This window comes from Saccharothrix sp. NRRL B-16348 (assembly GCF_001280085.1).
In the GTDB taxonomy this organism is placed as follows: domain Bacteria; phylum Actinomycetota; class Actinomycetes; order Mycobacteriales; family Pseudonocardiaceae; genus Actinosynnema.
In genome coordinates this window covers 1-57,671 of the sequence record NZ_LGED01000125.1, presented here as the reverse complement: position 1 = coordinate 57,671, position 57,671 = coordinate 1, and the positions used below count along the sequence as shown (strand labels likewise).

At 72.4% G+C, this 57,671-nt stretch carries 43 protein-coding genes (1 of these 43 running past the window's edge); 14 read left to right on the top strand and 29 right to left on the bottom strand.

Annotated elements, in window-relative coordinates:
* From ADK67_RS13665 to ADK67_RS13655, 3 genes are all read right to left on the bottom strand, one after another.
* Positions 1-6,879, bottom strand: the 5' portion of a protein-coding gene (locus ADK67_RS13665; RefSeq protein ID WP_053716790.1) for a non-ribosomal peptide synthetase. The gene continues 6,471 nt to the left of window position 1, outside the view; the window shows 6,879 of its 13,350 coding nt (coding positions 1-6,879); its start codon is at positions 6,877-6,879; its stop codon lies beyond the left edge, outside the window.
* Positions 6,880-7,094: 215 nt separating this feature from the next.
* A complete protein-coding gene (locus tag ADK67_RS13660; RefSeq protein ID WP_053716920.1) occupies positions 7,095-8,105 on the bottom strand; it encodes an iron-siderophore ABC transporter substrate-binding protein in 1,011 nt (336 codons plus the stop codon).
* 82 nt (positions 8,106-8,187) lie between these two features.
* Positions 8,188-9,516 carry a lysine N(6)-hydroxylase/L-ornithine N(5)-oxygenase family protein gene (locus ADK67_RS13655; protein ID WP_053716789.1) on the bottom strand — a complete coding sequence of 443 codons (1,329 nt, stop codon included), beginning with the start codon at positions 9,514-9,516 and terminating at the stop codon, positions 8,188-8,190.
* A gap of 140 nt (positions 9,517-9,656) precedes the next feature.
* Here ADK67_RS13655 and ADK67_RS13650 point away from each other — a divergent pair, with 140 nt between their 5' ends.
* Positions 9,657-11,333 carry an ABC transporter ATP-binding protein gene (locus tag ADK67_RS13650; RefSeq protein WP_053716788.1) on the top strand — a complete coding sequence of 559 codons (1,677 nt, stop codon included), beginning with the start codon at positions 9,657-9,659 and terminating at the stop codon, positions 11,331-11,333.
* Between the two features lie 70 nt (positions 11,334-11,403).
* Positions 11,404-13,131, top strand: coding sequence for an ABC transporter ATP-binding protein (locus tag ADK67_RS13645; RefSeq protein ID WP_197289446.1), 1,728 nt, complete (start codon positions 11,404-11,406; stop codon positions 13,129-13,131).
* Between the two features lie 38 nt (positions 13,132-13,169).
* Here ADK67_RS13645 and ADK67_RS13640 read toward each other — a convergent pair whose 3' ends face one another.
* The 17 genes from ADK67_RS13640 to ADK67_RS13565 all read right to left on the bottom strand — a co-directional run bounded on the left by ADK67_RS13640 (position 13,170) and on the right by ADK67_RS13565 (position 33,517).
* Complete coding sequence (locus ADK67_RS13640; protein ID WP_053716786.1) at positions 13,170-13,475, bottom strand: hypothetical protein; 306 nt, start codon at positions 13,473-13,475, stop codon at positions 13,170-13,172.
* A gap of 88 nt (positions 13,476-13,563) precedes the next feature.
* A complete protein-coding gene (locus tag ADK67_RS52495; RefSeq protein WP_197289431.1) occupies positions 13,564-13,713 on the bottom strand; it encodes a hypothetical protein in 150 nt (49 codons plus the stop codon).
* Between the two features lie 76 nt (positions 13,714-13,789).
* Positions 13,790-14,953 (bottom strand): MFS transporter, encoded by a 1,164-nt coding sequence (locus tag ADK67_RS13635; protein WP_053716785.1) that lies wholly within the window; start codon positions 14,951-14,953, stop codon positions 13,790-13,792.
* Between the two features lie 63 nt (positions 14,954-15,016).
* Positions 15,017-15,556, bottom strand: coding sequence for a ClpP family protease (locus tag ADK67_RS13630; RefSeq protein ID WP_053716784.1), 540 nt, complete (start codon positions 15,554-15,556; stop codon positions 15,017-15,019).
* 154 nt (positions 15,557-15,710) lie between these two features.
* Positions 15,711-16,487, bottom strand: coding sequence for a class I SAM-dependent methyltransferase (locus ADK67_RS13625; protein ID WP_157620263.1), 777 nt, complete (start codon positions 16,485-16,487; stop codon positions 15,711-15,713).
* A 35-nt stretch (positions 16,488-16,522) separates the two neighbouring features.
* Positions 16,523-17,659: an acyl-CoA dehydrogenase family protein gene (locus ADK67_RS13620; protein WP_053716783.1), complete on the bottom strand. Its 1,137-nt coding sequence runs from the start codon at positions 17,657-17,659 to the stop codon at positions 16,523-16,525.
* 3 nt (positions 17,660-17,662) lie between these two features.
* On the bottom strand, positions 17,663-17,902 hold the full coding sequence (locus ADK67_RS13615) for an acyl carrier protein (protein ID WP_053716782.1): 240 nt from the start codon (positions 17,900-17,902) through the stop codon (positions 17,663-17,665).
* Positions 17,903-17,913: 11 nt separating this feature from the next.
* Positions 17,914-18,909, bottom strand: a complete 996-nt coding sequence (locus ADK67_RS13610) for a beta-ketoacyl-ACP synthase III (RefSeq protein ID WP_053716781.1) — start codon at positions 18,907-18,909, stop codon at positions 17,914-17,916.
* Between the two features lie 3 nt (positions 18,910-18,912).
* The gene (locus ADK67_RS13605) at positions 18,913-19,335 is read right to left on the bottom strand and encodes a nuclear transport factor 2 family protein (protein ID WP_053716780.1); all 423 of its coding nucleotides are present in this window, start codon (positions 19,333-19,335) and stop codon (positions 18,913-18,915) included.
* Positions 19,332-20,558 carry a cytochrome P450 family protein gene (locus ADK67_RS13600; protein WP_053716779.1) on the bottom strand — a complete coding sequence of 409 codons (1,227 nt, stop codon included), beginning with the start codon at positions 20,556-20,558 and terminating at the stop codon, positions 19,332-19,334. Before ADK67_RS13600 ends, ADK67_RS13605 begins: the two co-directional genes overlap by 4 nt.
* Complete coding sequence (locus ADK67_RS13595) at positions 20,545-21,462, bottom strand: SDR family oxidoreductase (protein WP_231648172.1); 918 nt, start codon at positions 21,460-21,462, stop codon at positions 20,545-20,547. The genes ADK67_RS13600 and ADK67_RS13595 overlap by 14 nt, the downstream gene beginning before the upstream one ends.
* A 10-nt stretch (positions 21,463-21,472) precedes the next feature.
* A complete protein-coding gene (locus ADK67_RS13590; protein ID WP_053716777.1) occupies positions 21,473-22,786 on the bottom strand; it encodes a phthiocerol/phthiodiolone dimycocerosyl transferase family protein in 1,314 nt (437 codons plus the stop codon).
* Positions 22,786-23,946, bottom strand: a complete 1,161-nt coding sequence (locus ADK67_RS13585; protein ID WP_082403446.1) for an FAD-dependent oxidoreductase — start codon at positions 23,944-23,946, stop codon at positions 22,786-22,788. The genes ADK67_RS13590 and ADK67_RS13585 overlap by 1 nt, the downstream gene beginning before the upstream one ends.
* The gene (locus ADK67_RS13580) at positions 23,943-30,977 is read right to left on the bottom strand and encodes an amino acid adenylation domain-containing protein (RefSeq protein WP_157620300.1); all 7,035 of its coding nucleotides are present in this window, start codon (positions 30,975-30,977) and stop codon (positions 23,943-23,945) included. The genes ADK67_RS13585 and ADK67_RS13580 overlap by 4 nt, the downstream gene beginning before the upstream one ends.
* A gap of 147 nt (positions 30,978-31,124) precedes the next feature.
* The gene (locus ADK67_RS13575; protein ID WP_157620259.1) at positions 31,125-31,880 is read right to left on the bottom strand and encodes a helix-turn-helix domain-containing protein; all 756 of its coding nucleotides are present in this window, start codon (positions 31,878-31,880) and stop codon (positions 31,125-31,127) included.
* Between the two features lie 187 nt (positions 31,881-32,067).
* On the bottom strand, positions 32,068-33,054 hold the full coding sequence (locus ADK67_RS13570; protein ID WP_053716774.1) for a LacI family DNA-binding transcriptional regulator: 987 nt from the start codon (positions 33,052-33,054) through the stop codon (positions 32,068-32,070).
* 226 nt (positions 33,055-33,280) lie between these two features.
* Complete coding sequence (locus ADK67_RS13565) at positions 33,281-33,517, bottom strand: hypothetical protein (protein WP_053716917.1); 237 nt, start codon at positions 33,515-33,517, stop codon at positions 33,281-33,283.
* A gap of 84 nt (positions 33,518-33,601) precedes the next feature.
* Between ADK67_RS13565 and ADK67_RS53595 the strand changes: the two genes are divergently transcribed.
* The 8 genes from ADK67_RS53595 to ADK67_RS13525 all read left to right on the top strand — a co-directional run bounded on the left by ADK67_RS53595 (position 33,602) and on the right by ADK67_RS13525 (position 40,451).
* Positions 33,602-34,141, top strand: a complete 540-nt coding sequence (locus ADK67_RS53595) for an MOSC domain-containing protein (protein ID WP_231648171.1) — start codon at positions 33,602-33,604, stop codon at positions 34,139-34,141.
* Between the two features lie 86 nt (positions 34,142-34,227).
* Positions 34,228-35,289, top strand: coding sequence for an AAA family ATPase (locus ADK67_RS13555; RefSeq protein ID WP_053716773.1), 1,062 nt, complete (start codon positions 34,228-34,230; stop codon positions 35,287-35,289).
* 30 nt (positions 35,290-35,319) lie between these two features.
* Positions 35,320-36,951: a vWA domain-containing protein gene (locus ADK67_RS13550; RefSeq protein ID WP_053716772.1), complete on the top strand. Its 1,632-nt coding sequence runs from the start codon at positions 35,320-35,322 to the stop codon at positions 36,949-36,951.
* Positions 36,952-37,000: 49 nt separating this feature from the next.
* On the top strand, positions 37,001-37,750 hold the full coding sequence (locus ADK67_RS13545; RefSeq protein ID WP_197289429.1) for an SDR family NAD(P)-dependent oxidoreductase: 750 nt from the start codon (positions 37,001-37,003) through the stop codon (positions 37,748-37,750).
* Between the two features lie 124 nt (positions 37,751-37,874).
* On the top strand, positions 37,875-38,249 hold the full coding sequence (locus ADK67_RS13540) for an SSI family serine proteinase inhibitor (protein WP_053716770.1): 375 nt from the start codon (positions 37,875-37,877) through the stop codon (positions 38,247-38,249).
* Positions 38,250-38,453: 204 nt separating this feature from the next.
* Positions 38,454-39,152, top strand: a complete 699-nt coding sequence (locus ADK67_RS13535) for a hypothetical protein (RefSeq protein WP_053716769.1) — start codon at positions 38,454-38,456, stop codon at positions 39,150-39,152.
* Entirely contained in the window at positions 39,139-39,756 is a 618-nt protein-coding gene (locus tag ADK67_RS13530) for a phage holin family protein (RefSeq protein WP_231648170.1), read from the top strand. Before ADK67_RS13535 ends, ADK67_RS13530 begins: the two co-directional genes overlap by 14 nt.
* Positions 39,732-40,451 (top strand): DUF3618 domain-containing protein, encoded by a 720-nt coding sequence (locus tag ADK67_RS13525; RefSeq protein ID WP_063797594.1) that lies wholly within the window; start codon positions 39,732-39,734, stop codon positions 40,449-40,451. The genes ADK67_RS13530 and ADK67_RS13525 overlap by 25 nt, the downstream gene beginning before the upstream one ends.
* Positions 40,452-40,585: 134 nt before the next feature.
* On the opposite strand, the gene pcaC is transcribed toward ADK67_RS13525, so the two are convergent.
* From pcaC to ADK67_RS13490, 7 genes are read right to left on the bottom strand one after another with little or no spacing between them, the layout of a single operon-like run.
* Positions 40,586-40,948 (bottom strand): 4-carboxymuconolactone decarboxylase, encoded by a 363-nt coding sequence (gene pcaC / locus ADK67_RS13520; protein ID WP_269435996.1) that lies wholly within the window; start codon positions 40,946-40,948, stop codon positions 40,586-40,588.
* Complete coding sequence (pcaD, locus tag ADK67_RS13515; RefSeq protein WP_053716767.1) at positions 40,945-41,694, bottom strand: 3-oxoadipate enol-lactonase; 750 nt, start codon at positions 41,692-41,694, stop codon at positions 40,945-40,947. The genes pcaC and pcaD overlap by 4 nt, the downstream gene beginning before the upstream one ends.
* Positions 41,691-43,064: a 3-carboxy-cis,cis-muconate cycloisomerase gene (pcaB, locus tag ADK67_RS13510; RefSeq protein ID WP_082403443.1), complete on the bottom strand. Its 1,374-nt coding sequence runs from the start codon at positions 43,062-43,064 to the stop codon at positions 41,691-41,693. Before pcaB ends, pcaD begins: the two co-directional genes overlap by 4 nt.
* Positions 43,039-43,614 (bottom strand): protocatechuate 3,4-dioxygenase subunit alpha, encoded by a 576-nt coding sequence (gene pcaG / locus ADK67_RS13505; protein ID WP_053716766.1) that lies wholly within the window; start codon positions 43,612-43,614, stop codon positions 43,039-43,041. The genes pcaB and pcaG overlap by 26 nt, the downstream gene beginning before the upstream one ends.
* Complete coding sequence (pcaH, locus tag ADK67_RS13500; RefSeq protein ID WP_053716765.1) at positions 43,607-44,329, bottom strand: protocatechuate 3,4-dioxygenase subunit beta; 723 nt, start codon at positions 44,327-44,329, stop codon at positions 43,607-43,609. Before pcaH ends, pcaG begins: the two co-directional genes overlap by 8 nt.
* 36 nt (positions 44,330-44,365) lie before the next feature.
* A complete protein-coding gene (locus ADK67_RS13495) occupies positions 44,366-45,088 on the bottom strand; it encodes a CoA-transferase subunit beta (RefSeq protein WP_053716912.1) in 723 nt (240 codons plus the stop codon).
* Between the two features lie 17 nt (positions 45,089-45,105).
* Complete coding sequence (locus ADK67_RS13490) at positions 45,106-45,903, bottom strand: CoA transferase subunit A (RefSeq protein WP_053716764.1); 798 nt, start codon at positions 45,901-45,903, stop codon at positions 45,106-45,108.
* A gap of 309 nt (positions 45,904-46,212) precedes the next feature.
* On the opposite strand from ADK67_RS13490, the gene ADK67_RS13485 reads away from it, so the two are divergent.
* From ADK67_RS13485 to ADK67_RS13475, 3 genes are read left to right on the top strand one after another with little or no spacing between them, the layout of a single operon-like run.
* The gene (locus ADK67_RS13485; RefSeq protein ID WP_053716763.1) at positions 46,213-47,784 is read left to right on the top strand and encodes a DUF4331 domain-containing protein; all 1,572 of its coding nucleotides are present in this window, start codon (positions 46,213-46,215) and stop codon (positions 47,782-47,784) included.
* A 60-nt stretch (positions 47,785-47,844) separates the two neighbouring features.
* Entirely contained in the window at positions 47,845-49,107 is a 1,263-nt protein-coding gene (locus ADK67_RS13480) for a tetratricopeptide repeat protein (RefSeq protein WP_053716762.1), read from the top strand.
* A gap of 14 nt (positions 49,108-49,121) precedes the next feature.
* On the top strand, positions 49,122-50,507 hold the full coding sequence (locus ADK67_RS13475) for a nickel/cobalt transporter (RefSeq protein ID WP_157620258.1): 1,386 nt from the start codon (positions 49,122-49,124) through the stop codon (positions 50,505-50,507).
* 8 nt (positions 50,508-50,515) lie between these two features.
* Here ADK67_RS13475 and ADK67_RS13470 read toward each other — a convergent pair whose 3' ends face one another.
* Both ADK67_RS13470 and ADK67_RS13465 read right to left on the bottom strand, forming a co-directional pair.
* Positions 50,516-51,202: a maleylpyruvate isomerase family mycothiol-dependent enzyme gene (locus tag ADK67_RS13470; protein ID WP_063797593.1), complete on the bottom strand. Its 687-nt coding sequence runs from the start codon at positions 51,200-51,202 to the stop codon at positions 50,516-50,518.
* 199 nt (positions 51,203-51,401) lie between these two features.
* Positions 51,402-52,811, bottom strand: a complete 1,410-nt coding sequence (locus ADK67_RS13465) for a PP2C family protein-serine/threonine phosphatase (RefSeq protein ID WP_053716760.1) — start codon at positions 52,809-52,811, stop codon at positions 51,402-51,404.
* A gap of 95 nt (positions 52,812-52,906) precedes the next feature.
* Here ADK67_RS13465 and ADK67_RS13460 point away from each other — a divergent pair, with 95 nt between their 5' ends.
* Positions 52,907-57,349, top strand: a complete 4,443-nt coding sequence (locus tag ADK67_RS13460; protein WP_053716759.1) for a hybrid sensor histidine kinase/response regulator — start codon at positions 52,907-52,909, stop codon at positions 57,347-57,349.
* Positions 57,350-57,671: the final 322 nt, after the last annotated feature.

Genomic DNA, 57,671 nt, shown 5'->3' with positions numbered 1-57,671 from the left:
CACGGTCTCGCGGGGGTCGACCGTGACGCGGGTCGGGATGGTGTTGAGGAACATGCCGATGACGTGCTCCACGCCCTCGACCTCGACCGGGCGGCCCGCGACCGCGGTGCCGAACACGACGTCGTCCCGGCCGACCTGGCTCGCCAGCACCATCGCCCACGCGGCGTTGAACACGGCGTTCGCGGTCAGGCCGTGCTGCCTGGCCTGCGCCCGGACGCGGTCGGTCAGCTCCTCGGTCAGCTCCTCGTGGAACTCGGCCGGGATGACCGGCTCGCGGGACCGGTCGACGGGCGCGACCAGGGTCGGCTCGCGCAGGCCCGACAACGCGGTGCGCCACGCCCGCAGCGCCGCGTCGTGGTCCTGCCGGGCCAGCCACGCCAGGTAGTCGCGGTAGGTGCCGGGCGGCGGCAGCTCGGCGTCGACGTCGCGGTACAACTCCAGCAGCTGCTCCAGGAACAGCCACGCCGACCAGCCGTCCCACAGGATCAGGTGGTGGGTGATGACGAGCCGGTCGCGGCCGTCGGGCAGCCGCAGCACCAGGAACCGGCACAGCGGCGGCGCGGCCAGGTCGAACCGCTCGCGCCGGTCGGCGGCCAGCAGCTCCGGCACGTCGGCGTCGTCCGCGTCCACGACGCGCAGCGGGATCTCCAGGCCGGGCGCGATGAACTGCACCGGTGCCGGCACGCCGTCGCTGGTGAACCCGGCGCGCAGGCTCGGGTTTCGCGCCAGCAGCGCGGCGCCCGCGCGGCGCAGCCGGTCGACGTCCAGCCGGCCGGCGAAGTCCATCGTCTCCTGGGAGAGGTAGACGTCGAGCGCGCCGGTGTCGTAGCTGGAGTGGAAGTACAGGCCTTCCTGCAACGGCGAGAGCGGCCACACGTCCTCCGCCTCGGGCAGGGCGGCACGCTGGGCGTCGGTCAGCACGAGCAGCGGCGCGTCGTCGGCGACGCCGGTCGTCGCCTCGACGGTGGCGAGCGCGGCGACCGTGCGGTGTTCGAACACGTCGCGCGGGCTGATCTCGATGCCCAGCTTGCGGGCCCGGCTGGACACCGCGATGGACGTGATGCTGTCGCCGCCGAGCACGAAGAAGTCGTCGTCCACGCCGAGGTCGGCCAAACCGAGCACGTCGGCGAACACCTCGCACAGCAGCCGTTCCCGGTCCGTTGCGGGCGCACGCCGTTCGGCCTGCTTCGCGAGCGTGGGCGAGGGCAGCGCGTGCTGGTCGAGCTTGCCGCTGGGGGTGAGCGGGAAGTCCGGCAACGCCACGATCGCGTGCGGGACCATCGCGGCGGGCAGCACGTCGGCGATCCCGGCCCGCGCCGCGTCGAGGTCGACGTCGGCCGGTGTCACGTACGCCAGGAGCTGGTTGTCGCGGGCGATGACCGCGGCCCGCGCCACGCCGGGCAGCTTGACCAGCGCGGACTCGACCTCGCCCAGCTCGATCCGGTTGCCGCGCACCTTGACCTGCCGGTCGGTGCGGCCGAGGTAGACGAGCACGCCGTCGGTGCGGCGCACCACCAGGTCGCCGGTGCGGTACATGCGCTCGCCGGGCGCGCCGAACGGGTCCGCCACGAACCGCTCGGCCGTGAGCGCGGACCGGCCGTGGTAGCCGAGGGCGAGCTGGACGCCCGCCAGGTACAGCTCGCCCGGGACGTTCGCCGGGACGGGCCGCAGGAACGGGTCGAGCACGTGCAGCCGGGTGTTCCAGACCGGGCGGCCGATCGGCACGGCGGGGTCCGGCGCGCCGTCGTACTCGAAGTACGTGACGTCGACGGCGGCTTCGGTGGGGCCGTAGAGGTTGTGCAGCGGCACGCCGGTGAGGGCGAGCCACCGGGCGGCCACGTCGCCGGTCAACGCCTCGCCGCTGCTGAACGCGCGGCGCAGGCTCGCCGACCACGTCGCGTCCTCGTGCACCTCGGGGACGGTCAGGAACGCGGCCAGCATGGACGGCACGAAGTGCAGCGTGGTGATCCGCTCGCGGCGGATCAGGTCGGCCAGGTAGGCGGGGTCGCGGTGGCCGTCCGGCTTGGCGAGCACGACGGCCGCGCCCTCGCACAGGGCCCAGAAGAACTCCCACACGGAGACGTCGAAGCTGGACGGTGTCTTCTGCAGCACGCGGTCGTCGGCGGTGAGGCCGTACTCGTGCTGCATCCACGCCAGCCGGTTCACGATCGCGCGGTGCGTGACGACGACGCCCTTGGGCCGCCCGGTCGAGCCGGAGGTGTAGATCAGGTAGGCGGGCTGGTCCGGGTGCGGTGTGGGGAGGTCTGCCCGCGGGGCTTCGGTGCCGACGCAGTCCTCGGGCCGGACGACGCTGGTCGCGCCGGAGTCGGCCAGCATGAACTCGACGCGCTCGGCCGGGTAGTCGAGGTCCAGCGGCAGGTAGGCGGCGCCTGCCTTGAGCACGCCCAGCAGCGCCACCAGCAGCTCGGCGGACCTCGGCACGGCGACGCCGACGACGTCGTGGCCGCGGAGCCGGTGGGCCAGCGCGGTGGCGCGGCGGTCGAGTTCGGCGTAGGTGAGGATGACGTCGTCGTAGACGACCGCGACGGCGTCCGGGGTGCGGGCGGTTTGCGCGGCGATCCGGCTGACGAGCGTGCCCGCCGGCACGTCGGCGGCGGTCGCGTTCAGCTGGTCGAGCCACTCGGCTTCCGCGTCGGAGACGAGGTCGAGGCTCGCGACGGCGCGGTCGGGGGTGGTGGCGAACGCGGACAGCAGCCGGACCAGCCGGTGTGCGAGGGAGGCCACTTCGGCGTCGGGGAGGCGGTGCTTGAGGCGCAGTTCGAGGCGTTCGCCGGGGAGGGCGATCAGGGCCAGCGGGTAGTGCACCTGGTCGCGGATCTCGACGTCGTCGACCACGTCGGGGAAGTTCTCGACCACGACGAGGGTGTCGAACAGCTCGCCGTGCCCGGTGACGCGCTGGATCTCGGCCAGGCCGAGGTGCTGGTGGTCCAACAGCCGCGCCTGCTCGCTCTGCAGGTGCTGGAAGGCGGTCGCGAGGCTGTCCCCGCCCCGCCACCGCTGCCGGACGGGCACGGTGTTGATGAACAACCCGACCGCGTTCTCGATGCCGGGCACCTCGGCCGGCCGCCCGGCCACGGTCGTGCCGTAGACGACGTCCGCCCGCCCGGTGAGGCCACCGAGCAGCAGGCCCCACGCGCCGTGCAGGACGGTGCTGAGCGTGAGCCCCCGCCGCCGCGCCTCCCCGACCAGTGCCGCGCTCAGCTCGGCGGTCAACCGCACCCGGTGCTGCCCGTGCCGGGGCGATGCCTCGCGGGCGTCCCCTCCCAGGGGACCCTTGTTCTTACCGCGCAAGTCCCATGCTTCGCGGGCGTCCCCTCCCAGGGGACCCCTGCTTTTATTCTGCCGGCCCGCACCGACAATGTCGGCCCCGATCGCGCCGGCTGTGGACAGAGCGGTGATCCTGGTCGGCTCGTCCACATCGGACAGAGCCGCGCGCCAGGCCTCGTGCGCCGCGGCACGGTCACGGCTCGCCAGCCACGCGAAGTAGCGCCGGTGGTCGACCGGCTCCACCCGGCCACCCACCAGCTCACGCCGCAGCAGCCCGACCGACCACCCGTCCAGCAGGATGTGGTGCAGCGTCAGCACCAGCCGGTCGCCGTGCCGGGCCGCGCGCATCAGCGGCGGGCGCGCCAGGTCGAACGGCTCGGCCCGCTCGGCCGCCAGCACGGCCTCCACGTCGTCGGAGGCCGGGTACTCGCGCCACGGCAGCGTCAACGCCTCCGCGATCACCTGCTCCACGCGCCCGCGATCGGTCTGGCGGAAACCCGCACGCAGCAACGGGTGCCGGTCCAGCAGGCCCTGCACGGCCTCGCGGCCGACGTCCAGGCTCAGCACCTCCTGCACCACGTACGAGTCGTCCGTGTCGTACTGCGCGTGGAAGAAGAAGCCCTCCTGCAACGGCGACGCGGGCAGCACGTCCGACGAGAACCCGTCCAGCGAGACCTCGTCGGCGCCGGCCACCCGGGCGACCCGCGCCAACCCGGCGACGGTCCGGTGCTCGAACACCTCGCGCGGCGTGAACTCCAGGCCCGCCTCACGCGCCCGCGACACCAGCTGCATCGTGACGATGCTGTCGCCGCCCAGCTCGAAGAAGTTGTCGTGGATGCCCGGCGTCAGCCCCAGCACCGCCTCGACCAGGCCCACCAACGTCCGCTCGACCGGGTTCGTGGCCGGCGCGTCACCGGCCAACGCGGTCCAGTCCGGCTCCGGCAGCGCCGCGCGGTCCAGCTTGCCGTTCGGGGTCAACGGCAGCGGCCCGGCCAGCGGCACCACCACGGACGGCACCATGTACTCCGGCAGCACCGAGGACACGTGCTCCCGCGCGTCCACCGGCGAAGCCGTGCCCACCACGTACGCGACGAGCCGCTTCACCCGCCGGTGGTCCTCCCGCACCAGCACGGCGGCCTGCGCGATCCCCGGGTGCGCCATGAGCACGCTCTCGACCTCGCCCGGCTCGATCCGGAAACCCCGGATCTTCACCTGGCCGTCGGACCGGCCCAGGAAGTCGATGTTCCCGTCGGCACGCCACCGCGCCCGGTCGCCCGTGCGGTACATGCGGGCGCCCGGTCCGGCGAACGGGTCGGCCACGAACCGCGACGCGGTCAGCGCCGCCTGGCCCTGATAACCCCGCGCGAGCCCGCGCCCACCGACGTACAGCTCGCCCTCCACGCCCACCGGCACCGGCCGCAACGCCGAGTCGAGGACGTAGCAGCGGGTGTTCGGGTCGGGCACGCCGATCGGCACCGGCCCCGTCCAGTCCGGCTGGGCGGCCCACAGCGTCGAGTTCACCGTCGCCTCGGTCAGACCGTAGGCGGCGACGACCCGCAGCCGTCGCGCCCACCGGGCGATCAGCTCGGTCGGCACCGTCTCCGTGCCGACGATCAGCACCGCGCCCTCGGGCAGCTCGCACTCCGGCGGCAGCGCGGCCACCAGCGACGGCGGCAGGATCATGTGCGTGGCCTCGTGCGCGGCGATGTAGGAGGTCAGCTCCTCCCCCGCGACGCGCCGGTGCGACGGCACGACGACCGCCCGCCCACCGACGCCGAGCGACATGCACAGGTCCCACACGGCCACGTCGAACCCGACGGACGCGAACTGCACGACCCGGCTCTCGGGGGTGATCCCGATCCGGTCCAGCGCGGTCGCGATCAGGCTGCCGATGCCTTCGTGCGTGACCACGACGCCCTTGGGCCGCCCGGTCGAGCCGGACGTGTAGATCACGTACGCGGCCTGGTCCAGCGCGATGGCCAACCCCAGGTCGGCACCGTCGTCGGGCAGGTCGAACCGCGTCTCCGGCGTGACGACCAGCTTCGCGCCCGCGTCGGCGACCATGTAGTCGACGCGCTCGCGCGGGTGGTCGAGGTCCAGCGGCAGGTAGGCCGCGCCCGCCTTCATCACCGCGAGCAGCGTGACGACCAGGTCGGCCGACCGGGGCAGGGCGACGCCCACCACGTCCTCCGGCCGCACGCCCGAGGCGACCAGGGCACGCGCGAGCCGGTTCGCGGCGACGTTCAGCTCGGCGTAGGTCAGCGACACGTCCTCGCACACCACCGCCACGGCGTCCGGGCGCAGCGCGGCCTGGCGCTCGACCGCGCCGGGCCACGTCACCTCGTCGACCTCGCGCGGCGACGTGCCGAACTCCAGCAGCCGCGCGCGTTCCGCGTCGTCCACCAGGTCGATCAGCGCCACCGGCTGGTCGGGGTCGGCGTCGAGCACGCGCAGGAAGCGGCGCTGGTGGTCGGCCAGCTCGTCGGGCGTGCACACGGCGGCGTTCGCCTCGAACGTGACGACCAGCCGGCCGTTCGCGCGTTGCAGGAAGGAGGTGGTGAGGTCGTTGACCGGGCCGAGCGACAGCATGTGGAACGCGGCGTCGAGGTCGGCGAAACCCATCTCGCGGCCGAAGCCCAGGTAGTTGACCGTCGGCCCGACCAGCTCGGGGATGCCGTCGCGCAGGCCGAGTTCGCGGGCCAGGTCCTCGCCGCGGTAGGCGCTGTGCGGGATGACCTCGCGGACCTCGCGGTCGACGTCGGCGATCAGCCCGGTGATGGTGCTGTCCGGCCGCACGGTGACGCGCAGCGGCAGCACGGTGGACGCCATGCCTGGGGTGACCCGGCTGACCGCGTCGCGCCGGCCGGTCACCGGCATGGCCAACACCAGGTCGGACGCGCCGGTCACGCGGTGGGTGTAGGCGGCGACGGCGGCGATGACCTGCCGTGACGTCAACGGGTTCGGCAGCTCGACGGTGCGGCGGATGACCTCGCGCACCTGCCCGGCGGCCCGCGGCACGAGCCGCACCGGCTCCGGGTGGTCGGCCATCTTCGCGTGCCAGAACGCCCGGTCGTCTTCTCTCGCCGGCGAGTCGCGGTAGGCGAGGTCGGCGTCGACGAGCGCCCGCACCGGCTTGGGCTGGGGCTCGGCGGCACCCTCGTACAGCTCTCCGGCGCGGCGGGTGATCAGCACGCAGCCGTAGGCGTCGACCACGAGGTGGTGGTAGCGCTGGTACCAGAGCACGTGGTCGTCGGCGATGCGCAGCAACGCGTGGTGGAACAGGGGGCCGTCGGCGATGTCGGTGAGCCGGGCCAGGTCGTCGTCCATCCACGCCCGCGCGTCGGCGAGCGAGTCGAACGACCGCAGCGTGACGTCGGTGGTCGGCGGCGTCGGGACCTGCCCGTCCTCGGTGAACCGGACGTGCAGCGCGCCGGTCTCGCCGATCGTCTGCCGGACGGCCGCTGCCAGCCGGTCGTGGTCGACCGGTCCGCGCAGCTCCAGGTACCACGCCACGTTGTAGACGGGGTTGTCGGGCTCCAGCTGCTGTGCCAACCAGACACCGGTCTGCGCACCGGTCAAGGGCAGCGCCATCGTCAACCTTCCCGTGTTGGATTGCCGCTGCTCCGCAGACGGCGGCGAGGTCGCCTGGAAGTCGAGGTCGCCTGGAAGTCGGCCGCTCGCGCCTGATTTTCCGACGATCGAAAAGCGTGATCGCCGGAAAATGAGTCACGAACGACCGACGCGACCTCGCGGGCGGGGGCGCACGGCACCCCCACCCGCGGTGGATCCCAATTAGTTCTTGATCTCTAGTTCTTGATCGCTTCCAGCAGCGGCACGACCTGCTCGATGCCGTAGGGCACGCTCAGCACCGTGTTGAACGACATGGCCGCGCCGATCGGCGGGTCCATGTAGGTGAGGAACAGGTCGCGCTTCTCGCTGACGACCTTGAGCCGCTGGTACGCGGGCACGGACTTGACCCGGTCCCACGCGCCCTTGTCGAACATCAGCCACACCAGGCGGTCGGCGTCGAGCAGGTCGAACCGCTCCTCGCTGAACTCGGCCACGTTCATCTGGCCGGCGAGCTTGCCGATCTCGTCCACGAGGGTGAAGCCCAGCTCCTTCATGAAGATGGCCTTCGGGTCGGTCGGCGCGAACGCGGAGTACTGGCCGGGCTTGAAGCTGTCGGCCACCACCATCTTCTTGCCCGACCACTCGGGGTGCGCGGCCTTGGCGTCGGCGAACCGCTTCGCCACGCCGTCGATCAGCGCCTGCGCTTCCTTCTCCTTGCCCAGGGCCTTGCCGATGTGCAGGGTCTGGTCCTGCCACGGCGCGGCGTAGTCCGGGAACGCCTTGGGCTGCGCGACCACGGGCGCGATCTTGGACAGCGTGTCGTACTGCTCCTGCTTCATGCCGGAGTAGACCGCGATGATCAGGTCGGGCTTGAGCGCGGCGACCTTCTCCAGGTTGTACTCGTCGCGCTCGCCGACGATCTCCGGCTGGGTGTCGCCCCAGAGTTCCTTCGTCCACGGCCAGTTGCCGAACGGCCGCTCCTTGAACCAGTCCACGACGCCGACCGGCTTGACGCCGAGGGCGAGCACGGGCTCCTGGTCGGACAGGCCGAGCGTGACGACCTTCTTCGGCTCGGCCTTGATCTCGGTGGTGCCGTACTTGTGCTCGACCGAGACGGGGAACGCGCCGGCCGGGGCACTGCCGGCCTGGCTCGTCCCGCCGGAGCCGGCGTCGCCGCCGCCCCCGCAGGCGGCCAGCGCCAGCGCTGCGGCCGAGACGGCCGCGACCAGCTTGAACTTCGTGGACATCACAGGGTTTCCCTTTCGGAGGCGCGGCGGCGCGCCGCTGTACCAGGTTAGGTTTGCGTAACCTAACAAACTGCGAGGCGTTTCAGCTCACCCGTGAGACGCTGATCGCGTATTCGGGCGGCGAGGGCACCGACGGGGTGCGGCGGTCGAGCACGGACTGGAGGATCTCCCCCACCCGCACGGAGGTGTTGGACAGCAACGACGACGAGATGCCGTGGGTGTGCTCGGTGCCGCCCTGGAGGTAGAGGCCTGCGAGCAGGTCGTCGTCGGTGTCGAGGCGGTAGTCGCGGCCGACGCCGAGCCTGCCGTGCTCGTCACGGGCGCAGCGGCCGGCCAGGTCGCCGAGCAGCCCGGTGGGGTCGGCCTCGCGGTAGCCGGTGGCGTAGACGATCGCGTCGGCGTCGAGCACCTCGCGCGCGCCGGTGCCCAGCGACTCGACGGTCACCGTCACGCCGTCGCCGCGGTCGTCCAGCTCGGCCACGCGGGAGAGGTTGAGCAGCCGCAACCGCTGCTCCCCCAACACCTTCTCGCGGTACACCCGCCGGTACAGCTCGGCGATCAGCTCGTTGTCGACCACCGCGTAGTTGGTGTTGCCGTGGTAGTCCATCAGCCTGCGCTTGACCTGCTCGGGCGCGGCGTAGTAGTCGTCCACGGCGGCCGGGTCGAAGATCCGGTTCGCGAACGGGCTGTCGTCGGCGGGGCTGTAGCCGTAGCGGGCGAACACCGCGCACACCTCGGCGGTCGGGAACCGCTCGTGCAGGAACGCGGTGACCTCCGCGCCGCTCTGCCCGGCGCCGACCACGACGAGCCGGCTCGGGTCGGTCAGCGACTCGACGCGGTGCAGGAAGTCCCGGTTGTGCCAGACCCGCTCGGACGGCCGGACGCCCTCCGGCAGGGCCGGGCGCAGACCGGTGGCCAGGACCAGGTTGCGGGCGCGGCGCACCTCCACCTCGCCCGCGGACGTGCGCGAGACGACGTCGAAGTGCGTGATCACGCCGTCCTCGGTCACCGGCCGCACGTCCACCACGTCGTGGTCGTAGGACACCAGGTCGTCGACGCGTCCCGCGGCCCACTCGAAGTAGTCGTGGAACTCGACCCGCAGCGGGAACAGGTTCTTGTGGTTGATGAAGTCGACCAGCCTGCCCTTGCTGTGCAGGTAGCTCAGGAAGGTGAAGGTGCTGTGCGGGTTCCGCAGCGTCACCAGGTCCTTGAGGAACGAGACCTGCATGGTGGCGTCGTCGATCAGCATCCCGCGGTGCCAGCCGAACCGCGGCTGGCGTTCCAGGAAGTGGGCGGTCACCACGTCTTCGGCGCGCGCGCTGGCGTTGTACTCGGTGACGGCGATCGCGAGGGCCAGGTTGGACGGCCCGAAGCCGACGCCGAGGACGTCGAAGACTGGTGGCTGTGGCATGGCTGTCCCATCGGTGCGAAAACAGGGCGTGATCGAACTTTGGTTACCCTAACCTAAGTTGATCCTCCGCGGGAGTGATCCAGGCCTCTCTCCTGATTAGGGTAGCCTCACCTAGCACTCAGCGGAAGGCGGGCACCGGGGTGAAAACCGACCTCAAGACCGATGTCCTCAAGGGCGCGGTGACCGGGCAGTGGAGGTCGGTGACCGTCGCTTCGGCGCTCGGCGCGGCGCACCAGACCGGCGAGGCCGCCGTGCCGCTGCTGATCGGCGTGGTGATCGACGAGGCGGTGCGCACCGGCGCGAGCGGACGGCTGGCGCTCTGGATCGGCGTGCTGGCCGCGGTGTTCGTGGCGCTGTCGCTGAGCTTCCGCTTCTCCTTGCGCAGCGGCGAGAAGGCGTCGCACCAGGCCGCGCACGAAGTGCGGTCGAGGCTGGCCACGCGGGTGCTCTCGGCGGACGGCGGCGCGGCGCACGGCAGGCTGTCCGGCGAGCTGGCGAACATCGCGACCAGCGACGCGCAGCGCGTCGGTCAGGTGAACCTGGCCCTGCCGATCGCGTTCTCCGCGGTGGTCGGCGTGCTCGTGGGCGCGGTGGCGTTGCTGCGGGTGTCCTGGGTGCTCGGGCTGCTGGTGCTGGTCGCCGCGCCGGTCCTGCTCGGCTTGGCGCACGTGCTCGGCAAACCACTCGAACGGCGCAGCGACGCCGAGCAGGACCGGGCCGCGCTGGCGTCCGGGGTGGCCGCCGACCTGGTCGCCGGGCTGCGGGCGTTGAAGGGCATCGGCGCGGAGGCGACGGCGGCGCGGCGGTACCGGGTGACCAGCCGGTCGTCCATGGAGGCGGCGATCCGCGCGGCCGGGTCGCGGGCCTGGCTGGACGGCTCGATGCTGGCCATGACCGGCGTGTTCCTCGCGATCGTGGCGCTGGTCGGCGGCCACCTGGCCGCGTCCGGGACGATCACCGTCGGCGAGCTGGTGGCCGCGGTCGGGCTGGCGCAGTTCCTGCTGTGGCCGCTGTCGATCTTCTCGTGGGTCAACGGGCTGCTGGCGCAGGGCCGGGCGTCGGCCGCACGGGTGGCCGAGGTGCTGGCCGCGCCGCCGGACGTGCCGCCCGGCTCGTCGCCCCTGCCGCCTGCGGTGGCCGGGCGGGTGGAACTGGTCGACGTGGTGTCCGGGTCGTTGCGCGGCGTGTCGTTGACGGCGGCGCCCGGCGAGCTGCTCGGCGTGGTGGCGCGTGATCCGGCGGACGCGGTGTCGCTGCTGGCCTTGCTGGCGCGCGAGGTGGACCCCACGAGCGGCACGGTGGCGCTGGACGGCGTGCCGCTGTCCACTGTGGAGGGTTCGGCGCTGCGGTCGGCGGTGCTGGTCGCGGCGCACGACGCGGACCTGTTCGAGGGGTCGGTGCGGGACAACGTCGCGGCCGGTGGACCCCGGGCGGACGAGGCGATGGACGCGGCGCGGGTGGACGACGTGGCGCGGGCGTTGCCCGACGGGTTGGACACGGTGATCTCGGCGCGCGGGCGTTCGCTGTCGGGCGGGCAGCGGCAGCGGGTGGCGCTGGCCCGTGCCCTGGCCGCCGCTCCCCCGGTGCTGGTGGTGCACGACCCGACCACCGCGGTGGACGCGGTGACGGAGGTGTCGCTGGCCGCCGGGATCAAGCGGGTCCGGGCCGGGCTGACCACCGTCGTGGTGGCCACGAGCCCGGCGCTGCTGGCCGCCGCGGACCGCGTGGTGTTCCTGGCTTCCGGTGCGGTGGTCGCCGATGGCACGCACGCCGACCTGGTGGCGGACGAGGACTACCGACTGGTGGTGCTGAGCTGATGCGGATCGACCCGACGACCCGTAGCGCCGACCACCTCCCGACCACAACTACCGAACTGGCGGTGTCGAGCTGATGCGCGAGTTGTTGGCGACCGCGTCCGGCGCGCGGACCTGGGCCGCGGTCGGCGAACTGGTGCGACCGCGCCGCGCGTTGGCGTGGGGCGCGCTGCTGGTGCTGCTGGCGGGCACGGCGGTCGGGTTGCTCACCGCGCCGGTGCTGGGCCGGATCGTCGACCTGGTGGGCGCGGGGTCGTCCGCCATCACGTGGCCCGTCGTGGTGTTGGTGCTGGTCGCGATCGTGCAGGGCGTGTCGACGGCGTTCGGCACGTCGTTGGTGGCGCGGCTGGGCGAGGGGATGCTCGCCGACCTCCGTGAGAAGTTCGTGGAACGGGCGCTGCACCTGCCGTTGGAACGGGTGGAGAAGGCAGGTTCCGGCGACCTCACCTCCCGGGTCACGCGGGACGTGCAGGTGATCGCCGACGCGGTGCGCAACGCGCTGCCGGTGATGGCGCGGTCGGCGTTGACCATCGGGTTGACGGTGGTCGGCATCGCGGTGCTGGACTGGCGGTTCCTGATCCCCGTGCTGCTGGCGATGCCGATCCACGTGCACACCGTGCGCTGGTACGGCGGGCGCGCGGTGGAGCTGTACGCGGCGCAGCGCGTGGCCGTCGGCGTTCAGCAGCAGCAGTTGCTGGACTCCATCGGCGGCGCGGCGACCGTGCGGACGTTCGGGCTGGCCTCGTCGCACGTGGCGCGGGTGCGGTCGCGGTCGCAGGCGGCGGTGGACCTGGCGTTGCGCGGGATCCGGCTGCTGACCCGGTTCTACGGTCGGCTGAACGTGGCCGAGTTCATCGGCCTCGCCGGCGTGCTGGTGACCGGGTTCTGGCTGGTCGGCGCGGGATCGGCGTCGGTGGGCACGGCGACCGCCGCGGCGCTGTACTTCCACAGCCTGTTCAACCCGATCAACGCCGCCCTGGCGCTGGCCGACGACGCGCAGGCCGCCACCGCGTCGCTGTCCCGGCTGGTCGGCGTGGCCGACGAGCCGATGCCCGCGCTGGAGGGCCGGGTGCGGCCCGCGGACACCACGATCAAGCTGGCCGGCGTCTCCTACTCCTATGTGGACGGTCACCCGGTGCTGCGGGACGTCGACCTGGAGCTGGCCGCCGGTGAACGGGTGGCGCTGGTCGGCGCGTCCGGCGCGGGCAAGACCACGTTGGCGAAGCTGATCGCGGGCGTGCACGAGCCGACCGCCGGGACCATCAGCCTCGGCGGGGTGGACCTGGGTTCGGCGGTGCGGTCGGTCGCGCTGATCACCCAGGAGGTGCACGTCTTCGCCGGTCCGCTGGCCGACGACCTGCGACTGGCCCGTCCCGACGCCACCGACGAGCAGATCACGGCGGCACTGGACCGGGTCGGCGCGCTGGGCTGGGCGTCGGCGTTGCCGTCCGGGCTCGACACCGTGGTCGGCGAGGGCGGCCACCGGCTGACCGTGGCGCAGGCGCAGCAGTTGGCGCTGGCCAGGCTCGTGCTGGCGGACCCGCCGGTGGCGATCCTGGACGAGGCGACCGCGGACGCGGGCAGCGCGGGCGCGCGTGAGCTGGAGGAAGCGGCGGCGCGGGCGTTGGACGGGCGTACCGGCCTGCTGGTGGCGCACCGGCTCACCCAGGCCGTGACAGCGGACCGCGTGGTCGTGATGGACGCGGGCCGCGTGGTGGAGAGCGGCACGCACGAGGAGCTGCTGGCCACCGGTGGCCGGTACGCCGAGCTGTGGGCGGCCTGGTCGGGCACCCGGTCCTGACGCCGCGTCGGGCACCCGGTCCTAACGCCGCCGGGACGTCACGGGGTGTGGTTGTCGTTGGTCTGCGCGCCCAGCACGAAGTGGGCCGCGCCCTGCTCGTCGATGTCGGCGTCGAGCACCTTGTCGTCGAGGGTGGAGGCGGCGGAGGGGTCGAGGAAGACCCGCGCGCCGGAGTCCGCGAGCACCTGGTCCTGCGCGGCCGGTTCGGGCGCGAGCTCGACCTGCAGCCTGCCCTCCTCCGGGGCGTCGGCGGCGGAAATGCGCAGGCCCGCGTCCTCCGACCAGCCCTGGGCGGTGGTGAGGGTGTTGACGACCGCTACCGCGGCCGGGGTCAGTACGAGCATCGGGCTACTCCCCTGCATCGGTTGCTGAAGTGGTCGAGGGTAGTCCTCCACCGCGGTGCCCGCAGATGGCCGACGCCGGCGCGACAACTCAGAAGACGACGATCAGCAGCACGATCGCCAGGATCACCGCGACGATGATCGGGACGGTGGCCGGCGACCGGCGGTAGTGGCTCTGCACCGTCGTGGTGCGGAACCAGCCGTGCGGCACGCGGCGGCGGTGTCTCCGGACCCAAGGCATGTCGGCTCCCAACGTGGTCTCGTTCCCCAGCGCTGGTGGTACCCGGCGCCGGGGGGCGGAACACCTCCGGGAGGGTTCAGGCTTGTTCGGTCACCGGCGCCGGCCGGCGCAACGCCAGCGCGTCGGGCACCAGGGTCAGCAGGCCGAGCACGCCGAGGGCCGCGCCGATCCACAGCGGGCCGCGCAGGCCCATGCCCCAGTCGATGCCCAGGCCGCCGATCCACGACCCGACCATCACGCCGAGCATGATGCACGCCGTGTGCACGGAGTTGACCAGCATGTTGTTCTGCCCCACCCGCGCGCCGCGGGTCACCAGGGCCGGGTTCATCGACACACCGGTCAGGCCGATCACCACCAGCGCGAGCACCGCGACCACGGCCGACTGGGCGAACAGGGCGAACAGGGCCATCGCCGCCACGGCCACGACCAGGCCGACCACGAGCACCTGGATGGTGAACCGGTCGGCGAGCCTGCCCACCACGTTGTTGCCGACGATCGTCGCGACGCCGTAGACCACGAGCAGCACCGGGACGATCCCCGCGGAGAACCCGCTCAGCTCCGTCAGGATCGGCACGAAGTAGGTGAAGCCCGCGAACGTGGCGCCGATCAGCAGCAGGCTCGTCGCGTAGATCGCCCACAGCTTGCCGCTGCGGAAGATCGCGAGCTGGCCCGCCATCGGCATGGGCGGCGGCGCGGGCATCGCGGGCAGTGCCTTGACCAGCAGCAGGCCCACCGCCAAGGCGACGCCCGCCACCACCAGGAAGCTGACCCGCCAGCCGAACCGCTCGCCGATCAGCGTCGCCGCCGGCAGGCCGAGCACGGTGCCGAACATCAGCCCGCCGAGCACCAGCGACGACGCCCGCGCGAACTTCTCGCCGCCGACCAGTTCGGCGCACGCGGTCAGCGCCACGCCGAAGAACGCCGCCGCGGCGACCGCGGTGACCAGGCGGGCCACCACCATCGTCCCGTAGCCCTGCGCGACCGCGCCGAGCACCTGGCCCACCACGAAGACCGCGACGAGGCCGAGCAGCGCGGTCTTGCGCGACATCTTCAGCAGCGCCACGGTCAGCAGCGGACCGCCGACGGCCATCGCACCCGCGTAGACCGTCACCAGGAACCCGACGTCCGCGAACGACACGCCGAACTCGGCGGACAGCGCGGGCATCAGCCCCGACACCATGTACTCGCTGGTGGTCAGGGCGAAGATGCCCAACCCGAGGACGTAGACGGCCAACGGCATCGGTTCGGACTCCCGAAGAGGTTCGACGGCGGGGCGACGCCGGCGGCGGACCGGCGCGATCGGTCAGATGTTGGTGATGATCCGGTCGACGAAGCCGTACTCCAGGGCTTCCTCGGCGGTGAACCACTTGTCGCGGTCCGCGTCCCGCTCGATCGTCTCGACCGTCTGGCCGGTCTGCTCGGCGGTGATCCGGGCCATCCGCTTCTTCATCTGCGTGAAGATCGTCGCCTGGATCTCGATGTCGGTCGCCGTGCCGCCGATGCCCGCGGACGGCTGGTGCATCAGCACCCGGGTGCTCGGCAGCACGAAGCGCTTGCCGCGCTCGCCCGAGGACAGCAGGAACTGCCCCATCGACGCCACGAAACCGAGGCCGATCGTGGACACGGCAGGCTTGATGTGGTTCATCGTGTCGTAGATGGCCATGCCCGCCGTGACCGAACCGCCCGGCGAGTTGATGTACATCTGGATGTCGGCCTCGTCGTCCTCGGCCGCGAGAACCAGCAACTGCATGGTCAGCCGGTTGGCGACCTCGTCGTTCACCTCGGAGCCGAGCAGCACGATGCGCGAGCGCAGCAACTGCTCGTACAGCGGGTCGTGCGCCATCGGAGTTTGCGTATTCGAGCGGGCCAGGATCGCTGCCGCGAGGTCCACCGTTCCCCCATGTTCCATGCCGTGAAAAATGCCGATCGACTACGGAACGTAGCCTGATCGTCGCAACCCAATCAACTCGGCGGTCCGCAGTTCGCTAGTGGCGAACCTACCGCCGGCGCGCTTCGGACGGCGCGTCGCCGAGCAGCACGGTCGCCGCGTAGCCGAGCGAGTTGCCCCGCACGCGCACGACGGTCAAACCGCACTCCCGCAACAGCGCCCGAAACCGGGACTCGCTGAACGACCTGGAGTAGAAGCCGTCGGCACCGGTGAACAGCACGCCGCCGTCGCCGGTCAGCTCGAACTCCAGACCTCGCACGCCGCACCGCGTGTAGTAGGCGTGCCGGACCTTCGTGGCCTCCAACCCCTCGCCGAACACCGAGATGACCGCCGCGCCGGACGCGCCCGCCAGGGACCGCAGCAGCCGCAGCGGGTGGCGGAAGTTGCCGAGCAGGTTGAACGGCAGCATGTACAGCGGCCGCTCGCCCACCACGTCCCGGTCCCACCGGTGGTGGTTGAACAGGTCGTCGACCAGCGTGCGCGCCCGGTCGGCCATGCCCTCGCGCTCGATCCGCGCGGCGAGCGTGGCGACCGCCCGCGCGTCGAGGTCGACGCCCAGGTAGCGCACGCCGAGGTGCCGTGCCACCTCCAACGCGCGCCCGTCGTAGCAGCCGAGCTCGACCAGCGTGTCGCAGCCCAGGTAGGGCATGGCCTCGACGGTGGCCAGGCTCTCCATCTGCAGCAGCGGCAGGACGTCGTCGGGGAAGTTGGCCAGGGTCATGATGGTCGCCGAGCCCGACGAGCGCGCGTAGAAGGCGGACTCCGGCTGGTGCTCGACCGCCAGCGCCTGGTGTTGGCCGATGTGTTCTTCGAACAGGTCCGACATGTGAAGCGCAGACTCCTCCGGTGTGGGCGGAACGATCACGCGCGCCTGACCCGTGGCGCGGTGAACCGCCGGTACACGACGTCGCGCAGCACGTCCTCGCCGCCTTCGACCAGCGACACGTGGCGCATGTCGCGCAGCAGCCCGCCGATCGGGACCTCGTCGGTGTAGCCGAGGCCGCCGAACACCTCAGACCCGGTGCTCGCCACCCGCCAGCCCGCCTGGCCGCAGAACACCTTGGCGACCAGCGCGGACTTGAGCGCGCCGCGCCGGGCGAACCGCTGTGCCGCGTCGGGGTCCGCCCGCACGGCGTCGAAGTCGTCCGCCGCGGTGCGGCACGCGCTGCGCATGGTCTCGATCTCCACCTCGACCTGGGCCATCTTGTCGGCGAACAGCGGGTGCTTGCCGAGCACGCCGCCGCGCAGCCGCCTGCCGCCGGCGAAGTCGAGGCACAGGTCGCGGACGCGCCTGGCCATGCCCACCGCGGTGGCCGCGATGAGCACGCGGCTGGCGTTGAGCCCCACTTCCAGCAGCCGCAGGCCGTGCCCGTCGAGCACGTTGCCCGCCGGCACCTCGCAGTCCGCCAGCGTGACCCGGTGCACCGGCGAGCCGGCCAGGCCGGTGGTGCGCCACGGTTCGGACACCGCCACCCCGGCCACGTCGCGCGGCACCACGACGGCCACGTGCGGCTGGTCGTCGGCGCCCGCCTCGTGCCGTGCCACCACGAGCAGGTAGCGCGCGCTGTCGGCGTTGGTGGAGAACAGCTTCTCGCCGGTGACGACCACGGTGTCGCCCTTGGGCACGGCCGTGGTCCGCAACCGGTCGAGCTCGCTGCCCGCGTCCCGCTCGGTGACGGCGGTGGCGAAGAAGCCGCCCTCCCGGCCCAGTTCGCCGAGCACGTCGGCGCGGAGCCGGTCGTCTCCGTAGAGGGACACCAGCGTCGAGCCGATCACGCCCACCAGGGACGAGAAGGCGAACCCGGCGTCGGCGTAGGCCAGCTCGTCGACCACGTCGACGCCTTCGCGCAGGGACAGGCCGCGGCCGCCGTGCTCGACGGGCAGCCACCAGTTCGCCAGCCCGGCGGCGTGCCAGGCCGCGGTGCGGGACGGCAGGTCGGCCGGCCCGTCGAGCAGGTGCGTCCGGGCGAACGCGCGCACTTCCTGACGCAGGTCCATGACCTACGCGGACCGGGCCCTGGTGGCGAACCGGAGCAGCCCGCCCACGGTCTCCACCTCGTCCAGCTCCTCGTCCGAGGCGACGACCCCGAACTCCTTGCGCAGCTTCATCGCCAGTTCCACCAGGACCAGCGAGTCGAAACCCAGGTCCTCCAGCGGTGTCTCCGCCGTGATGTCCTCCGCGGGCACCTCGCTGATCTCGCTGATCAGCACGACGAGCCGGTCTTCGACCGCAGAACGCATGACTGTCCCCCCTAGCTGCCGATGTCGTTGATCTTGGGCCAGCGCACCGCGACCGACCCCCAGGTCAGTCCCGCGCCGAACCCGGTGAGCACGACGTTGTGCCCGGATCTCAAGCCCTGGTGGCGCATGCCGTGCCCGAGCGCCAGCGGAATCGACGCGGCGACGGTGTTGCCGACGTCGGCGATGTTGCTGACCACCCGGTCCTCGGGCAGGTCGAGCTGGTCGGCGACGGCGGCCAGGATGCGGGCGTTGGCCTGGTGCGGCACCAGCCGGTCCACGTCCGCGGTCGTCCACCCGACCCGGTCCAGCACCCGGCGCACCGAGTCGGTCATCGCGGTGACCGCCTTGGTGAACACCGGCTTGCCCTCCATGTGGAAGTAGCCGCGCGCCCGGCCCTCCGCCCGTTCGACCCGGCCGACGGCGGGCACTTCGAGCAGGCCCACGTGCTCGCCGTCGCTGCCGAGGTCGAACGCGAGCAGCGCGCCGTCCTCGTCCGACTCGCCCGCGCGCAGCACGACCGCGCCCGCGCCGTCGCCGATGAGCGCCCTGGTGGCCCGGTCGCCCGGGTCCAGGGTCTCGCTGAACGTGTCCGCGCCGATGAACAGCGCGCTGTCGAACAACCCGGCGTTGATCATCGACGACGCCGTGGCCAGGCCGTAGACGAACCCGGTGCAGGCGGCCGACACGTCGAACGCGGGCGTGCCGGACATGCCCAGGCGCGACGCCACGGTGGGCGCGGTGGCCGGGCACTGCCGGTCGGGGGTGGTCGTGGCGAGCACCACCACGTCGACCCGCGTCACGCCGGCGGAGGCCAGCGCGCGTTCACCGGCCACCACCGCGAGGTCGCCGGTGGTGGTGCGCTCGTCCGCGATGTGCCGCTGCCGGATGCCGGTGCGGCTGCGGATCCAGGTGTCGGAGGTGTCGAGCACCTCGGCGAGCATGTCGTTGGTCAGCACGTCGGGCGGCACGTGGGTGCCGAGCCCGGCGAGCACCGCGGCCCGTGCCACGGCTCAGCCCTGCACGATCGCGGCGGCGGCCTCGGCGCCACCGAGCGCTTCCATGTGCTTCACCGGGTTCCAGAAGTCCCGGTACAGCGTGATGTGCTCGCCGTCGGTGCGCAGGACCGAGATGTAGTCCTGGGAGAGCGTGCCGCCGGACTGGATGGCCGTGCCGTCGCCGTGGAACTCGCCGATGGCCAGGTTCTCGTCCGCCGTCGGGTAGAACGAGACCTCGGTGAACTTCACCGTCAGGTGCTCGGGGAACTTCTGCATGTGCTGCCAGATGGCCTCGCGGCCCTCGAAGCGGTTGGGCCAGCCGGGCGGCGCGTAGGGGAACTCCAGCACGCCATCGGGGTGGAACAGGTCGCACCAACCGCGGGCGTCGCCGTTCTCCAGCAACTCCAGGCTGCGGGTCAGGATCTCCTGGGCGTTCATGCGGACGTCCTTCCGGTGAGCACGGGCTGGGGGATGACGGGCACGCTGATCAGCGCGCGCAGGAACGTGATCGGCAGCCAGACCAGCTCGGCGTGCGGCACGGCCAGGCGCAGGTCGGGGAAGCGGGCGAGCAGCTCGCCGATCGCCACCCTGGCCTCCAGCCTGGCCAGCGGCGCGCCGACGCAGTAGTGCACGCCGTGGCCGTAGCCGAGGTGCCCGTCGGCCTTGCGGGTCAGGTCGAGCCGGTCCGGGTCGGCGAACCGCTCGGGGTCGTGGTTGGCGGTGAGGTTCGAGACCAGCACGTACTCCCCCGCCGGGATGGTGACGTCGCCGAGGTCGACGTCCTCGACGGTGAACCGCAGCATCGACGCGCGGACGGCGCTGTCGTAGCGGACCAGCTCCTCCAGCGCGTTGGGCAGCAGGTCGGGGTTCGCGCGCAGGGACGCGGCCTGCTCGGGGTGGACGAGCAGCGTGACGACCGCGTTGCCGATCATGTTCATGGTCGTCTCGAACCCGGCCATGAGCAGCAGGTGCGCCATCGCGATCAACTCGTCGGCCGACAACCCGCCGTCTTCATCGGCGGCCTGCACCAACGCGCTGTAGACGTCGTCGGCGGGCTCGCGGCGCTTGGCCTCCAGCAGGCCGCGCAGGTAGACCGCCTGCTCCTCGGCCAGCTCCTCGGCGGCCTCCGGCGACAGCAGCTCGGCCTGCCGCTCCCACGCCGCGCGCACGTGGTCGCGTTCGGCGGGCGGCACGCCCAGCAGCTCGCAGATCACGCCGATGGTCAGCGGCACGGCGAAGTCGCCCATCAGGTCGGCCTGCTCGCGCGCGGCCATCGCGTCGAGCAGCTCGTCGGTCAGCTGCTCGATGTGCGGGCGCAGCAGCTCGACCCGACGGCTGGTGAACGCGCGGCCGACCAGGGCGCGCAGCCGGGTGTGGTCGGGCGGGTCGGCGTTGAGCATGTGTGCGGTGAGGGAAGCGCCGATGGCCTCCCGCCGCTCGCCCGTGCGCCGCGCGTACAGCTCGGCCGCCTGCTTGGCGTCACGCCGCACGCCGGGGTGCGACAGCACCTTCTTCGCGTCGGCGTACCGGGTGACCACCCACACCGGGTGGTCGGGCGCGACGTGGGCGGGCCGGGGCGCGCCGTCGACCTGGAGGCCGTCGTAGAGCGGGTGCAGCGGCGAGATCAGCTCTTCGCCGAGGCGGAGTTCAGGACCCGACACGGTGCGCCTCCTCCTGGTCGGTCGGCAGCGGGGTGACGATCTTGCTGAACATCGAGTCGATGGCGCTGTCGGGCAGCACCCGCGCCAGGAAGGTGCCGCGCCGGACGTCGGCGCCGACGCGGTAGCGCGTCTTGGGCTTCACCGAGGTGAGCGCGGCCAGGATGGCGGTCGCCACCTCGACCGGCTGCGTCTTGCTGTCCTTCGCGGTCTGCTCGTTGAAGTGCAGGAACCGCAGGAACGTCGCGCGGTACAGGTCGGCGACGGCGGTCGGCGCGGCGGCCAGCGCGTCCTGGCCGTCCTGGGCGATCTTGGCCCAGATCGGGGTCCAGATCGAGCCGGGGCACACCACGGACACCGACACGCCCATCGGCGCCAGCTCGCGGCGCAAGGCGTCGCTCATGCCCTCCTTGGCGAACTGCGCGGCCGAGTACGGCCCCAGGTACGGGATCGCGACCGTGCCGAGCCCGGAGGTCACGTTGACCAGCCGGCCGCGCGAGGCGCGCAGCAGCGGCAGGAACGCCTGAGTGACCGCGAGCTGGCCGACCACGTTGACCTCGAGCTGCCTGCGCAGCACGTCGGTGGGCACGACCTCCAGCGGCGCGGAGATGCAGATGCCGGCGTTGTTCACCAGACCCCACAGGCCGTCTTCGCCGACCTTCCCGGCCACCTCGCCCGCCGCGGCGGCGATGGACGCCTCGTCGGTCACGTCGAGCACCACGTGCTCGACGCGGCCGGACGGGCAGTCGGCCGCGAGCCGGTCGCCGTCCTCGGTCTTGCGCACCGCGCCCAGGACCCGGAAGCCCTTGTCGGCCAGGTGCAGCGCGGCTTCCCGGCCGAGGCCGGTCGACGCACCCGTGATCAGCACGGTCCTGCCGCCCGGCGGCAGTGTCTTGGCGGTGAACACCATCTACTCCTCACGCGCCCGCGGGCGAACTCTGGGTGATCTCCGACAGCAAGGCGTCCAGCGAGTCGTCCGCCAGTCGCCGCGCGCGCTCGTCCGGCACGGCGTCGGCGATGTGGGTGAAGTTCCAGAACAGGCGGCCGTGGCTGGAGTTGATCGTGGCCACGAAGTAGCCGTTGACCGAGATGCCGGTGAGGAACTGGGCGTCCGACACGCGCCACGGGCCGATCCGGTCGGGGAACGCGTACCGGCCGATGTTGGACGAGCACAGGTTGATCGGGCCCTCGGCCTCCATGAACTCCATGAACGGCCGGGCTTCGGCCACCGAGGGCGGGCACGCGCCGACCACCATCGTGACCAGGTTGAAGTGGTCGCCCTTGCCCTTGCGCTCGGCCAGGTCCCGGGTGATCGCGCGGGCCAGGTCCCAGAACGGCAGCGCCGGGTCGACCACGGACGGGACGGTGGCCACGTAGGTGCCGACCTCGTCGGGCCGCACGGGCGGTTCCAGCTCGCCGCGGAAGTCGATCGGCGAGCCGACCGCGAAGTGGTCGTGCACGTCGCCCGCGTCCGCGGCGGCGGCTCGCACCAGCGCCGCGGTGACGGCGCCGTGCACGGTGGTGTCGTGCTCGCGTGCCGCGCGGGCCACGGCCTCCAACTGCTCGCCGGTCAGCTCCCGGTGCACCAGCCGGGACCGGCGGCCCTCCAGCGGCACGCGCGTGGTCGGCTCGACCCGGCCGGGCCGGGTGCGGGCCATCAGCTCCTCGTCCCGGGCGGTCTGCTCGGCCAGCCGCGCCGCGCCCTCCTCGCCGGTGTGCCGGGCGGGCCGCAGCGCGTCGGGCGGCGGCAGCTCGCGCGACGACTCCACCGGCCCGTCGCCGGCGGCCAGCTCCAACCACTGCTGCGCCAACGTGATCACGGTGGTGCCGTCGGCGATGATGTGCGGCACGACGACCAGCAGGTCGTGCACGTCGTCGTCGCCGCTGATCACCACGGCGCGGGCGAGCGGGCCGGTGGCCGGGTCGACGCGGTCGACCAGCTCGCGCTCGTTGACCTCGCGGACCCACTGGTCGTCGTGCTCGCGCCGGACGTGCCGCAGCGGGATCGGGCGGTCCGTGGGCACCCACCGTGGGTCGAGACCGTAGTCGTCGGTGATCGCGAGGCGCAGGAACGGGTGCCGGGCCTGCACGGCGTCCAGGCCGCGGCGCAGCACGTCGGCCGACAGCTCGCCGCGGACCCTGGTGCGGGAGATGACGTTGAGGGTGGAGAGCTGGTCGCACATCCAGTACCAGCGCTCCACCGGTGACAGCGGGCGGATCGGCGTGGCCATCACTCGACTCCCGGGAAGATCAGGGCCTGCTCGTTCTGCCGGTCGAGCGTCTTCTCCGACACGAACCGGAAGTACAGGCCGCGGGCGAACGTCTGGAACGGGTTCTGCAGCTGCTCGGTGCGGCTGAGCCCGCGGGAGGCCAGCACCATGCCCCGCGCGCGCTCGCGCCGCCGGTCCTCGTAGGCGCGCAACGCGGTCTGCGGGTCGTCGATGGTCTTGAGGCAGTGCGCGAGCACCGCGCCGTCCTCGATGGCGATGGCCGCGCCCTGGCCGAGGCTGGTGAGCATCGGGTGGGCCGCGTCGCCGAGCAGGGTCACCGGCCCGTCGCCCCACTTCTCCAGGAACGGCCGGTCCTGCGCGGGCAGGCTGGTGATGCCCTCTTCGGGGGTGGCGGCGATGACCTGCCGCACCTCGTCAGCCCACCCGGCGTAGAGCTGCTGCACGCCCGCCTTGCCACCGCGCCAGTCCGCCGCCTGCTCGGCGGGCATGTTCTTGGTGCCCCACCAGTAGACGTCGCCGCCGCCGATGTCGACCAGGCCGAACCGCTGGCCGCGACCCCAGTAGTGGGCGGCGTAGGCGTGCGTGACCTTGGGGTGGCTGAACTTGGGCGTCGCGCGCCACACCACGTAGTTGTAGTCCAACGGCTGCTCGGGGCCGGCGATCGTGCGGCGGATGGCGGAGTTGAAGCCGTCCGCGCCGATCAGCACGTCCGCGCGCACCTCGCGGCCGTCGTCGAACGAGACCACCACGCCGTCCCCGTCGCGGGTGTAGCCGGTGGCCGTGGCGCCCAGCTCGATCTTGGCGTCCGAGGCCTGCTCCAGCAGCGCCTGCTGGAGGCTCGCCCGGTGGATGGCCAGGTTCGGCTGCCCGATCCGGCGGGCCAGGTCGCCGAACTGGATCGCCCTGATCGGACGGCCCCGCTTGGTCAGGAAGCGCAGCGACTCGAACACCAGCGACCGGCCGGTGAACTCGGGCGTGACGCCGACCGCGGCCAGCGCGGTGAGCGCGTTGCTCATCAGCGACAGCGCCGAGCCGACCGGGCGCAGCTCCCTGGCCCGCTCGTACACCTCGACCTCGAACCCGGCCCGGCCGAGCGCGGCGGCGGCCGTGAGACCGCCCATGCCCGCGCCGACGATCACGATCTTCTTGTGCTTGCTCACGGTGCGGTCCCCTCGGCCCGGTTCGGGCTCAGCAGCGTGGTGATGGCGTCGGCGACGCCCGCGACGTGCGGCTCCTCCATCAGCACCAGGTGGTCGCCGGACACGTCCACGACGTCGAGCCGGCCGGTGGTCCAGTGCGCCCAGCCGTTGGTCGGGTCGTCGTGCAGCGTGCCCGCCGCCAGGTGCATCGGCTTGAGCGAGTCGGGCAGCGGCCCGTCCGCGCGCAGCAGCGTCACGTCCAGGTCGGTCACCGGCGGCCGGTAGTCGATCAACGCCCGCCAGTTGGCGCGGAACAGCTCGTACAGCCGCTTCACGGTGGCGCGCGACGTGCCCCAGGGCAGCACGCCGGCGCTCATCGCGCGGTCCAGGACGCGGTCCAGCTTCTCGTCCTCGGAGAACTCGGCCGGCAGCGGCTCGACCGCGTCCAGGCTGCGCTCGAACCACACCAGTTCCCAGTAGAAGAACTCCATCAGCGCGTCGTCGCCGACCGTCACGTCGTGGTCGCGGCGCATGGTGATCGAGTCGAGCAGCACCAGTTCCGCCACCGCGCCGGGGTCCTCGGCCCGCAGCACGCGCGCGATCTCGTAGGCGACGAACCCGCCGAACGACCACCCGCCGAGCACGTACGGCCCTTCCGGTTGCACGCGCCGGATCGCGGCGAGGTAGGACGCGGCCATCTCCTCGATGGACCGGGCGGGCGTGCTGCCCTGGTCGCTGCCCGCGGCCTGCAACGCGTAGACCGGCTGGTCCGGCGGCAGGTGGCGGACGACGGGCAGGTAGCACAGCACGTGCCCGCCCAACGGGTGCACGAGGAACAGCGGCGGCCGGTCGCCGTCACGGCGGATCGGCACCAGCGGGTCGAACTCCGCCACCGCCGACTTCACCCGCAGCCGCTCCGCCAGCCCCGCCACGGTCGGCGTCTCGATCAGCGCGGCCAGCGGAACGCCGACGCCGTAGCGCTTCTCGATCGTGACGACGAGCCGCATCGCGGTCAACGACGTGCCGCCGTTGGCGAAGAAGTCGTCGTCGACACCGATCTCCGACACGTCCAGCAGCTCGGTGAAGACCTCGGCGAGGTTGCGCTCGTACTCGTCGCGCGGAGCTACCCGTTCGGCGGAGTCGTTGCGCGCCAACGGGATCTCGCGCAGCGCCGCGTCGTCGCGCTTGCCGCTCGGCGTCAACGGGAAGGTGTCCAGCCACCCGAAGTGCGACGGCACCATGTACTCGGGCAGTTCGGCGCGCAACGACCCGGCCAGGTCCGCCAGGTCCACGCCGTCGGCCTCGCCGGTGAGGAACGCGGCCAGGAACGCGTCGCCGTCCGGCCGCCTGCGGGCCACCACCGCCACACCGCGCAGGCCGGTGTGCCGCTCGGCCTGCCGCATGATCGCCAGCTCCACCTCGGCCGGCTCGATGCGGAAGCCGCGGACCTTCACCTGGGTGTCGGCCCGGCCGAGCCAGATCACGCTGCCGTCCGGCAGGAGCCGGGCGAGGTCGCCGGTGCGGTAGAGCCTCGCGCCCGCGCGCCACGGGTGCGGCAGGAACCGTTCCCGGGTGAGGTCGGGCGCGCGGTGGTAGCCGCGGGCCAGGCAGTCGCCGCCGAGGAAGAGCTCGCCGGTCACGCCGACCGGCACCGGCTCCAGGTCCGCGTCGAGCACCTGCACCTCGACGCCGTCCAGCGGCCGGCCGATCGGCGGCAGGTCGGGGAAGCGGGCCGGGTCGCCGGTGAGCGTGTGGTAGGTGACCTGGTGGGTTTCCGTCGGCCCGTACTGGTTCTCCAGCATCAGACCGGGCAGCGGCGCGGCGAACGCGCGGACCTCCTCGGTGATCCGCATCTGCTCGCCGGACGACACGACCACGCGCAACGCGCCCGGCCGCACGTCCATCGCGTTGGACGCCTCCGCGAGCCGCTGGAACGCCACCGCGGGCAGCAGCACCCGCTGCACTTGGTGCCGGTCCAGCAACCGCAGCAGCGCGATCGGGTCGAGCCGCGTCCCGTCGTCCACCAGCCGCAGCTCACCGCCACCGCAGTGGGTCGAGAAGATCTCCTGGAACGACATGTCGAAGCTCAGCGGCGCGAACTGGAGCGTGCGCAGGCCCGGTTCGCCGCTGGGCACGCGCAGCTGCCACTGGGTGTACCCGGCCCACATCCGGTGGGTCAGCTCGACGCCCTTGGGCCGGCCGGTCGAGCCGGAGGTGAACAGCAGCAGCGCCAGGTCGTCCAGGTCCGGTGTGGGCAGCTCGACGTGGTTCCCCGGATCGTCGCCGGCACTGCTGTCGGCGATGACGTCGGCGACCGGGATGACGATCCCGTCGTCCTGCGCCACGTGCGCGTGCTCGGGGTGCGCGATCACCCGGTGCGGCCGGGCCGTGTCCAGGATCAGCGCGAGCCGGTGCGCCGGGTAGCTCACGTCCAGCGGCACGCAGACCAGCCCGGCCCGCAGCACGCCCCAGACCACCGCGATCATCTCCGGCGACCGGTTGAGCGCCACGCCGATGGTCGCGCCGGGTTCCGCGCCGCCGCCGAGCAGCCTGGTCGCGACCGACCGGGACACCCGCTCCAGCTCCCGGTACGTCCACGCGACCTCGTCGCCGAACGTGACCGCGAGCGCGTCCGGCGTGGCCTCGGCCTGACGCGCGAACCGGGTCACCACGTCGACCAGCGGCTCGGGGTGCGGCACGACGTCCTGGCGCGGCGCGAGGAACGCGAAGCCCGAGCCGTGCGGGTCGGCCACCAGCTCGCGCAGCACGCCCACGTAGGTCTCGGCGATCAGCGCCGCCTGGTCCCGGGTGACCGTGCGGCCGTCCGTGTCGACGCGCAGGAACGTGCCGTCGCCCACCGGGTCGGCGATGACGTTGACGAACAGCGCGAAGTTCGTCTCCTCCCACACCCGCAGGTCGGTCAGCTCCCGCAGCGGCGCCAGCACGTGCAGGTCCACGTAGTTGAACGCGGTCTGGAGCACGCCGCCGTGCGCCTGCTGGATCGCGCTGAGCGGATAGCGCCGGTGCCCGTGCCCGTCGCGTTCCTGGCGGAACAGCTCGCGGGCCACGTCCAGCCGGGTGCGGCCGGCGACGTCCGCGCGGACCGGGACGGTGTTGAGGAACAGGCCCACCATCCGGTCGGCCTCGGGCAGGTCGGGCCTGCCGTGCGCGACGACGCCCGTGACCACGGTGTCGGCGCGGGAGAACAGGTGCAGGGTGAGGCAGTGCGCGGCCAGGACCAGCGACTTCACCGGCAACGAGTGCTCGGCCGCCGTCGCCCGGACCTGGTCGAGCAGGTCCGCGGGCAGGTCGACGCGGTGCGACGCGAACCGCGGCTCCTCGACGGGCTCGTGCGCGCGGAACCCGTCCAGCGAGGTCATCGCCGCGCCGTCGAGCAGGTCCGCCCAGTACCGCGCGGTCTCCGCCGACGCCAGCGCGCGCCGCTCCTCCCGTGCCTGCCAGGCCGGTGACGGCGCGGCGGGCGGCGCGGGCTCGCCGCGGTAGAGCGTCATCAGCTCCACGATGACGTTGGCGACGCTCCAGCCGTCGAGGATCGCGTGGTGGAAGCTGAGCACGAGGTCCAGCGCGTCGTCCCTGACGAACGCGGCGAACAGGTGCAGCGGCGCCCGGTCGAGCTCGTAGCGGTGGAACCGGCGCTGCTCGACGTGCTGCCCGATCACCGCCTCCGCGTCGGCGCGCCCGCGCAGGTCGACCACCTCCAGCCCGCCGGTCACGTGCTCGTGCACCAGTTGCAGCGGTTCGGAGGAACCCGCCAGGTCGAACGACGACCGCAGCGCGGGGTGCCGGGCGAGGACGGCGTCGAACGCCCGCCGGAACGCCTGCTCGTCCCACGCCACGGCGAACCGGTAGCGGAACACGTCGTGGTAGACCGAGGAGTCCGGGTGCCTGCTGGAGTGGAACAGCAGGCCGAGGCTGAGCCGGTTGACCGGGAACGCGTCCGCGAGGCCGGACAGCCTCGGTCGGTCCACTTCGGACACCAGCTCGAACGGCGCGAGCCGCGACTCGGGCGCGACGGTGGCCGACAGCCGCCCGGCCAGTTCGGCGACGGTCGGGTGGCGCAGCAGGTCGGCCGGTTCGAACCGCAGGCCGCGGCGTCCGGCGCGGGCCCGCAGCCGCAGCATGACGATCGAGTCGCCGCCCAGCGCGAAGTAGTTGTCGTGGATGCCGACCTCGGGCACGCCGAGCACGTCGGCCCACACCGCAGCCAGCTCCGCCTCGACCGGCGTGCGCGGCCGGCCGTCGCGCGGCGCGGTCACCGCCTCCGGCAGCCGCTTGCGGTCCAGCTTCCCGTTGGGCGACAACGGGATCGCGTCGATCCGCACGAAGAACGCGGGGATCAGGTGCTCCGGCACCGCCTGCGCCATCCGCGCCCGCAGCTCGGCGGGGTCCAGCTCGGCGTCGGCCACGTAGTAGGCGACCAGGTGGGTGCCGAGCGCGTCGGAGCGCCGGTCGACCACCGCGGCCTCGCGCACGCCCGGCAGCGCGGCCACGTGGTCGCGCACCTCGCCCGGCTCGACCCGGTTGCCGCGGATCTTCACCTGGTCGTCCACCCGGCCCAGGTACTCCAGCGTGCCGTCGGCCAGCCGCCGCGCCCGGTCGCCGGTTCGGTAGAGCGTGCCCTCGCCGGTGAGGTGGTCGTGCACGAAGCGCTCGGCGGTGAGCGCGGGCTGGTTCAGGTAGCCGCGCGCCACGCCGACGCCGCCGATGTGCAGCTCGCCGGGCGCGCCCGCGGGCTGCGGCCTGCCCGCGCGGTCCAGCACGTGCAGCTTGATGTTGTCGATGGGCGAGCCGATCGGGACGCGGGTCGGCGTGCCGGGCGGGCAGTCGTACGCCGAGACGTCGACCGTGGCCTCGGTCGGCCCGTAGAGGTTGACCAGGCGCGTGCCGTCGCCGAACAGCCGGTTGAAGCGGGCGACCTGCGCGGGCGGCAACGCCTCGCCGCTGCAGAACACCAGCCGCAACGACGACGCGGCACGCCGGGCGCCCGGGTCGTCCTCCAGCAGGTCCAGCAGCGGCGCGAGCATCGACGGCACGAAGTGGATCACCGTGACGCCGTCGCGCTCGACCGCGCGGAGCACCTCCCGCGGGTCCTTCTCCGCGCCGGGCGGCAGCAGCGACAGGCGGGCGCCGGTGAAGCCCCACCAGAACAGCTCCCACACGGACACGTCGAACGACACCGGTGTCTTCTGCAGCAGCACGTCGTGCTCGCCGATGGGGTACCGGCGCTGCATCCACCACAGCCGGTTCACCACCGACCGGTGCTCGACCATCACGCCCTTGGGACGGCCGGTGGAGCCGGACGTGTAGATGACGTAGGCCAGGTCCCGCGGCGCGACCAGTGGCGCGACCGGCTCGGCTGCCGGCACGTCGGCCACGCGCAGCACCGTGCCGAGCGCGGCGACGTCCACCTCCACGTCGCCGACGAGGGCGACCTTCGCGCCGCTGTCCTCCACCAGCAGGCGGACCCGCTCGGCCGGGTACGTCGGGTCGACCGGCACGTACGCGCCGCCCGCGAGCTGCACGCCCAGCACGGCCGGCAGCAGGTGCGGTCCGCGTTCGACCAGCACGGCCACCGGGTCGTCCCGGGTCACGCCCTCCGCCCGCAGCGCCGCGGCGACCGCGTTCACGCGTGCGGCCAGCTCGGCGTAGGTGACGACGGCGCCGTCCGGCTCGACCAGCGCGACGCGGTCCGGCGTCCCGTCCGCCTGGCGGGCGAACAGCTCGGGCAGGGTCACGTCGTCCGGGAACGGCGCGTCGGTGGCGTTGTGGGCGTGGACCAGGTCGTGCCGCTCCTGCTCCGACAACGGGTCCAGCTCGCCGACCGGCTGCCCGGTCGAGGTGGCCAGCGCCCGGAAGTACGCCTGGATGTGCCGTGCCGCGGCCTCGATCGGGAAGTCCGCGTCGAACACGTCGGTCGCGCACTCCAGGTCGACCCGAGGGTCCTCGGCGCGGTCGAACTCCGACACCCAGATCGCCAGGGCGTCCTGGTCGTGCGCGTGCGTCCGCGCCACCGTCTCGTAGGTGACACCCGGCATCGGCGTCGCCGGCGGCTTGCCCAGGTAGGCCACCGTGGTGTCGAACAGCGGCCCGCGGCCCAGGTCGCCCAGCGGCAGCCGTTGGTGCTTCAGCAACGCCCTGGTGTCGTGCCGCACGCGGGACAGCACCTCGTCCACGGTCAGCTCGGCGCGGGTGTCGACCCGCATCGGCAGCGTGTTCGCGAACTGGCCGACCGTCTGCTTGGCCGGCGCGCCCGAGCGGTTGAGCACGGGCACGCCGAGCACCACCTCGTCGACCTGGTGCACCTTCGCCAGGTACAGCGCGACGGCGGCGGAGAACACCACGAACGGCGACTCGCCGCGGTCGCGGATGGCGTTGACCAGCCTCCGCTCCAACGGGAACGAGTACCGCTGGGTCCGCCTGCGGCCACGCGGGCTGCGGCGCGTGAACAGGACCGGCTCGACGCCCGCCAGCGCCTGCTCGAAGAACGCCCGGTCCTCCTCGTGCCGCGCGGAGCCCTCGTAGGTGTCCGCGGCGGTCAGCTCGGTGAACGACGGGGCTTCGGCCGCGGTGCCCAGGTACGCCGCGCGCACCCGTGCCAAGAACAGTTGCAAGCCCCACGCGTCACAGATGACGTGGTGCGTCCGGACATATGCGTACACCCTCCCGCCCGCGTTCAGCAGGACGAGATCGACCAGCCGGTCACCGGTCAGGTCGTAAGTGGTTGAAAATTCATCACTCAGCCACCGGTCGACTTCGGATTCCCGATTCAACCGCACCCGGCGGACCGTGAATTCCGCATCGTCGGCGAGCCACTGGTACGGCACGCCGTCTTCTTCGGAAAAACGAAGCCGAAATGCATCCGTCCGCCCCGCGGCCTCGGCCATGGCCTGGACCAGCCGGTCCTCGTCCACGTCACCGGCGTACCGGTCATAAATGAAGACGGTGTACTGGTCCAACTCCGGAAATTGAGCTCCGGCCACCCAGATGTCTCGTTGGTAAGGCGACAGTCGAATACGAGCAGTACTACCCACCGAGCCCCCAGTGTGCTGCACCGAACATCATCCGTGATTCGCGCCGGCTAGCGGGGCAACCGTATCAAGGCACCTGGCGTGATTCCAGCGACGAGGTTTGTCACTTGGCACAATTGTCATCGAGGACAAATCAGGGGTTTCGGCCCCTCAGCGCTGGGGCGTCAGGCGGCGGTGCGTCCGGCTGATCAGCGCGGCGAGCAGCTTCCCGGCGCCGGAGACCGTCTGCGGGTGCAGGCCGGTCAGCGCGGCGATGCGGCGCAGCCGGTAGTCCACCGTGCGCGGGTGCACGGTCAGGTGCCGGGCCACCCGCTGCCGGTCCCGGTCGAACGCCAGGTACAGGTACAGCGTGTGGATGAACTCCTGGTGGTCCGCCAACGGGTCGAGCAGCGCCGTCATGGTCGAGGTCAGCTCGCCGTTGGCGAGCATGGCCTCCTCCAACGGGTGCGCGTCCACACTGGTCGGGCTGGCGGCCAGGGCCAGGCTCGCGTACGTCGCCGCACGGCGCGCCTCCGCCACCAGGTCGTCGCGCTCGGTGCCCCGGCCGACCCGGGACACGCCGATCGGCAGGTTCGCGACCAGCTTCTCCAACCGGCGCACCAACCGGTCCTGCTCGTCGCGGACCGTGCCGGTCGACGTGCCGGAGACCAGCGCCGTGACGCAGCCCGGCGTGACCAGGTGGCCCGTGCAGCGGTCCAGCACGTCCGCGCAGACCTGCCTGCGCCGGTCGGGCCCGTCGGCGCAGGTGGTGAAGTCGACGGTCACGGCCGCCAGGTGGGTGGTCTCCGACAGCTCCGGCCCCTCGCCGCGCACCGGCACGTCACCGTCGATGCGCACGTGCACGCGGTGATCGGGTTGGGCCGGGATGAGCGGGACAGGACGAGATAACTCCGAGTGCGGTGCCATGAACTCTTCCCCCAGGGTTCTGCGACGATGCACGGCCCGTCACGATCGGTGACGAGCCTGGTACACGGCATCGAGTCAACCAACCGCCGCATGAGCGTGCACCCGTCCAGACGGACCAATGAGGAGCGCTCGGCACCGACATCCGGGCTAAGGCACGGCGTCGGCGTTCCTGATAACGGGTGAGCGATCAGCCCGAACGGCGGGCGACGAAGGTCGTGGGCAGCACCACCGGTTCCCGCGTCGGCGGCGCGCCTTCGAGCCGGGCCAGCAGCAGCCGTGCCGCGGCCTCGCCCATCTCCCGCATCGGCTGGCGCACGGTCGTCAGCTCGGCGTGCGCGGCGATCGGTATGTCGTCGAAGCCGACCACGGCGACGTCGTCGGGCACCTTCCGGCCGGCGGCGTTGAGCGCCCTGATCACGCCGAGCGCGGACAGGTCGTTCTGCGCGAACACGGCGTCGAAGCGCAGCCCGGTGGCCATCAGCTTCTCGGTCGCCACGGCGCCGCGGTCGGTGCCGAAGTCGCCCTCCACCACGAGCCTCGGGTCGACGTGCACGCCCGCGTCGCCGAGCGCGTCGAGGAACCCGTCCAACCGCTCGCGCACGCACCCGAAATTCGCCGGCCCCGTCACCACGGCGAACCCCGTGCGCCCGGCGGCCACCAGGTGCTGCGCCGCCGCCTGCGCGCCTTCCCGGTTCGTCGTGCCCACCGACGGGAACCCGGGCCGGCTGCCCCGGTCGTCGATCATGACCACGGGGAGCCCCTGGTCGTGCAGCGTCTCGATGTAGCTCAACGTGTCCGGCGGCTCTATCACCAGCAGCCCGTCGAACGCCTTCGCCGACACGTGGCTGGCGAACTGCGTCAACGACTCCGCGCCCCGGTTGACGGTGTAGAGCAGCAGCCCGTACCCCTCGGCCTCCAGCTCGTCCACCGCGCCCTGCACCACCTCGCCGGTCCACGGCCAGGTCAACGACGGGACGAGCATCCCGACCGTCCTCGCCCGACCACGCGCCAACCCGACCGCGCGTGCGCTGGGCACGTACCCGACGTCCGCGATCACCTGGCGCACGCGTGCCGCGGTGGCCGCGTCGACGTCCGGTTTGCCGTTGAGGACGCGGGACACGGTCGCCTTGCTCACCTGGGCGCGTTGGGCGACTTCGGCGATCGTGACGCGCACAGGGCACTCCTCCGGCAGCGGTGACGGGTCCCGGAACCGGTACCGAAACCGGTTACGGACACGCAGTCAACCGCTCCGTGCACGCAGCGTCAAGAGTGGGTGGACGCGGACAGGCGCGCCCGTTCGGGTCCCACCGGGCCGTCGCACCGGGCAGCGACCGAAAGGCTCGGTCAGGCGAACACCGGCCGACAGGCTCGATCGAACGAACACCGGGTGACCGGCTCGGTCAGGCGAGCACCGCACGGCCCGCGGCCGTCAGCTCGGCCCGGACCCACGGCCCGGAGGCGTCCCGTTGCGCCGGACGGAGCAACCCGGCGTGCGCGAGCTCCCGCGCCGCGCACTGGTCGCTGAACAGCAGGCCGTCGACCTTCAGGTCCGGCTCGCTGCTCCGGGTCACCTCGGCCCGTCCCGCGGCGATCGCGCGCAACAGGGCGCGTGCCCGGTGGTTCAAGTGGTCATCCATGATCTTCACCATCGTCCCCAGAAAGGTGTGCACTACTCATATCGCCGCGGCGGTCGAAAGTCTTACTTCGGTAGGGTCGGTCGCATGGGGACGATCACGGCCGTGAGCCGGAGCGGGGAGTACACCTTCACGAAGCCCAACGAGGACTCGATCACGCTCCTCGCCGGGCTCGGCGTCGAGGGCGACGTCCACCAGGGCGTCACCGTGAAGCACCGGTCACGCGTCAAGCGCGACCCCACGCAGCCGAACCTGCGCCAGGTCCACCTGATGCACGCCGAACTGCACGACGAGCTGAACGCCTCCGGCTTCCAGGTCGCGCCCGGCCAACTGGGTGAGAACGTCACCACGCGCGGTGTCGACCTGCTCGCGCTGCCGACCGGCACGCGCCTGCACCTGGGTCCGCACGCCGTGGTCGAGGTGACGGGCCTGCGCAACCCGTGCCCGCAGATCGACGCGTTCCAGGACGGTCTGCTGAAGGAGGTCGTGGGCCGCGACGAGCACGGCAACGTGGTCCGCAAGGCGGGCATCATGTCGATCGTCCTGGTGGGCGGCGACATCCGCCCCGGCGACGAGATCCGCGTGGAACTGCCCGCCGAACCCCACAGTCCACTCGTGCCGGTCTGAGACCGGCTCCGGTTCCTCCGGCCGGCCAGGCCGTCCGGCGGGAAAACAGATCGACTTCCCCAGCCGGAACACGCATCCTTCCCGGCATGCGCAGTGCCGTGGCCGTGACTCCCGTGCAGCTCCCCGAGGTGCTGCTGCACGTCGCCGTCGTGCGCCCGGTGTTCCTGTGGGGCGCGCCGGGCATCGGCAAGTCGTCCCTGGTGCGCGAGTTCGCCGAATCCCTCGGCCTGGAGTGCGTCACGCTGCTCGGCACCCAGCTCGCGCCCGAGGACCTGATCGGCGTGCCCGAGCTGGTGAACGGCCGGTCGAGGTTCGCGCCGCCCGAGTCGATCGCCCGCGACGAGCCGTACTGCCTGTTCCTCGACGAGCTGAACGCCTCCTCCCCCGAGGTGCAGAAGGCGTTCTACTCGCTGATCCTCGACCGCCGCATCGGCGCCTACGAGCTGCCCGAGGGCTCGGTGGTGATCGGCGCGGGCAACCGGGCCACCGACAACGCCCTCGCCCGGCCGATGGCGTCGGCCCTGGTCAACCGCATGGTGCACGTCCACCTCACGGCGTCGTCGAAGGACTGGCTGGCGTGGGCGGGCGGCGCGGGCATCCACCCGTGGGTGCTCGACTACCTGGCCCAGCGGCCCGACCACCTGTGGAGCGCGCCGCCGAAGGTCGAGGAGCCGTTCTCCACGCCGCGCGGCTGGCACATGCTGTCCGACGCGCTGCGCTCGTACGGCAACGACATCACCGACGACGTGCTGGCCGTGCTGGCGTTCGGCACGCTCACGGCGTCGCATGCGTCGATGTTCAAGGCGTACGTCAAGACCGTGCGGCACGCGTACGGGCTGGAAGCCGTGCTGCGCGGTGACGCGCGGTGGCCGCACGCGCCCGAGGACCGCGACCTGCTGTACTTCCTGGCCGAGGCGTTCCGGGCCCGGCTGGTGAAGGAGCTGCCCGCGGACAAGGCGCACGCGCCGGCGAACGGGAAGGTGTTGGCGCACCGGGGCAAGGCGCTGCTGGTGGAGCTGGCCGAGCTGTCGCTGGAGATCGCGCAGATGGTGATCGCGGCGGACGAGCACGGCAACTCCGTGCTGCCGGCGTGGTTCCTCGTCGAAGTGACCCGCGACCTGCCGCGACTGGTCGCGGCGCGCGCGTGAAGCGGGCCGAGGCGTGAAGCGGGCACGGGCGTGAAGCGGTCCCGCGTCGACCCCGGCACGCAGGCTTACCACGACGCCTGGGAGCTGATCCGCGGACACCCGCTGTTCACGCCGATGGCGATCAAGGCGTACGTGGCCCGCGACAGCGACTTGCCGTGGGCGTCGGTCCGCACCAACGGCGGGCTGTCGGCGCACCGGACCCGCGTCGCCGACCGGGACGAGTGGGTGTGGGTGTTCGCGCACTGCCTGCTGCACCTGGGTTTCGACGTGGTCGAGTGCCGCGAGGTGGTGGAGTTCCAGGCGGCGGTGAGGCTCGGGCGGCGGCCGGAGTCGTGGGTGGAGTCCGGCTGTCTCGACGTGACGCCTCCCGCCCGCGCCGCCACTCGTTTCGCGCGTCCCGACCCGCCGTGGAAGGACTTGTTCGCCGCGGGCTTGTCGAACGCGGCCGTGGCGGCGGTCGACGTGGCCGGTGGCGCGCGCAGGCAGCTCTCGGACTCGCGTCCGACGCGGTCGGTGTGGGACCTGGCGTTGAGCTGGTTCGTCTCGTCGTACCCGCTGCTCGGCGCGTTGGCGTCGGGCATGAAGGTGGTCGCGGACGCGGACCTGGCGCGCGGCTGGGACATCTCCATCGCCGCGGTCGACGCGTCGCTCGGCGAGATCTACGTCAACCCCCGCGCGCACCTGTCCCGGGCGGAGTGGCGGTTCGTGCTGGCGCACGAGATGCTGCACGCCGCGCTGCGCCACGGTGACCGCGCGGACGGGCGCGACCCGTACCTGTGGAACGTCGCCGCGGACTTCGTGGTCAACGGCTGGCTCGTGGAGATGGGCGTCGGCGTCGCGCCGGAAGGCGTCCTGCACGACCCGGAGCTGGGCGGGCTGTCGGTGGAGTCGGTGTACGACCGGATCACCACCGACCTGCGCCGCTACCGCAAGCTCGCCACGTTGCGCGGCCGTGGCTCGGACCTGCTCGGCGACCCGTCCCGGACGCCGCGGCACACCTCGGACCTGGACGCGTTCTACCGCCGTGCCCTGCTGACCGGCTTCAGCTACCACACCGCCGAGCGCGGCCTGCTGCCCGCGGGCCTGGTGGAGGAGATCCGCGCGCTGGAGCAGCCACCGCTGGACTGGGACGCCCGGCTGGCGCGGTGGTTCGAGGAGCACGTGCCGTCGGTCGAACGCCGCCGCACGTACGCCCGCGCGTCCCGCCGCCAGTCCGCCACGCCGCACATCCCGCGCCCCGGCTGGGTGCGGCCGGAGGAGGTCGAGCGGCGGTCGACGTTCGGCGTCGTGCTGGACACGTCGGGCTCGATGGACCCCAAGGTGCTCGGCAAGGCGTTGGGCGCCATCGCGTCGTACGCCCTGGCGCGTGACGTCCCGGCGGCGCGGGTGGTGTTCTGCGACGCGGTCGCCTACGACGCCGGGTACGTCGGGGTGGAGGAGATCGCGGGCCGGGTTCGAGTGCGCGGGCGTGGCGGCACGATCCTCCAACCGGGCGTGGACCTGCTGGAGCGTGCGGCCGACTTCCCGGAGGACGGCCCGATCCTGGTGATCACCGACGGCCAGTGCGACTACGTCCGCGTGCGCCGGGAACACGCCTTCCTGGTCCCGAAGGGCGCACGCCTCCCGTTCCGGCCACGCGGCCCCGTCTTCCGGATGAGCTGAGCCGGACCTCCCGGTCGACAGCACGTCACCACCGCTACTCTGCGTGCCCGTGACAGGACTTCTCGCGGGCGCGGTCGCGCTCGTCACCGGGGCCGGCGGGCTCATCGGGCACGGGATCGCGACGCGGTTCGCGCAGGCCGGGGCCGCGGTGGTGGCGCACAGCCGGCGCAGTGACGTGGCGGCGCTCGTCGCGGAGATCACGGCGGCCGGCGGGCGGGCGACCGGGGTGCGGGCCGACCTCACGGACGAGGACGAGTGCCGGCGACTGGTGCGTGAGGCGGCCGAGTGGGGCGGGCGGTTGGACGCGGTGGTCAACAACGCGGGCGTGCAACCGGTCCAGGAACTACCGGGCATGACGGCCGCGCAGTGGCGTGCGGTGGTGGACGTGAACCTCACCAGCGCGTTCTCCTGCACGCAGGCCGCCGCGGAGGTGCTGCCGGCGGGCGGGTCGGTCACCCACGTCGCCTCGATCGAAGGCACGCACCCCGCCGCCGGGCACGCGCACTACAGCGCGTCCAAGGCCGCCCTGATCATGCACGCGCGCTCGGCCGCGTTGGAGTACGGGCCGCGGGGCATCCGGGTCAACACCGTCTCACCGGGTCTGGTCGACCGGCCCGGGCTGGCCGACGACTGGCCCGAGGGGGTCGACCGGTGGACGAGGGCCGCGCCGCTGGGTCGGCTCGGTCGACCCGAGGACGTTGGCGACGCCTGCGTTTTCCTCGCCTCGCCGATGGCGTCGTGGATCACCGGAAATGACCTGGTGGTGGACGGCGGCATCACCGCCCGACCCACTTGGTGAGCCATTCGCGGTGAATTGGAAATGTGAATTCACAGATTACGACATACCGGTGAGATGGGCCTCCGCCCGAATATCACTCACTCGATCGGGTCACCCCGGGGCCATGCGACGAACACGAACCCTCATGGCTTCCCTGTTCGCGTCCGGCCTGCTGGCCGCTCCGCTGATCGCCACCGGCACGGCGTCCGCCGCGCCACCGGAGACGGACCTCGTGCTGGCGGTCTACCAGGAGGAAACCGGGATCGAGAGCAGCCGGTTGACCTGCGACCCGGCGGCGGGCGACCACCGCGCGGCGCAGGCGGCGTGCGGTGAGATCGAGGCCGCCGCCGGCGATTTCACGCAGTTGGCCGGCACCGAACCGCAGGTGTGCACCTTCGACTACCGGCCGGTGACCGTGGTCGCGTTCGGCTCGTGGCGCGGCACGCCCGTGCAGTACGTGGAGGAATTCCCGAACCGGTGCGTGATGGAGCAGGAGACGGGCACCGTTTTCTCGTTCTGACCAGCTGACCGGACAACTTGACGACGACTGGAATCGACCCTGCGGCCGAACACCGGCCGCAGGGTCGTCGCACCTTTTCGACTATTCCGCGTCGGCGCGCGAACGGTGGGCGGGCGCGAGATGGTTGCTGTTGCGAAGGAGATTAGCGCTCCGCCACGGGGGTAGGTGGGTAGGCAAGAGCACGCCGACCTTGAGGAGTCAGTCGTGGACGAGAACCAGGTGGGTGCGGTCCGCGAGACCGCCGGACAGGAGGGGTCCGCCGTGGCGCAGCACGCCAGGCAGGCCGCCGGAGAGGTGCGCTCGACCGCGCGCGAGCAGGTCGGGCAGGTGGCCCACGAGGCGACGGGCCAGGCCAAGCACGTGGCACACGACCTGCGGGAACGGGTCGCGACCGAGGCCGAGGAGCAGGCGCGGCGGGTGTCGCGGCAGATCGATCGGATCGCCGACGAGCTGGGCACGATGGCCGACGGCTCGGGCCCCGATTCACTGACCGCGGGCACGTTGCGCCAGGTCTCCGACGCCGGCCGGCAGGCCGCGCGGTACCTCGACGAACGGGGTGCGCGCGGGCTGCTCGACTCGGCGCAGGACTTCGCGCGGCGCAAGCCGGGGACGTTCCTGATCGGCGCGGCGGTGGCCGGTTTCCTGGTCGCCCGCGCCGCGAAGAGCATGAACGCCGGCGAGCGGCAGGCGCAGCCCCAGTACCCCCAGCGCGGTTACACCGACCAGACGCCGACCACGCCGGTGACCACGCCGACCGCCGTGCCGTCGCCGACCTCGACGCCGACTTCCACGCCGGTGCCACCGGGGTACGGCACGTCGGCGCCGCACGTCCCGGCGGACCACCCGACGCCGTCGCCGCGCACCCCTTACCAGCCGGAGGGATCGCCGTATGTCCAGCGCTGAGACCCGGATGACCGGTGGCCGGGTGCCGGAGAGCCGCGCGCCGAGCGGCGCCGTGCCCGCGACCGGAGCCGTCCCGCCCGTCGGAGCGGGCCCGTTGACCGGAGCGGTGCCATTGCCCGGCCCCGCGCCCACCGGGAGCACGCCGTACACCGGAACCGCACCGCGCACCGGCGCCGTGCCGCCGACCGGCGCGACACCGCCGGCCGGAGCCGTGCCGCCGACCGAGGACGAGGCCTCGCTGGGCCAGCTCGTCGGCGACCTGACCGAGGACCTGTCCCGGCTGATGCGCCAGGAACTCGAACTCGCCAAGGCCGAGATCAGGGAGGAGGCCGCGAAGGCGGGCAAGGCGGCCGGGATGCTCGGCGCCGCCGGGTTCGCCGGGTACATGACCGCGGTCCTGCTCAGCCTGGCGCTGGCGTTCGCGCTGGCGACGTTCCTCGGCCTGGGGTGGGCGACGCTCGTCGTCGCCGTGCTGTGGGCCGTCGCCGGGTTCGCCCTGTTCTCCGCCGGCCGCGCGAAGCTGCGCAAGGTGAACCCCAAGCCGGAGCGCACCGTCGAGACCTTGAAGGAGGACGCGGAATGGGCCCGTCACCCGACCAAATAAGGCATGACATCGACCGGACCCGCGCCGAGCTGGTGGCGGACGCCAACCGGATCGTCGACCACACCAGGCCGCGGAACATCGCCCAACGCCGGGTCGACCGGGTCCGGAACCGGATGAGCACGTTGAAGGAGCGAGTCATGGGCACGGTTCCGGAGACCGCTTCGACGGTGCAGGACCGCACGGCGGGCATGGCGACCGCCGTCGGCGAGCGCGCGCAGGACGCCGCCTCCACCGTCGGCGACAAGGCGTCCACCGTCGGGGACAAGGCCCAGCAGGCCGCGTCCACCGTCGGCGAGAAGGCGCAGGAGGCCGCGCACGCCGTGCAGCAAGCGCCCCGGCAGGCACGGCAACAGGCTCAGGGCAACCCGCTGGCGGCCGGCCTGATGGCGTTCGGCGCGGGTGCGCTCATCGCGACGCTGATCCCGGCGACGCGGGCCGAGCAGGACGCCGTCCGGCAGCTCGGTGAACGCGCCAGTGGCGCCGTCGAGCCGGTGAAGGAGGCGCTCACCGAGTCCGCGCAGAGGCTGAAGGACGACGCGGGCTCGATGGTCGGCGAGGCCGCCGACCAGGTGAAGCACGTCGCGCAGGACGCCAAGCAGACGACCGTGGACCAGGCCAAGGGCTCGGCCCAGGAGGTCGGCCAGCACGCCCGCGAGTCCGGGCAGCAGGTGCGGTCCGAGGTCCGCGGCCAGTGACCCGTCACGCCGGCGGCGCCGAACCCGAGACCGGCGCCGCCGGCGTGCGGCCGACCCACCGCTGACGTGCAGCGTCCCGTCCGACGTCTGGTTCCGGCCTCGGCGCCGTGCTCACGCTGCCGCGCTGAGCGGCGTCAGCCGGACGCCAGGATCGGTTGCGCCACGGCGAACGCGCGGTTCGCGGCGGGGACACCCGCGTAGACGCCCACCTGCAGCAGCACTTCCTTGATCTCCTCCGCCGTCACGCCGTTGCGCAGCGCCGCGCGCACGTGCATCGCCAACTCGTGCTCCTGACCCAGGACGGCCAGCATCGCCAACGTGACGCAGGACCGCGTCCGCCGGTCCAAGCCCGGCCGGGTCCACACCTCGCCCCACGCGTAGCGGGTGATGAAGTCCTGGAAGTCGGCGGTGAACGCGTCGGTGTTCGCGACCGCCCGGTCCACGTGCTCGTCGCCCAGCACCTCGCGCCGCACGCGCATGCCCTCGTCGAAGCTCACAGGTGCGCCTCCAGGATCGCCGACACCTCGTCGGCCGACTCCACGTTCGCCAGGTGCGCCCCCGGCACGAGGTGGAACGTCGCGCCCGGCACGGACTCGGCGATGAGCCGACCGCACCCCGGCGGCGTGGCCTCGTCCGCCTCGCCCGCGATGACCGCCGTCGGCGCCTCGATCACCGGCAGCACGGACCGCAGGTCCATCGCCGCCAACGCCTCGCAGCACCCGGCGTACCCCTCGTCGTCCACTGAGGACAGACCGGCCTCGAACGCGGCCACCACCTCGGGCGACCGCGAGCGGAACGCCGGGGTGAACCAGCGGCCCATGGCGGCGGACGTGAGGGAACCGGTGCCGGACGCCCGCACGGCCGCGGCGCGGTCCACCCACGGCTGCGCGCTCGGGAACCCGGACGCCGTGCAGCACAGCACCAGCCGCTCGATCCGCTCCGGCGCGTGCCCGGCCAGCCACATGCCGACCATGGCGCCCATCGACACGCCGCAGTACGACACCTTGGCCAGCCCGAGCGCGTCCAGCAGCTCCAGCACGTCGTCGGCGAGGTCGTCGATCCGGTACGGGCCGGGCGGGGCGGCGCTGCCGCCGTGACCCCGGTGGTCGTAGCGCAGCACCCGGAACCGCCGGTGCAGCACGGGCAGCTGCCGGTCCCACACCGCGGTCGTGGTGCCGAGCGAGCTGCCCAGGACGACAACCGGCGCGTCCGGCGGCCCGCTCAACTCGTAGTGCGGCTTCACGGCCGGCTCCTCCCCCGGTGCGCCGCGAGGGCGCGGTCCACGAACTCGCCCGCGCTGCCGGTGTACCCGGCCGGGTCGAGCGCGTCGTCGATCTCCTTCTCCGACAACCCGATCCGCAGGTCGGCCAGCAGCGCCTCGCGCAGCGACTGCCCGGCCGCAACCGCGGTCCGGCACACCTCGGCGACCAGCTCCTGCGCCTCCGACCGGCCGATCCGGTCGCCCAGCCGCACGGCCACGTTCTCGGCCATCAGCAGCCCGCCGGTCAGGTCCAGGTTGCGGCGCATCCGCTCCGGGTCGACCCGCAGCCGCGCCAGCAGCTCACGGGTGCCCCGCACCGCCCCGCCGACCAGCCGCAGCAGCTCGGTGACGGTCTGCCACTCGCTGTGCCACGCCCCGGCCGCGCGTTCGTGCTCCTGCGCCATCGCCGACAGCACCGTGGCCACCAGCCCTGGCACGCGCTGGGCGCACGCGGTCACCAGCACCGCCCGCACCGGGTTGTGCTTGTGCGGCATCGCCGACGACGTGCCGCCGTCGCCCTCGGCCACCTCGGCGACCTCGGTCTGCGCGAGCAGCACCACGTCCTGCGCGATCTTGGCCAGCACCCCGGCCGCCTCGCCGAGCGCGCCCGCCAGCTCGGCCACCCTGGTCCGGTTGGTGTGCCACGGGATCAGCGGCGCGGCCAGGCCGAGCTGGGCGGCCAGCTGCCCGGTCAGGTCCTCGCCCGAGCGCACCGCCGCCAGCGTGCCCGCCGCGCCGCCGAACTGCACGGCCAGCCGCTGCGTGCGGACGCGGGTCAGCGCGGTCTCGGCCTCGTCCACCGCGACCAGCCAGCCGGCGCACTTGAGCCCGAACGTGGTCGGCAGCGCGTGCTGGGTCAGCGTGCGGCCGGCGATCAGCGTGTCCCGGTGCCGTCGCGCGAGCCGTTCGCACTCGTCGGCCACGCCGCGCAGCCCGGCCAGAATCGGCCCGAGCGCGCGGAAGGCGACCAGCGACAACGCCGTGTCGAGCACGTCCTGGCTGGTGGCGCCGTTGTGCACGGCCGCACGCCCCTCCGCGGTGACGTGCGCGCCGATCGCCCGGACCAGCGGCACGACCGGCGTGCCCGACGTGAGGGCGCCCTCGCCGAGGGCGACCGGGTCGTAGTTGCCGACGTCGATGGCCGTGACCACCATCCGGGCGGCCTCCTCGGACACGATGCCCGCCCTGGCCTGCACGATCGCCAGGGCGCGTTCGAAGTCCAGCATGGCCCGCAGCCACGCCCGGTCGCAGGTCTCGTCGTCCACGTCCGGGTCGGTGAACAGCGTGCCCCACAGCGAGCGCGTGCCGGGTGACCGGGCGCCGTGCTCAGAGCTCGAAGAAGACGGTTTCATGCTCCCCTTGCAGGTGGATGTCGAAGCGGTAGCCAGGTGGCTCGCCCTCGGCGATGAGCGTGCGCCGCCTGGCCGGGTCGATCGAGGTGAGCACCGGGTCCTCGGCGTTGGCCTCCTCGTCGGGGAAGTAGATCCGCGTGACCAGTCGCACCAGCATGCCCCGGCAGAACACCGACACGTTGAGGTGGGGTGCCTCCCGGCTGTCCTCGACCGCGCCCCCGGCCACGGGCAGTGGGCCGGGTTTGACGGTCAGCAGCGAGTACCGCCCCTCGGGGTCCGTGGCGCTGCGGCCGAAGCCGCGGAAATCCTTCCACCGCACCGCGCCGCGCGGATCGTCGGGGTGGTCGAACCGGCCGTCGGGGTCGGCCTGCCAGGTCTCCACCACCGCGTCCGGCACCGGCACGCCCGCGCCGTCGTACACCGTGCCGCCGATCCGGAACGCGCCCGGCGTGCCCTCGGGCACCACGAACGGCCCGTCGGGCCACACCAGGCCGAAGGAGAAGAACGGGCCGACGGTCTGCGACGGGGTGGTCTGGAGCTGCTCACTCATCGTCGTCCTCCTCTTCCAGCGGCGTCGGGTTCTTGCCCCGCAGCACGATGTCCCACCGATAGCCGAGCGCCCACTCGGGCACGGTCGTGTCCAGGTCGAACCGGGCCACCATCGCCTCGCGCGCCTTCGGGTCGCGGACCGAGTTGAAGATCGGGTCCTGGGCGAACAGCGGGTCGCCCGGGAAGTACATCTGGGTGATCAGCCGCTGGGTGAACGCGGTGCCGAACAGCGAGAAGTGGATGTGCGCGGGCCGCCAGGCGTTGTCGTGGTTGCGCCACGGGTACGCGCCGGGTTGGACCGTGGTGAACGAGTACCGGCCCTCGGCATCGGTGATGACGCGGCCGACGCCGGTGAAGTTCGGGTCCAGCGGCGCGGGGTGGCGGTCGGCGTCGTGCCGGTACCGGCCGGCGGCGTTGGCCTGCCACACCTCCAGCAGGGTGCCCGCGACCGGCCGGCCGTCGCCGTCGAGCACGCGGCCGGCGACGATGATCCGCTGGCCCTGCGGCTCACCGTCGTGGCCGAGGGTCAGGTCGTTGTCGTGCGGACCGACGCGGCCCTCGCCGAGCAGCGGCCCGGTGATCTCGCCGAGCCGCTGCGGCAGCAGCTCGAACGGCCGGTGCGGCGCGCGGAGCACGTTGGACCGGTACTCGGGGAAGGCCGCGGGCGGGTGCGACGGCGTGTCCGGCCGGTAGGTGTGCGGCTGGTAGGTCGGCACCGGGGTCTCCTGTTCGTCGTGCCGAGGGGGAACGGTCTAGCGGGTCAGCTCGCGCAGCACGGTGAGTTCGCGGTCCGTGGGCGGCTCGCCGACGCCCAGGTCGTCGGCGACCCGCAGGTCCCAGCCGGTGCGCTCGCGGACGGTCGCCACGTCGACGCCGGGGTGCAACGCGGTCAGCACCAGCTCGCGGGTGTCCGGGTCGGGCCGCAGCACGCCGAGGTCGGTGATCACCAGCTGCGGTCCGGCGCCCCTCAGGCCCAGTTCCTCCCGCTCGCCCGGCCCGGACCCGAAGCCGAACGAGGTGACGAAGTCGACCCGCTCCACGAACGCCCGCTTGGTCTGCCGCACCACCACCACGACCTCGCGGCACGACGCGGCGATCTCGGGCGCGCCGCCCGCGCCGGGCAGCCGGACGCCGGGGTGGCGGTAGTCGCCGCCGATCACGGTCGTGTTGATGTTGCCGAACCGGTCCAGCTGGGCCGCGCCGAGGAAGCCGACGTCGATCCGGCCCGGTTGCAGCCAGTAGTTGAAGATCTCCGGCACGCCGACCACGCTGACCGCCGTGTCGGCCAGCACCCCGTCGCCGATCGACAGCGGCAGCCGGTCCGGTTTCGCGCCGATCGTGCCGGACTCGTAGACCAGCACGAGGTTCTCCGCGTGCGTGCGGCGGGCGAGGTTGGCCGCGGTGCTGGGCAGGCCGATGCCGACGAAGCACACCGCGCCGTCACGCAGCGCCCGTGCCGCCGCGACCGTCATCATCTCGTCGGACGAGTAGTTCACGCCACGCCCTCCAACCACTGCGCGAACCTGTCCCGGTCCCGGCTGATCTCGTCCCACGCCACGTAGAAGTCGTTGTCCCGCACCGAGTAGTCGTGCGCGTAGGACGGGTGCGCGCCGCCGGGCGCCTCGGCGACGTAGTCCACCACCCAGGACGGCAGCACCACCGCGCCCGGCCGCGGCTCCAGCTCGTCCACGACCTCCTCGACGGTGACCAGCGAGCGGGTCGCGGCCAGCACCGCCTCCTTCTGCACGCCCGTGATGCCCCAGAGCTGCACGTTGCCGTGCCGGTCGGCGCGCTGGGCGTGCACGACGGCGGCGTCCAGCTCCAGCGCGGCGACGGCGGTCAGCACCTCGCCGGTGAACGGGCACGTCACCGACGCGATGTTGGCCGTCTGGGCGGGCAGGTCGGTGCCGGTGTAGCCGCGCAGCACGGCGAACGGCAGCCCGGACGCCGCGGCGACGTACCGGTTGGCCATGCCCGCGTGGCTGTGCTCCTCCAGCTCCAGCGGCCGCGGCCAGCCGTTCTGCACGGCGTCGCGGAACCGGTGCAGCGAGCCGACGCCGGGGTTGCCACCCCAGGAGAACACCAGCTTGCGCGCGCAGCCCGCGCCGATGAGCTGGTCGTACAGCACGTCGGGCGTCATCCGGACCAGGGTCAGGTCGCGCCTGCCCTGCCGGATCACCTCGTGCCCGGCGGCGAACGGGATCAGGTGCGTGAACCCCTCGAAGGCGACGGTGTCGCCGTCGCGCACGACGTGTGCGACGGCCTCCGAGAGGGGCGCGATGGTGGCCAATCCGACCTCCGGTCGTGCGCGGCCGGAACCGGCGATCCGGTGCGGCGAGCGCGGGCAGACTTCCTCGTGCGGCGAACCCCGGTGGAACCCGGTGGGACCCGGTCGAACCCCGGCCCGACCTCGGTGTGGCCCCGGGTCGAACCCGGTCGGACCCGGGCTGACGCAGGCGAACGCTAGGGAGCGCGCCCGAAGCGGGTCAACGGGATCTTCCACTCACCGGAAGCCCTCGACCCCCTACCTTCTGAACCGGACGTGCCCGCGAGCCGAATTGCCTCATGTCAGCTCGCGCATCCGATGAAGGGATCGAGCATGTCCACACCGCTCACCAGCCGCCGCGCCGCCAAGGCGGTCGCCGCGTTGGCCGCGGTCGGCGCCACGGCCCTGGCCACCGGTCTGCTCGGCGCGTCCGGTGCGGGCGCGTCGAGCCACCGCGAGGCGCCGCTGATCGCGGGCGACCCGGCGGTCGACAACACCGACGTCTACGCGTTCGTCAGCCCCGACCACCCGGACACGGTGACGCTGATCGCCAACTTCTCGCCGTTCCAGGAGCCGAACGGCGGCCCGAACTTCTACCCGTTCGCCACCGACGCGCGCTACGACCTGAACGTCGACAACGACGGCGACGCCCGCGCGGACATCACCTACCGCTTCACGTTCCAGAACGACGACCGGCGCGGCAAGTCGACGTTCCTGTACAACAACGGCGCGGTGACGTCGCTGGACGACGAGAACCTGCTGTTCCGGCAGACCTACACCCTCGAACTCGTGGACCAGCGGGGCGCGTCCACGAAGCTGGTGACCAAGGGCAGGGTCGCGCCGTCCAACACCGGGCCGAAGTCGATGCCGGACTACCGCGCGTTGCGCGACCAGGCCGTCACCGCGATCCAGGGCGGCGCGAAGGCCTACGTCGGGCAGGCGGACGACTCGTTCTTCCTCGACCTGCGGGTGTTCGACCTGCTCTACGGCGCGGACCTGTCCGAGGTCGGGCAGGACACGCTGCGCGGCTTCAACGCCAACACCATCGCGTTGCAGGTGCCGAAGGCGTGGCTGGCGTTGAAGGGCGACGCCAAGCGCAACCCGGTGATCGGGGTGTGGGGTGACACCGAGCGCCGCTCGATGGAGCTGAGCCCCGGCCGCTACCGCGCGCACGGCGACTGGGTACAGGTGTCCCGGCTGGGGAACCCGCTGGTCAACGAGGTGGTGGTGCCCGCGGGGCTGAAGGACAAGTTCAACTCGCTCACGCCCGACCAGGACGGCAAGGTCAAGGAGCTGGTGGACCGGGTCACGAACCCGGAGCTGCCCACGCTGGTGGAGGCGATCTACCAGGTCCCCGCGCCGAAGGGCAGGCGCGACGACCTGGTGGAGATCTTCCTGACCGGCATCACGACGAAGCTCGGCGGTCCGATCAAGGCCGACCTGAACTCGCAGGTGATCAACGCCGACGTGGACAAGCGGAAGTTCGTGCCGTCCGAGCAGCTCCGGCTCAACATGTCCGTCGCGCCGGCGGCCGACCCGAACCGCCTGGGCGTGCTGGCCCAGGACAACCAGGGCTTCCCGAACGGGCGCAGGCTGTCCGACGACGTGCTGGACATCGGGTTGCAGGCGCTGGAGGGCGCGGCGGTGAACGGCGTGGTCGAGGCGCTGGCCGCCGGCGACAAGGTCGACGCGAACGAGAACGCGTTCGAGAAGCAGTTCCCGTACGTGGCCCTGCCGAACAACACCGCGGTCAACGCGGGCGGCGCGGAGGTCGCGATCAAGCCGACAGCGGGTGGCGGCATGCCGACCGCGCCCCTGTTGAGCGGGCTACTCGCCATCCTGCTGATCGGCGCCGGCGGCTGGGTCCTGCGCCACCGCGCCCAGCAGGACTCCCCGACCGAGTAGTCCGCGTCCCCCTTGGAGGGTCTCCCCTCCCTCCAAGGGGGCATCTCCTTGGAGGCCGCCATGCTCCGGCTCGTCGCCGTCACCGCCGTCGTCGGCGGGATCGCCCTGCTCGTCACGGCCGTGACCTCACTGCCCACCTCGGAGGCTCCGGCGCAACCGGCGGGCGCGGTGGTGGAGGTCGCCGCGCACCGGACCGTCTCGGCGTTGCAGGACAAGCTGCGCCGCACCCCGACGGACGCGGGCGCGTGGGCCGCCCTGGGCTCGGCCTACGTCGAGCAGGCGCGGATCACCGGCGACCCGTCGTACTACGAGAAGGCGCAGGGCGCGCTGGACACGTCGTTGCGGCACCAGCCGGAGCGCAACGGGTTCGCGTCGATCGGGTTGGGCGCGTTGGCGAACGCGCGGCACGACTTCACCACGGCCCGTGACCACGCGGCACGGGCACAGGCCGTGCTGCCGGACACCGCCGAGGTGTACGGGGTGCTGGCGGACTCGTTGACGCAGCTCGGGATGCCCGCCGAGGCCACCGCGGCGGTGCAGCGGATGCTGGACTTGGAGCCCGGCGTCCCGTCGTTCACGCGGGCCGCCTACGACCTGGAGCAACGCGGGGACGTGGCGGGCGGGCGCGAGGCGTTGGAGCGGGCGTTGGACGCGGCGGCGGCCGCACCGGACGTCGTGTTCTGCCGCTACCGGTTGGGCGAGCTGGCGTTCGACAACGGCGACCTGGACGAGGCGCTGTCGCAGTACGAGCAAGGGCTGGCGGTCGACCCTCGGGACGTGATGCTGGCGCAGGGCAAGGCGAAGGTGTCGTTCGCGCGCGGTGCGGTGGACGAGGCGCTGCGGCTGTACTCGGAGCTGGTGCAGCGCACGCCGTTGCCGCAACTCGTGCACGAGCACGCCATCATGCTGCGTGCGGCGGGCCGTGACCCGTCGCCGCAGTTCGCCGTGCTGGAGCGGCAGTTCGCGTTGGCGCCGGACGACTTGGCGGCGTCGGTGGTGGCGGCGGACCGGGGTGACGCGGCGTCGGCGTTGCGGCTGGCGGAGGCCGAGTGGGGACGGCGGCATCACGTGCTGGTGGCCGACGCGCTGGCCTGGGCGCTGCACCTGAGCGGTCGGCACGATGAGGCGCTGGCGTTCGCCGACCGCGCCGTGTCGGCCGGGTGGCACAACGCCGCGTTCCTGTACCACCGGGGCGTGATCCTGGCCGCGCTGGGACGTGGCGCCGAGGCGGCGGGCGTGCTGGACGAGGCGTTGCGGATCAACCCGCACTTCTCGTTCGTGGACGCACCGCGTGCGCGTGCCGCGTTGGACGGCCTGCGGTGAAGGTCTTCGGGTCGGTGTTGCTGTTGGGATTGCTGCTGTTCCCGGCTCAGGCGGCGGCGCACCCGTTGGGCAACTTCACGGTCAACCACTACCACGGGATCACCGTGCACCCGGACCGGGTGACCGTGCGGGCGGTGGTGGACACCGCCGAGATCCCCACGTTGCAGGAGCGGCCCGCGGAAGTCGCCGACTACGCCTCACGTGAGTGCGCCGCCCTGTCGCGGGCGACGTCGGTCGAGGTGGACGGCCGGGCCGTGCCGGTCGAGGTGCGGTCGAGCGCGGTCGAGTTCCCGGCCGGTGACGCGGGCCTGCCGACCACCCGGCTGACCTGCGTGGTGGAGGCGGGCGCGTCCGGGTCGACGGTGGCGGTGCGGGCCGGGTACCGGGACGACCGCGTCGGCTGGCGGGAGATGACGGCGGTGGGCGACGGCGTCGCGCTGCTCGACCCGCCGGTGCCCGCGGTGAGCGTGACGGGTGAGCTGCGGCAGTACCCGGACGACCTGCTGTCGGACCCGTTGGACGTGCGTTCGGTGGTGCTGGAGGTCGGCGCGGGCTCGTCCGCGCCGGTGGCGGGCACGGCGGTGGGCGGGTCGTCGCTGCTGGGCACGGCCACGCGGGCGTTCACGTCGTTCGTCGGCGTGCGGGACCTGACGCCGTTGGTCGGTGTGCTGGCGGTGCTGCTGTCGTTGGTGCTGGGCGCGGGGCACGCGGCGCTGCCGGGGCACGGGAAGACCATGATCGCGGCTTACCTGGCGGGGCGGGCGGGTACGCCGCGTGACGCCCTGGTGGTGGGTGCGACGGTGACGTTGACGCACACGGCCGGGGTGTTGGCGTTGGGGCTGCTGATCAGCGCGACCAGTGCGGTGGCCGGTGACGCGGTGCTGCGGTGGCTTGGGCTGGTGAGCGGCCTGCTGGTGGCGGCGATCGGTGTCGCCTTGCTGCGGACCTCGCTGCGGCAACGCCGCCGGCCGGCGCTCGTCGCGCACGGACATGCACACCGGGACGGGGATGCGAACAGTCGAGGCCACGGCCACGGGCATGGGGACGGGCACGGTCGAGGGCACGGGGTCGGGCACGGGCATGGGCAGGGGCGCGGTGTCGGGCGGACCGGGCTCATCGGCATGGGTGTGGCCGGTGGCCTGGTGCCGAGCCCGTCGGCGCTGGTCGTGCTGCTCGGCGCGGTGGCGTTGGGGCGGACCTGGTTCGGCGTGCTCCTCGTCCTCGGCTACGGCCTCGGCATGGCCGCCACGCTGACCGCCGTCGGCCTGGTCCTGGTGCGCCTCCGGGACCGCCTGGCCGCCGTCGAGCGACTGCGCGACCGCTTCACCGCCCTGCCCGTGATCACCGCGACCCTCGTGCTGACCGTCGGCGCCGGGCTGGCCTTGCGGGCGGCGCTGTGAGCACCGGATCAGTCCGGCAAGTCCTGACGGCGCGCCGGGTACGACGGCCACGGGCCGAGTTCCGGCAGCGGCGCGGCGGAGGCGGGCAGCTCGTCGGGCACGCGGCCGGCGAGCCACGCGGCGAGGTCGCGCACGCCGCCGACCACCTCCGTGCCCGTGCCCCACGTCCTGGGCACGTCGGTCGCCCGCAGGGCCACGCCCTCGGGCAGCCGGGGCCGCAGCACGCCGATCGTGTGCACGGCGAAGTCCGCGCCCCACTCCCCCGGCCGGACGCCGAGGTCGAGGTCCAACAGGTGGATCCACACCTCGCGCCAGCGGGTGAACACGGGCGGGATCGGGTCGGCCACGGCGGGGTCGACCGGCGCCGACCAGTCCGCGATGCCCGCCCACGCCCGGTCCAGGCGTTCGGACTGCTCCGCGGTGGCGGCACGGTGCTCGGCCGCGCTCCGGGACGCGGTGGCCTCGATGATCGCGTCCCGTTCACCCGGCTCCCACAGCGCGACCTGCTCGCCGCGCGACCAGTGCTCGATCACCCGGGCGCGGGCGCGTGCGGCGTCGGAGAGGTGGGCCAGCACGTGCCCCCGCGTCCAGCCCGGCAGCGACGACGGCGCCGCGACCTGGTCGTCGGTCAGGTCGGCGATCGCGTCGAGCAGCCGGCGGTGCGCCCGCGCGACCTCGGCGAGAGGTGGCTTCACACCACCGGATCCTACGGATCAACGGCGTCCGACCCGCTGGCCGCTCGTGCTCCGAACCACCGCCCGCTGCGAATTCCGAACCACCGACCGCGCCATGCTCCGAGCCCCCGACCGCGCCGAGTTCCGAACCAGCGACCGCGCCGTGCGCCGGCCCGCTGACCCGCTCGTGCTCCGGCCCGCCGTCACGGCGGCGACACCCTCAGGACGCGGCTTGCAGCACCAGCAGGGTCAGGTCGTCGTGCTCCGCCGACCCGAGCCAGTCGAACACGACCCGGCGCAGGTGGTCGGACACCGCGTCGGCCGACAGCCCCGCGCAGTCCGCCAACGCCGCCCTCAGCCGCGCGTCGCCGAACAGCTCCTGCCGGTCGTCGTGCTTGCGCGCCTCGGTCAACCCGTCGCTGTAGAGCAGCAACGTCTCCCCCGGCGCGAGGGTGACGGTCGTCTGGTTGAACCGCACCTCCGGCAGCACGCCGACGATCCCGCCGTGCACGGCCACCTCGTCCACCCGACCGTCCGCGCGCAGCACGAGAGGCGCGGGGTGGCCGCCGGCGGCCAGGGTCAGCCGCAGCCCACCGGCCTGCACGGGCATCATCGTGCCGACGACGAGCGTCGTGAACAGGCGGCTGCCCGCCGCCCGCAGAGCGGCGTTGAGCAGGTACAACAGCTGCGCCGGCCGTTGCTCGACCACGAGCAGGGTGTGCAGGCTCTGCCGCACCCGGCTGCTGTGCACCGCGGCCTCCAGCCCGTTGCCCGCCACGTCGCCCAGCACGAACGCCGCGCTGCCGTCCTCCCGCGGGTGCACGTCGTAGAAGTCGCCGCCGACCAGCACCCGCCGGTGCGCCGGCTCGTACACGCTGGCCAGGCGGACACCCGGGACGTCGGGCAGGGGCGTGGGCAGCAGGTTCGCCCGCAGCGCCTCCACGGTCTGCTGCTGGTCGCTGAACCTGGTGCTCGCCTCGACCGCCGCGGCGGCCCGTGCCGCGTACCGCTTGAGCAGCTCGACGTGCCACGTGCCGCCGAAGCAGACCAGCGCGCCGCCCTCGGTCAGCGGCACGGCCACGGCCACCCCGGACGCGCCCCACGGGCCGTCGCCCAGCTCGGTCAGCTCGGCGTGCTCGACCAGCCGTTCCAGCACGGCGGTGAAGCCGGGCGCGGTGCCGGCGACCTGACGTGTGGTGCGGGCCACGGCCACGTCACCGGCGGCCGTCCGCCGCCACCATTCGAGACGCCCGCGGACACCGGGCAGCACCACGACGGCGTGTTCGGCGGGTGCCAGCTCCACCACGGCACGCAACGCGTCGGCACGGAGCGTGAGCGACGCCATGCGGCGCGCGACGTCGTCCAGGAAGTCGTCCACGCTCCGGTACAGCGCGGCCCAGCCACCGCCGAGATCGTGCCGCCGGCCGCGACCGGTGCCGTCGGCGACGTCGTCGGGCAGCACCGAGCCCGTCCTGGCCTGCGGGAACAGCACGGCTGCGAGAGGGTTGGCCAACCGGACGACACCCTCCGGGTCCAGCACGACGACGGCCTCGTGGAAGCCGTCGACCACACGACGCCACGCGTCGAGGTCGAGGCCCGTGTCGGCGCCTTGCCGGTAGCCCTGGGCCATCACGGCTCCTGTGTGTCGGGTCGACCCAACCTATCGGACAAGTTGCCTCCAACAGTGGCAGGCTTGGCGCAGTTCCGCTGACATCGGAGGCTCGTGTGACGACCGCCCAGGACGACACGGACGTGACCCTGTCCCGACTGCTGACCGCGATGCGTGAGATGAAGGACGGCAACTTCCGCCGTCGTCTCGTCGTGCCACGCGACGGGGTGACAGCGGAGCTGGCCGAGGTCTTCAACGAGATCGCGGAGCGCAACCAGTGGCTCGTCGGCGAGCTGGTGCGCGTGCGGCAGTCCGTCGGCCAGGAGGGCAGGCTGGGCGAGCGGCTGGCCCCGAGCACCTCGACCGGCGGCTGGGCGACGGCGGCGGACTCGGTGAACGGCCTGATCGACGACCTGACCAAGCCGACCGCCGAGCTGAGCCGCGTGCTCGCCGCGGTCGCCGAGGGCGACCTGTCGCAGGAGATCGTGGTGGACGCCCGCGGCGAGGTCGCCGCGCTGGTGGAGAGCTTCAACTCGATGACGGCCACGCTGCGGACGTTCGCGGGCGAGGTCACCCGGGTGGCGCGCGAGATCGGCACGGACGGCCGGCTGGGCGGGGTGGCGGTCGTGCCCGGGGTGGCGGGCACGTGGAAGGACCTGACCGACTCGGTCAACTTCATGTCCGACAACCTGACCAAGCAGGTCCGCGACATCGCGCAGGTGGCCACGGCGGTGGCGCAGGGCGACCTGTCGCAGAAGATCACCGTGACGGTGGCGGGAGAGATGCTGGAGCTGAAGGACACCGTCAACACGATGGTCGACCAGTTGTCCTCGTTCGCCGACGAAGTCACACGCGTGGCGCGGGAAGTCGGCACCGACGGGCGGCTGGGTGGTCAGGCCCAGGTGCCCGGAGTCGCCGGGACGTGGCGCGACCTGACCGACAACGTGAACTTCATGGCGAACAACCTGACGTCGCAGGTCCGGAACATCGCGCAGGTCGCCACGGCGGTGGCACAGGGCGACCTGTCGCAGAAGATCACGGTCGACGCGCGCGGCGAGATCCTGGAGCTGAAGTCGACCATCAACACGATGGTGGACCAGCTGTCGTCGTTCGCCGACGAAGTCACACGCGTGGCAAGGGAAGTCGGCACCGACGGTCGGCTGGGCGGTCAGGCGCAAGTGCCCGGGGTGGCGGGGACGTGGCGCGACCTGACGGACTCCGTGAACTTCATGGCCGGAAACCTCACGTCACAGGTCCGGAACATCGCACAGGTCACGACGGCGGTCGCCCAAGGTGACCTGTCGCAGAAGATCGACGTCGACGCGCGGGGCGAGATCCTGCAGCTCAAGACCACGATCAACACGATGGTCGACCAGTTGTCGTCGTTCGCGGCCGAGGTCACCCGGGTCGCGCGCGAGGTCGGCAGCGACGGGAGGTTGGGTGGTCAGGCCCAAGTGCCCGGAGTCGCCGGGACGTGGCGCGACCTGACCGACTCCGTGAACTTCATGGCCGGAAACCTCACGTCACAGGTCCGGAACATCGCGCAGGTCGCCACGGCGGTGGCGCGCGGTGACCTGTCGCAGAAGATCACGGTCAACGCGCGGGGCGAGATCCTGGAGCTGAAGGACACCATCAACACGATGGTCGACCAGCTGTCCTCGTTCGCCGACGAAGTCACCCGGGTGGCAAGGGAAGTCGGCACTGACGGGCGGCTGGGAGGTCAGGCGCAAGTGCCCGGAGTCGCCGGGACGTGGCGCGACCTGACCGACTCCGTCAACTTCATGGCCAACAACCTGACCGCGCAGGTGCGGTCGATCGCGCAGGTCACGACGGCGGTCGCCGGTGGCGACCTCTCCCAGAAGATCACGGTCGACGCGCGCGGCGAGATCCTGGAGCTGAAGTCGACCATCAACACGATGGTCGACCAGCTGTCCTCGTTCGCAGATGAAGTCACACGAGTGGCAAGGGAAGTCGGTACTGACGGGCGGCTGGGCGGGCAGGCCAGGGTGCCGGGGGTCGCCGGGACGTGGAAGGACCTCACGGACAACGTCAACGTGATGGCCGACAACCTGTCGACGCAGGTCAGGTCCATCGCGGCGGTGGCGACGGCGGTCGCGGGCGGCGACCTGTCCAAGAAGATCGCGGTCGAGGCCAAGGGCGAGGTCGCGGCGCTGGCGGACACCATCAACGGCATGGTCGACACGCTGCGCGCGTTCGCCGACGAGGTCACCCGCGTGTCGCGCGAGGTCGGCACCGAAGGGATCCTCGGTGGTCAGGCCCGCGTGCCGAACGTGGCGGGCACGTGGAAGGACCTCACTGAGAACGTCAACTTCATGGCGAACAACCTGACGTCGCAGGTCCGCAACATCGCCCAGGTGACCACCGCGGTGGCGTTGGGCGACCTGTCGAAGAAGATCGACGTCGACGCGCGCGGCGAGATCCTGGAGCTGAAGACCACCATCAACACGATGGTCGACCAGCTGTCCTCGTTCGCCCAGGAGGTCACCCGCGTGGCCAGGGAGGTCGGCACCGAGGGCAAGCTCGGCGGCCAGGCCGAGGTGGAAGGCGTCTCGGGCACCTGGAAGCGGCTGACCGAGAACGTCAACGAGCTGGCCGGGAACCTGACCCGGCAGGTGCGCGCGATCGCGGTCGTGGCGACGGCGGTGACCGCGGGCGACCTGACCCGGCAGATCACCGTCGACGCCTCCGGCGAGGTCGCCGACCTCAAGGACAACATCAACCGGATGATCGGCAACCTGAGGGCGTCCACCCGCGCCAACCAGGAGCAGGACTGGCTGAAGACGAACCTGGCGAGGTTGTCCGGCCAGATGCAGGGGCACCGTGACCTCAACGCCATGGCGTCGCTGGTGATCAGCGAGCTGACGCCGCTGGTGTCGGCGCAGCACGGCGCGTTCTTCCTGGTCGACCCGGAGTCGAACGCCCTCGACCTGACCGCGTCCTACGGCTACACGCCGCGCGGCGGGCGGCCCACGCGGTTCATGCGCGGCGAGTCGTTGATCGGGCAGGTCGCGGTGGAGAAGAAGACGGTGCTGGTCACCGACGTGCCGCCGGGGTACATCGAGATCGGTTCCGGGCTCGGGTCGGCGCCGCCGGCGAACCTGGTGATACTGCCGATCGTGTTCCAGGGCGAGACGCTCGGCGTGATCGAGCTGGGGTCGTTCGGCGACTTCACCGAGGTGCACCTGGACCTGTTGGACCAGCTCAAGGAGAACATCGGCGTCAACCTGAACACGATGCTCGCGAACGCGCGGACGGACAGCCTGCTGGTGGAGTCGCAGCGGCTGACCGAGGAGCTGCGGGCCGGTTCGGTGGAGCTGGAGGCGCGGGCGCGGCAGCTGTCGTCGGCGTCGAAGTACAAGTCGGAGTTCATGGCGAACATGTCGCACGAGCTGCGGACGCCGTTGAACAGCCTGCTGATCCTGGCGAAGCTGCTGGCGGACAACCTGGACGGGAACCTGAACCCGAAGCAGGTGGAGTTCGCCAAGACGATCCACTCGTCGGGCACGGACCTGCTGCAGCTGATCGACGACATCCTCGACCTGACCAAGGTCGAGGCCGGTCACATGCAGGTGCAGACGGACCCGGTGCACGTGTCCGACGTGGTGGCGTACGTCGAGGCGATGACCTCGCCGCTGGCCGCCGAGAAGGGGCTGGCGTTCGAGGTCGTGGTGGAGCCGGACGTGCCGTCCACCCTGCACACCGACGAGCACCGGTTGCAGCAGATCCTGCGGAACCTGCTGTCGAACGCGGTCAAGTTCACCCACGACGGCGAGATCAAGCTGCGAATCCGGGTGGTCGAGGGCTCGGTCGCGTTCGACGTGCAGGACACCGGCATCGGCATCCCGTCGGACAAGCTGTCGGTGATCTTCGAGGCGTTCCAGCAGGCGGACGGCACGACGTCGCGGAAGTACGGCGGCACCGGGCTGGGGTTGTCGATCAGCCGGGAGCTGGCGACGTTGCTCGACGGTCGGCTGGACGTGCGGTCCGAGCCGGGCGTCGGGTCGACGTTCACGCTGTACCTGCCGTTGGGCGAGCAGAGCCTCATGCCGCCGGTCGCGGTGGAGCCGGAGGTCGTCCCGGAGCTGCTGACGCCCGCCGACCACGCCACGCAGTCGCTGGTCGCGCCGTCCGAGCTGCCGCCCGCGCCGATGCGGTTCCACGGCGAGAAGGTGCTGATCGTCGACGACGACCTGCGGAACGTGTTCGCGTTGACGAGCGTGCTGGAGCTGCACGGGTTGCAGGTGATCTACGCGGACAACGGGATCACCGGTGTGCGGGCGTTGGAGCAGTACGACGACGTGACGCTGGTGTTGATGGACATCATGATGCCGGAGTTGGACGGCAACGCGACGATGGCCGCGATCCGGGCGATGTCGCGGTACGCGGACCTGCCGGTGATCGCGGTGACGGCGAAGGCGATGAAGGGTGATCGGGAGAAGTCGCTGGCTTCGGGGGCGACGGACTACGTGACCAAGCCGGTGGACACCGAACACCTGCTGCGCCTGATCGCCTTCTACCTGGGCGTAGAACAGGACTAACCCCGCGTGTCCTACCTCCAGAACGCGCGTGTCCTACCTCCAGAACACGCGTGTCGAACGCTCAGAACGCGCGTGTCGAACGTTCAGGTCGGGCGTGTCGAACGTTCAGGTCGGGCGTGTCGAACGTTCAGGTCGGGCGTGTCGAACGTTCAGGTCGGGTGTGTCGAACGTTGAGGGTGCGAGAGTCCTACGTTCGCGGGGCGAGAGTCCTACGTTCGGAGCGGGTGAGTTCAACGCTCGGGTCCGGCTCGATTTGACATGGGGCCCTTACGGGCACTCCAGGCAGGCCAAAGCCGGGCAGGCCTGGCGGGAAGAGCGTCCG

Excerpts from the sequence above, each read along its gene's own strand:
- ADK67_RS13660 (WP_053716920.1), bottom strand. The coding sequence starts at position 8,105 with ATGTCCACGAAGTTCAAGCTGGTCGCGGCCGTCTCGGCCGCAGCGCTG.
- ADK67_RS13655 (WP_053716789.1), bottom strand. The coding sequence starts at position 9,516 with ATGCCACAGCCACCAGTCTTCGACGTCCTCGGCGTCGGCTTCGGGCCG.
- ADK67_RS13640 (WP_053716786.1), bottom strand. The coding sequence starts at position 13,475 with ATGCTCGTACTGACCCCGGCCGCGGTAGCGGTCGTCAACACCCTCACC.
- ADK67_RS52495 (WP_197289431.1), bottom strand. The coding sequence starts at position 13,713 with ATGCCTTGGGTCCGGAGACACCGCCGCCGCGTGCCGCACGGCTGGTTC.
- ADK67_RS13635 (WP_053716785.1), bottom strand. The coding sequence starts at position 14,953 with ATGCCGTTGGCCGTCTACGTCCTCGGGTTGGGCATCTTCGCCCTGACC.
- ADK67_RS13630 (WP_053716784.1), bottom strand. The coding sequence starts at position 15,556 with ATGGCGCACGACCCGCTGTACGAGCAGTTGCTGCGCTCGCGCATCGTG.
- ADK67_RS13625 (WP_157620263.1), bottom strand. The coding sequence starts at position 16,487 with ATGTCGGACCTGTTCGAAGAACACATCGGCCAACACCAGGCGCTGGCG.
- ADK67_RS13620 (WP_053716783.1), bottom strand. The coding sequence starts at position 17,659 with ATGGACCTGCGTCAGGAAGTGCGCGCGTTCGCCCGGACGCACCTGCTC.
- ADK67_RS13615 (WP_053716782.1), bottom strand. The coding sequence starts at position 17,902 with ATGCGTTCTGCGGTCGAAGACCGGCTCGTCGTGCTGATCAGCGAGATC.
- ADK67_RS13605 (WP_053716780.1), bottom strand. The coding sequence starts at position 19,335 with ATGAACGCCCAGGAGATCCTGACCCGCAGCCTGGAGTTGCTGGAGAAC.
- ADK67_RS13590 (WP_053716777.1), bottom strand. The coding sequence starts at position 22,786 with ATGGCCACGCCGATCCGCCCGCTGTCACCGGTGGAGCGCTGGTACTGG.
- ADK67_RS13575 (WP_157620259.1), bottom strand. The coding sequence starts at position 31,880 with ATGGCACCGCACTCGGAGTTATCTCGTCCTGTCCCGCTCATCCCGGCC.
- ADK67_RS13565 (WP_053716917.1), bottom strand. The coding sequence starts at position 33,517 with ATGGATGACCACTTGAACCACCGGGCACGCGCCCTGTTGCGCGCGATC.
- ADK67_RS53595 (WP_231648171.1), top strand. The coding sequence starts at position 33,602 with ATGGGGACGATCACGGCCGTGAGCCGGAGCGGGGAGTACACCTTCACG.
- ADK67_RS13555 (WP_053716773.1), top strand. The coding sequence starts at position 34,228 with ATGCGCAGTGCCGTGGCCGTGACTCCCGTGCAGCTCCCCGAGGTGCTG.
- ADK67_RS13540 (WP_053716770.1), top strand. The coding sequence starts at position 37,875 with ATGGCTTCCCTGTTCGCGTCCGGCCTGCTGGCCGCTCCGCTGATCGCC.
- ADK67_RS13530 (WP_231648170.1), top strand. The coding sequence starts at position 39,139 with ATGTCCAGCGCTGAGACCCGGATGACCGGTGGCCGGGTGCCGGAGAGC.
- ADK67_RS13525 (WP_063797594.1), top strand. The coding sequence starts at position 39,732 with ATGGGCCCGTCACCCGACCAAATAAGGCATGACATCGACCGGACCCGC.
- pcaB (WP_082403443.1), bottom strand. The coding sequence starts at position 43,064 with ATGAAACCGTCTTCTTCGAGCTCTGAGCACGGCGCCCGGTCACCCGGC.
- pcaG (WP_053716766.1), bottom strand. The coding sequence starts at position 43,614 with ATGAGTGAGCAGCTCCAGACCACCCCGTCGCAGACCGTCGGCCCGTTC.
- ADK67_RS13495 (WP_053716912.1), bottom strand. The coding sequence starts at position 45,088 with ATGATGACGGTCGCGGCGGCACGGGCGCTGCGTGACGGCGCGGTGTGC.
- ADK67_RS13485 (WP_053716763.1), top strand. The coding sequence starts at position 46,213 with ATGTCCACACCGCTCACCAGCCGCCGCGCCGCCAAGGCGGTCGCCGCG.
- ADK67_RS13480 (WP_053716762.1), top strand. The coding sequence starts at position 47,845 with ATGCTCCGGCTCGTCGCCGTCACCGCCGTCGTCGGCGGGATCGCCCTG.
- ADK67_RS13465 (WP_053716760.1), bottom strand. The coding sequence starts at position 52,811 with ATGGCCCAGGGCTACCGGCAAGGCGCCGACACGGGCCTCGACCTCGAC.